Below are 55294 nucleotides of genomic sequence, written 5' to 3'. Positions count from 1 at the left end.
GCCGCAACATGCACCACGCCATCGCCGCCGTCCTGCGCGGGTACGGCGACTTGAAGGCCGACGTACTCGAAGACCAGGGGGTGCTGGTCAAGCGCCTACCGGTTCTCCCGGCGCCCGAGACCCCGGTGGACCTACCGCTCAGCGTGGGCGAGGTGCTTTCCCAGGCGCCCAAGCCGATGCGCGGATTCCTCACCTCGGAAGACGACGAGGACAGCAGCCAGTAGCCCCGCCCAGGATCAGGAGCCGGGTTCGTCGCGGACGGGGGCGGTCCGCACCTGAGCGAGCCGGTCCCTCTGGCAGGTGAATTGCGCCGCGTTGATGACCTGTCCCCCGATCGGTGTTCTCCGTGAACGTGTTCTTGTCCTCCTGACTGGCGCCGAGTACTAGAACTAGCTGAGCACGGCACTCTTCCCCAGGTCACGACAGGACTAGCCCACCGGGAATCCGAGTTCGAAAGTGCTGATTTGCTGACTCTCACCCGTTTGTTCCTGGTTCTCCGTGAGAGTTGAGATGGCCCCAGTACCACCGAGCTCCACCGCCCGTGTGCCAAACCCTGCGTCCGGTTCCCGCGTTGCTCTTGAGTCGGTGGATCCACACGTGTTCTCCCGGCTCTTGGAGGCAGCGTGGACAAACCGCTTCATGCCCCCCGAGGTCGCTGCCGAGGCCTCCGCGCGTGGAGGGTCAGGACGGCTCGGGATCAAGGACCTGCGACTGCTGTTGATGCGGGCGTCGGCTCTCCCCTCCGCCCAGTCAGCCGTGGCCGGTGCGTGGGCAATTGTTTCGGCACGCCCGGAACTGGCCACCTCCGTGCTCCATACGCACTGCCAAGACATTGGCTCTCCATCGGCGTTCGTGGTGCGCGAGGTGCCCACCGGGGACCCTCAAATGTTCAGCGCTCAGGCCGGGTGGCTCCATCCCGGTGCGAATGCCCACGGTGCCGTCGTGACGCGGCCCAGCCGGAAGGCGGCCCATCAGGGTGCGGCTGTGAGCCTGCTCGGTCACCTGTGCGGGGCCGAACTGGTCGAGCAGGACAGCACACTGACCGGATGGGAGCCCGCGGGCCGCTTCTCATCGGCATCGCCGACGTCTCAAGCGAGGGATCTGTCCTTCCCGGCGCGCCTTCGAGAGGCCCTGGATCGGCCCCAGGTCGCGTCGGCGGAAGTCGCCGAGATCGTGTTGCGGATCAACACAGGCGGGCTGATCCCGCGCGACCTGCACGCCGTTCTTTTCCAGGCCCGGGCCGCAGCATGGCAGCCCGCACGTGAGGCAGCCTTGGCCGCGGCGGCCGACCCCGGCGTCGCCGTCACCCTGCTGACCCTGCATCAGCAATTGCGCCACGACCCACCGCCCTCCTACACGGAAGACGTACGCAAGGGCGAGACGCCACTCTTCAGGCAGCGAGCTACCTGCGTTATCGAGGGGGCGCAGGTCAGCGAGCTCGGGCCGTGGCGCAACAACAAACGGCAGGCCCGCGGCGCAGCCGCCCAACGGCTGCTGGCCCAGCTCGCCGGCTTGCCGGTTCAAGCGCCATTGCCCACGCAGGCCAGCGGACCAGCGGCCGGCCCCGCGCCGAAGAAGGAGCCGCTGGAGCAGCTGAAGGAGTTGGCTGAGGCCGGTGGGATCAGTGACCTCGTCTTCAAGGGCATGCCCAACATCACGGGGCTGGAGCCGTTGTTCGTGAGTGTCGCCGCCTGTGTATGCCGTGGTGAGCTGCTCACCGCTACCGAAAGGGGGCTGGGCCGCTCCAGCGCCCGGGCCTCGGCCGCTCGGCAGCTGTTGGATGCGGTGACTCGTACCGTGAAGGCAGGTCGCCGAGTACGCCTTGGTCGTATCCCGGTTCCTGACGTCGGCGGCAAGAACCCGCTGATGTTCCTGAACGAGCTCAAACAGACCGGCAAGATCAGCCACTTGAGTGTCGAGGACCCGGAGAAGGACACCGCGGGACTCTTCGTTGCCCGGGTCGCGTGCAAGGTGCAGTCGGAGTGGCTGGAGGCCGACGGCTTCGGATCCACGAAGCGGGCGGCGCAGCGCCGGGCCGCCGAGGCGTTGATCGAATTGCTGGCCACTCCCGTGGAGGGGCAGGACTGCGCTCCGGACGCTGCCGCCGCTGAGGATTCGGCGGCAGCGGTAGCTGCGGGCGCAGGCGTTGTGGGCGCTCATCGCAATCCGGCCGGGCCCCGCGCGGACCGTGATGAGGTGGTCGTCGCCGAGAACTCGCTCGTCGAACTGCTGCGCCAGGGCGTGGACATCACCATCGATCTGCAGGACGGCATGGGCCGTTTCTTGCTCTACCGGGCTGACGGAATCCCGGTAGAGGCCGCCTGCCACCACCCGATCCGGTGCTGCACCGCCCATCTTGTCCTGCCCGGTGGAGGTGCCGCGGTCGGTCCTCGCTCGGTGGAGTGCTGGCAGGTGCCCGTGCGGCTGCTGGCCAATGCCCTGGCCCGGACGTCCGACGGTGACAAGATCACCCCGGCCGTCCAGCTGTGGCACCAGGTGATCCAGTTGGGTCTGAGTGTGGTGGCCGACGGCCGCGTGTACCCGACCCTGGACAGCTTCGGTGCCGACGTGTGGCGCCTGGGCCCGCTGAACGAACACGAACGCACCCGCGTACGCCAGTTGCGCCAGGCCATGGCGCCTCCCGCGCACTGCGGGGCGGCCACCGACACTCAGCCCTATGCCCTGTGGGCCCCGCGCGTCGCGATCCGCGCCGGCCTCGATGCGGTTGCCGAGGCGATGCTGCGCGGCCCCGGGGCGTCAGCGGTCCTGGGACAGGTCCCGTTCACGGCTTCCGTTCCGCAGCAGCAGAGCAGTGCCGCCCTGCACCAGTGGGCCGATCGCGCCGCGGACGAACGCGCCGCGGCACCGGACGTCGACCTGAAGCTGTCCATCAAGGCGCCCAAGCAGGGCAGCCCCGACGACACGGAACTGCTGTGGGCCGAACTGCTGCTCGCACAGCCAAAGGAGGAAAGCCGCAAGCAGCAGCTGTTCCAACCGGCTGAGCAATTCGCCGGCGACGAAGCGCTGATGGGACACATTCGTCGGCGGCTGCGGCGTATCGCCGAAGTGTGGGAGCCGGCCGGCCGGCTTCTCGAGTGCCCCGTGCCAGGCCGGTTCACCCTGCTCGCCGGTGAGGCCGTCCTGCTGCTGGGAGCCACACGGGAACAACTGGAACGGGCCGGCCTGATGGTGCACTGGCACCACCAGTGGGCCGAGCGCCTGCGTACCCGCGCAGTCATCGGGGAACAGCCCGATGCATCCGCTGCCGTCCCCCGGCCGCGGTTCTCTCTCGACGACGTACTGGACGGCCGGTGGCAGATGTCGGTCGGGAACTCCGACCTTTCGGACGAGGAGATGGACGGCCTCGCCCAGGCGCCGAGACCGCTGGCCAAGGTCCGAGACCAGTGGGTGATGGTCGACGAAGACACCGCCCGCCGCGCTGCTGACCGCCGTGTCGGCCCGATCTCCTCGGACCAGGCGCTGCGCGGCTCCTTGACCGGTCGTATCGACATCGACGGACAGGACATGCCCTGTGAGCCGGCGGCCGCCCTCGCCGACCTCGTGGAATTCCTACGCCGCGGCTCACGAACCACCCCCGTGGCCGCGCCAGGAGCCTTGCAGGCAACGATGCGCGACTACCAGCAACTGGGCCTGTCCTGGCTGGCGAACACCACCGACGCGGGCTTCGGCGCGCTGCTCGCCGACGACATGGGCCTGGGAAAGACCCTGACCGCTCTGGCGCTGCACCTGCACCGCCGGGACACCACGCCAGGCGCCACCGGGCCGACCCTCGTCGTCTGCCCGGCCTCCGTCGTCATCAACTGGGAGCGGGAAGTCCACCGCTTCGCCCCAACCGTGCCGACCCTGCGCTACCTGGGCGCTGACCGCACCCTCGAAAACGCCACCTCCCGCACGATCGTCATCACGAGTTACGAGACGCTCCGCCGCGACGTCGACCTGCTGGCACTGCTGCGCTTCGACCTGGTCGTTGCCGACGAAGCCCAGATGGTCAAGAATCACCGCACTGCGACGGCGCGCGCACTTCGCCGCATCCGCGCCGCCACCCGGGTCGCGCTGACCGGTACCCCGGTGGAGAACAACCTCACCGAGGCCTGGGCCCTCATGGACTGGCTCAACCCCGGCCTGTTCGGCACGCAACGCGTGTTCCGCGATCAGTTCGCCCGCCCCATCGAGGGCAACATCGCCGACACCGAACGAACCGCCCGGCTATCCGGTCTCATGAGCGCCTTCATGCTGCGCCGCCGCAAGAGCGACCCGGGCATCCTGACCGAGCTGCCGCCCAAGGACAGCCGGCCCCGCATCGTCGGCCTCAGCGAGGAACAGGTCCAGCTCTACCAACAGACGGCCGACGACACGTTCAAGGCGATCCGCGACGCCGAGGGGGTCCACCGCAAGGGTCTGCTGCTGGAGCTGTTCAACAAGCTCCAGCAGATCTGCAACACCCCAGCCCAGTACCTCAAAGACGCGCTGGACGATGAGTACAACCCCGAGCAGGCGGCATCCCGGTCCGGCAAGATCGGTGCACTCGACGACCTGCTGCCCACCCTGACGGGCCCCGAGACATCCGCGCTGATCTTCACCCGCTACCGGTCCATGGCCAAGCTCCTCGTACGGCACCTGCGCAGCCACGGCCTGAGCCCGCTCTACTTCAGCGGCGACATCCCCTCCATCCGCGAACGGCAGCGCATCCTCGATACCTTCCAGTCCCGCTCCGGCCAGCTCATGGTGATGACCGTCAAAGCCGGCGGCACCGGCCTCACTCTCACCCAGGCCAACCACGTCGTTCTCTTCGACCGCCCCTGGAACCCGGCCAGAGAGAACCAGGCCATCGACCGCGCCCACCGCCTGGGCCAGCAGCGCACCGTCACCGTGCATCCTCTCATCACGGAGAACACCCTCGAGGACCGAGTCGACGAACTCCTCAACCACAAACGGGCCCTGGCCGACGCCGTACTCGCCGACGGCTACTCCGCCCTCACCGAACTGACCGACGACCAGATCATCGACCTGATCGCTCTGGGAGCCCAGCAATGACCCCGAACACATTCGCCCACGCCTGGCAGACGCTCCTGAGGGCCACCGTCAACGACGAGTCCCTCTGGCTCGCCGGCCACAACGCCCTGTCCGCTGGCGGCCTCACTCATCTCGTCCTCGCCCCCAGCCGTGTCAACGCCACCGCCACCGACCGGCACCACACCACCCCGGCGCACCCCGTGATCACCATGCCGGTACTCAACGACACCCAGGCCACGGCCTGGCAAACAGCCTCCCCCACCTGCAGCCACCACCAAGCTCTTCACACCGGAGACCTCCTCGCGTGCCTGCGCGACCCGGCACACACCGGTGGCGTGCCCACCCAGCCCACGCAGGAGGAAATCTCTTTCCACTGCGATTGCGGCTCAGTGCCGTGCCAACACGTCGCCGCCCTCGCCCACTCTGTCGCCGCGCGCCTGACCACCAGCCCCGCCGACTTTGCCATGCTGCGCGGACTGCCCACCGCTCCCCCGCGCGGGGGCACCGCCGCCCGCACCGCCGAGCCGGTCGTCACCACCCGCACATCGCCTGGTGGGAGGGTCCACATCCCTGCCCAGCACGCATGGGCGTGGTACCGCGAGTGCGCCGAGCCGCCCCTGATCTCCCCCTACGTTCCCGAGACGGCCGCCGAACCAGCGCCGCCCATCCCGGCCGTAGCCGCTCCCCCCGCGCCCGCGCCGGGGCCGGAGCAGATCCAGGCCCTCATCAGCGACGCCGCGGCACGGGCACGAGCGCACCTGCAGAGCGCCATGCCTCTGGAGTGCGCACTGCACGAGGACGCGCTGCGTCTCGCAGCCACAGTCCCCGGAGTCCGGCTTCCCGACATCGCCGAACGCCTGGCCATCGACATCGCTGATCTACGAGAGCAGGTCTCCGCGACGACTGCCCGGGCCGACTCTGCATGACGGATGCTGCCGAGAGGTGTCGATGGACGGTCTTCGTCGGAAATGGCCCGACCGCGGCGCCTGCAGGTTCTCAGCAGCCCCGATGAGGTGGTGAACACGGTGCTCCGTTGACGGCTGTGCCCGCATGGCTGACCTGCTCGTGTCCTTCGCCTGGGCAGCACGTTGTAGCGGTATGTCCGCTTCTTCGTCGCTCTCCCGTGCGAGTGTTCCCGCGCAGCAGAAGGCCGCTCTGCCTGCCTACCTGCTGACCCGCGCTCAAGGGGAAGCCGCACGTGTCCTGCTGTCGTACGTCGTCCGGCTGCCCCTGAGCAGCACTGACTCTCGGCTCCTTGCCGCCGTGGTAGGCATTCGCGCCGCCCGCGGTGGCACGGGCAACCTCACCGGCGTCGATCTGCGCTCGTTGCGGTTGACCGACGCACCGCACGCGGTGGCACAGTTGAGGGAACTCGGCTGGTCTTTCGGCGGAGACCTGTTCGCCGCGGATACCGAGGCCGTAGTACCAGTTACGGTGCCCGAGCTCACTGCCGATGCCGACCTCGATCGGCCGCTCGTATTCGGCAAGTTGGCCCGGTCCAGGGTGTCGGGATGGATCACTCGGACCCTCGCCGCCAAGCCTGTCAGGAAGACATCGCCAGCCGCCCGGCTCGCCGCATTGTTCCTGGCCGCGCACAGTTCACCCACGCTCGCCGGCGACCTCCCTGCCGCGCTGCCCAGCGACTGCCGCGATGCGCTGCCCGAGCTCATCGCCAAGGGTTTCATTACCGAGGTGAACGAGCCGCACTACCAACTCGACGACACGATGCGACACCTGTCAGGAATGGCCCCGTGGTGCTTGCACCAGGAGGCCAACCAGCAAGACCACGACCACGCCGCCCATACCACCCGGCGGGCTAGCTCGGTCGCGCAGCCGGAGTTCGATCCGGCGGCCTGGCAGGACTGGAAACAGCGCGCAACACCAGCCCTGCTGCGGCACGTCGAAGCTGTCGAGCAGTGCGCGCACTGCGCCCTGCCGACCGAGCAGGTGGCTGATGCCTTCTCCAAGCCCAGCCACCCCGCCTTCATCCCGAAAAGCGCGCGCGTTGCCTACGGGGCCTGGAAGGACTCCCACCCTGATCGCGGCCCGCAAGCGGCCGAGTTCACCGTCGCCTTCCGTGCCCAGCACGGACACGGCCCCTCCTACACACAGCTGTGTAACGGGATGGGGTGGAACCTGCCCCGGATGGCACGGACGTTCGTCGTGCAGCGCCTCGTCACCAACCAGTGGCTCACCACGACCGGCACCGTCCCCTGGACCCTGCGCCCCGGCGCCACGGCCAATGACGCCGGCATCGCACTCCCCCTGCCACCGCAATCCCGGAGCAACCCGCCTCGGCCTCCCTCGACCCGGCTGTAATGGACTGAGCTGCACTGCCCCGTGATTCTGATGAGGCCGTTCCGCTCTACGCCGAGGAGGAGCCGTGCACGGGCCCGACCTGCCCTCACCCGACGAGCCGATGACCACCGAGGCCGTGCTCGCACGCTGGCCCACCGGCGTACGCAAACGCGAGCTCGTCCACGGAGTGATGTATTTCTACGGGGCGTTCGACGAGCGGGACGTCGACATTGCCAAGCGCGCCTACCCGGGTCGGCGCGCGCTCGTCAACGAAAACGGCGACTTGGAAGTACACCCCGCGGGCCCCGGCGAGCCCCGCTCCGTACTGGATCTGACCGACGCCGAGCGGGAAGCACGCGCCCAGGAGACGATCGCCGAGCTGGAACGGAACGGCATCGTGGTGTCCGAGGAAGCACGCCGAAAGGCCCGCGACCTCATCAACCGGCTCAATCAGGACGGAGATTCCAGGGACACCGGTACCGGCCAGGGCTGAGGACAGGGACTGCCGGGCCCCCTGAACCGTCCGCGGGGAACTCCGCGCAGCGTCGTGAGCGGACTTCCGCCGGGGTAGGAGTTCGTCACCTCCAACGGCCTCCGGGGCCACGGGAGGTACGGAGAGGGCGACCAATGTGGGGGGACACATGGGGCGGAAGGGCCAACCGATCATCCGGACGGCTGTCGTCGGTGAGGACGCGGACTCCGACGAGCCGGCGTTCTGCCCTACTGACCCGTATGAACTCGACGAACTCCGGGAGGAGTTCGCCGGGACCAAATGGTGGTGTGGCCGACTGCTGGGCGGCTGCGGCGGCGAGCTCGTGACAAGGCGGTGCACCGACGACCGGGTCTGTCACTTCTGCCACCGCCCCGACCCCACCGGGCTACTGCCACCGTGCACGCGCCGATCGCACGGCGACAGCAGCGCAGACCACCTGTACCTGAAGTACGGCACCCGCACCTGGCTGCGTCGGCAGGGCCACGAGCCTGCGTACCGGTTCGTCGACCACGACGAGGCGCCGCTCGGCTCGCTCGTTGACATCGACCTGGCCGGACGGCGCCTGCGCATCCACATGGACCCCACTCTGCCCGCGGACTGGGACGGCGTCGGCGGCGAACTGATCCTCGGCCCCGGCGTCCCCGTCTCCCGCGAACGACTGATCCGGATGCGCTACGTCAACCGCGTCCGCTTCACCACCTCCGGCTCCAGCCGGGTCATCACGTTCGGGACTCAGACCGCCGACGAGGGCACCGAGTGGTTCACCGCCGACGAATGCGAGATCAGCCCGGACGGGCGGCTCACGACGCCGGCCGTCACTCGCATCCAGCGCACCGCTTCCACCACTCCCCCGGCGCCCCGACAGGCCGAGCCGGCCGACGTCCCCGCGGACGACGCCGACCCGCAGGGGCCGCTGCAGATCGGCGCGCTGCTGCGTCTGTTGAGTTCGGCCGTCCGCGCCGGCAACGCCGACTATGTGCGCGGGCTGCGCAGCGCGGCCCAGGAGCAGCGCTCCCGGTGCGAGGGCGTCGCGCTGGATCGCCTTGAGGCTGTCCTTGCCGACGCCGACCGTTTCCTGGCCAGTCAGCAGGACTCGCGCTCGATGCTGTTCGACCGTCTGAGGCAGGCCGAACGTGCCGGGTCCCGCGGCGCCGTGCGTTCCCTGCTCCCTCAGGTCCGCGCGCTCCTCGAGTACGACGACGGTCCGCCCACCGGCGAGGAGGCGGCGCTGATCAGCGCGGCCCGGGATATGCTCCGGCCCGCGGCGAAGGTCACCTCGGCGACGTGGACGGCCGGCCCGTCGACACCGCGCTCGCCCCAACCGGCCCCGGATGAGCCTTCCTTGAGTAAGCGGCAGCGCTCTGGCCTCGCCAGGGCCTGCCGCCTGATGGAACGCCTCAACAAGAACCAGGTGGCCGGCGACCAGGAGCGGCACGAGCTCGCCGCGAAGCTGGCCGCCGCAGTGGACCAGATCGGCGACCTGCTCTCCGAGAAGGAGCGTCGCCATGCGCAGATCTGGATCGACCGCTTCCCCGCGCCCACCGCTCCGGCCCGCCCTGCACTGGTGGCCCGGCAGCCGCAGCTCGCGCCGGACAAGCTGCGCGCCGCGGCCGCGGCCGTACGCGGGGCCCTCAAGAAGGCCGCGCGCGAGCAGACCACGACCACATGGGAGCGCCTGGAGCAGCAGCTCGGAGGCGCATTGCCGAAGATGACGGCCGAGGAACAGGTCCAGCTGCTGATCGCCGTCGACGAGACGACGCCCTCGGACCAGGCACCGCTGTCGAGCCTGCTCGCGGCCGCCGACACCAGCGTGCGCCAGCACTACCCGGCCATCGCCGCCGCGTCCGGGCTGGAAGTCCCCGTCGACGATGCTGATTTGCTGGACGTCCTCGAAGCCGATGTCCAGCAGCTGCACGACCACTGGCGTCACTCCTGACCGCACCGGCATTCTTTGTCTCCGGCCTGAGTGGAGCGATGGCCCCACCATGGCGCTGTCCGTTCTCGTGAACATCGGATGTGCGCGCTGCCTCCCGAACTGCTGTCGAAACTGCTCTGCGACGTGAACAAAGCCAGTCGTCTGTTTCGTGCATGCCGGGATGCGGGTGACTACGCTCATGGGCATGACGGCCCGCAAGCGCGTGACGGTGACCCTGCCCCTGGACGTCCTGGAAGCGGCGACCCAAGAAGCCGGCGGGAACCTGTCGGCGTACGTGGCGGAAGCGGTCATGACACAGGCCGTACGGGATTCCGCCGCCCGGCTCGTTCGATGGCAGGAGTTTCGTGCTCAGGGGTTCGCTGAGCTCGATGAGATGCAGCTTGATGCCCTCGACGAGCTGCACGGCGGTGCCGCAGCGTAAGCGAGAGGCTGAGCGTCACCCGCTCCCAAGAGCGAGGAAAGCGGAATCGGGCCAGCTCACCAGTCGACAACTTCACGGCGCGGTGCTGCCGCCCACCCCGAGGTGTCCTTCTCGACGAGCACCTGGACCTGATGAGGCTCCGTTCGGTCGAGGAGGATCACGCTGTTCGCCGTGTACACCAGTTCCGCCGCGATGCCGAGGTCGTCTGTCTCCAGAAGGTGTCCCGCACGCCGAGGACGCTCCAGGCGTGCCATGAGCAGGACTGGAATCTCGTACCTGCGGGCGACGGTGTGGAGGTCGCGGCCGACCTCATCGGCTTGTGCCGCGGTGCGTACGGGCTCACCGTCGTCGGTAAACATCAGCTGCAGGCGGTCGATCACCACCAGACGCAGCGGGGCAGGGCGGCGGACCAGCCCCTCCACAAGCCTGTCCACCCGGCTCGGTGTCAGCTCCTGGGCGCGATCGATGAGCAAATTGGGCACGGAATTTCGGGGCGTTAGCCGTGGTCCGAACAGCAGCACGGGAGTCCCCTGGGCGGCGTTGTGCACAGCGATGTCGTAGCCGGCTTCTGCCTCGCGGCTGCGGGACCGGCATCCCAGGGTGACGAAGCGGTCGGGCTCCAACGCGAGGGTGCGATCCATTTGCGGCCATGGGGTCGGCAGCGGCTTGTCCTCCGGCTCCCTCGGCTTGTGCGACAGCATTCTGTCTTCTGCTGAGGTCTCACTCATGGCGCAGTCTCCTTCTGGGGACTCGGGCGTTCAAAGAGGTCGGTGCTCAGCGTGCGACGGGTCAACGAACCTGTTGTGACGCAGTTGCGCGGCATCCGTCGCAGACGTGGTATCCCGAAGCCTCCGTGCGCGCTCCTATCCCTGGGCGACCGGAAGTTCACTTTCGGGGCGGTGCGGGGCGCCGAAGTCACGGTCGGTGAGGGACCCGAAGCGGGGTTCTGGGCTGGTCCCCGTGCCGCCCGCGTCACACGACGGCCCGACCTCGGTGGGTGTGGTCCAGATGCCGGGCCAGCGCGGATGGCGGTCGGTGAGGGGCAGGTCGCATCCCGAGCACAGCACCGCGGACACCTTGTGGCGCTGCAGCAGCCGGACGAAGCCGACCTGCTTCAGCTCAACGATGTGGTCGTACTCGCCAAGCCATCCGGACATGGCCAGCGAGGTGTTCCAGGTGGCGACGTCTACCGTTTCTTCCCATGTCGTCTCGCCGGAGACCGGGTGGATGATCCGCCACCCGAAGAGCGGCAGTCCCGGGCCGTGCGGCTCCGGGTCCTCGTGGAAGGACTCCGGCACCGGAGCGGTGTAGCTGGGCTGATGTGCGCGGATCTTCGTCTCCAGCACCGGGCGGAGCGCGGCATGCAGCTCATCCAGCGCCGCGAGGACTTGTGTCTGCATGGCTTGCCGCTCCGGGGCCGGGGTCTGGTGCCAGGCACAGATCAAGGTGTGTTCCTGGACGACGTCGATGAACACGGCCTGTTCGACGGATGCAGTGCCGTCATCGGCCAGCAGCACACGGTGCCGCATCATCCCGCCGTCGATGTTCCCGGTCCACTCCACCATCTCGCCCGCCCGCGCCGCTGCTACGGCATCATCCGGGAGAGGAAATCGGGAACGAAGGCTCCCCAGCCATTCGAAGCCCTCGTCGTCTTCGGTATCCCAGTCCAACTCTGTATCCCATTCCGGCAGTTCAGGCTGTGCACTCCCGACTCCGCTGGGGACGCTGCGTACGGGGTTGCGCGGCTTGGACTGCTTGCGGTCTTTCTTCCGTTTCTTGGGCATTTCTTGCTCCTCCTCGGTATTCAGCCTCGGTTGACCAACGATTCACGACCTGCAGTCGGCAGCCGTTCTGCCTTGAGATTGGCCAGGCGATCCAGGCGTTGATTCAGCAGCTGTTCTGCCATCTGCTGCTCGGCCGCCCGGGCAGCCATCTGCGCATCGTCCTGTGGGGCCAGCGGGAACTGCGCACGGTGGCCTTCGTAGGCGGCGTCCCCTTCCGCGACAGCGGCCTCGGCGCGGCACAGCCGGTGCAGCGCTGCCTGCCGCCGCTGGATTCTGATCCGGCGCACGAGCTGCAGCTCGGCCCGTACCCGCAGGGCCGCGGCCGCATCGCCGTCACCGGGCCGCTCGCCTGCCTTCGCCGCTACCAGCTGGCGGGTGTCGTTCTCGCATTGCTCGAGCAGGGCACGGGTAGCGGCAGGGTCGGTGAGGTCGGCGCGGACGGCGACCGCGAGGTCGACGGCGTCGGTCAGCAGGCGCTGCACGCTCTCGTGGCCGGCGCACAGCTCGCAGTGCCCGGCCGCATCCGGGGCGCCGCAGGTACGGCAGGGCTCGGCCTGGCGTGCGGCGTCGGCGGCCGCGGCAGCCGCCCGGTCACGCTCGGCCTGCTCCCGGGCAGCCTGCTGGGCCTTGGCCCGCTCGGCTCGCTCGACCGCGACCTGGGCATGCCGGCGCACAACCTCGTCGGCTTCGGCGGCCACCGCCTCGCGCAGTTGCTCCTCGAGGACCTGGCGGCGCTCGCTGTCCGGGAGGTCGGGCAGCTCCTTGTCGATCCGGGCGGCTGCCCGGGCGCGGTGGGCGCGCTTGAAGTCGATGACGGTGTGGCAGGTGTCGCAGTCGCCACCGGAATCCAGGCGGATCGAGTCGTCGCAGCGCGGGTCCGTGCAGGCCTGGCGCTGCACCAGGCCCCGCCGGATCAGCCACGGGAAGGGACGCTTGACCAGCGCCTCACCACCGGTCTCCTGCAGCCGGTCGGTGAGCCGCCCGGCCAGCAGCCGCGGCGCGGCATCCGGCTGCACCAGCAGGCCCGCCAGCTGCTCGAGCTCCGCCTTCGCGGCCGCTTCGACCAGGTTCTGCTGCCCGTCCGAAAGCTGCTCCCACAGACCTGTCACCGGCTCCAACGCAACCCGCACACCAAGATCATCCGGAAGGCTCCCCCGCTGCTGGTGCGCCTTGACGAGGCGAACGGCCTGCGGCCTGCCGCTGACCGACGCAGCAGCCTGGCTTGCACGCTCATCGCCATAGGCCGGGAACTCCTCGGGCTGTTCCCCGCGCAGCGGGCCATCCTCGCGTCCGCACGCGCGACCCGGCAGATCACCGGACCACTGATCGGCTTCGCCGGAAAACCCCGTACGCACAGTGGGGGGAACCGCCCAAGTCTCCAGGTGAGAGTGATCAGTGTGAAGGGGTGCCGTGGCGGCGGGGTCTGCAAAATCCGCCTTCCGGGGCTTCGGCACCCCGTTGACCTGCGGCTGAGCGTCGGGCGCAGGAGGTTCACTAGGCCTTGCCGTTACGGCGGGGTCTGAAAACACGGGCTTCGGCGCCTGAACACGCCCCTCCCGGACCAGCGCAGCGCGAGTGTGACCGTGCGCGGCCGCGACGGCTGGCACCACCAGGTGCGTGCGCTGCTTCAGATTCGAACCGGTCCCCGCCCGGGGCCGGAACACGAGCTCCTGGTTCTCCAGCCGCTTGAGGATCCCTGCCGCGCCCGCGGGGGTGCAGCCCATCAGCCGGGCCAGCGTCGCCGCCGCCCGCCCCGTGTGCGTGTCCACCGTGCCGCCGCACAGGCGCACATGCCCGTTCTCCCGCGCCTCCAACACCAAAAGAAGCAGCGCCAGACGGTCCGTCGCAGCCCCGTGCCCGCTCCGCGCCCCGATCAGCCCCGCCGGAGACACCCGGCCGTCCCGGTGCGTCCACCCAGGCCCCATCACAGCCTCCATCAGCTGCTGGAAGAGAGCCAGCTCCTTCTTCGACAGCGCCAGCGGATGCCCGATCACACCACGCGCGCCCGACATAGGCAGCACCTCACACCGCAGCCCGTCGGCCTGGCAGAACTCGCCCTCCTCCGTCTCCACCGTGGCCACGCTCGAACCACGCAGCCCCGACGTCACGGAGGACACCGTCCGCTCGGCCAGCCCGATCCACCGGCCCAGCTCCTTCCTGCGAATGAGCACCTCATCGGCCTCCGCCGGCTTCCGCGACGCCAGTACCAGCACAGCCAGACGCACCGAATCCGACACACCCTCCAGACCCGGCGCCTCCAACAATGCATGCACCGCGCCACGCAACCGGGCACGCACATCCCGGCCCAACGACAACGGATGCCGCGCAGGCCGCTCGGACACGCCAGCGGCCGCCGGAACGGAACGCAGCCGCCGCCCACCCGGCACCCCGCCGGCAGGGAGGCCCTCCAGCGTCGCGGCCATCGCCGACTTCGCCATCACAGGGACACACCGCCGCTCACACACAGGCCGTGTGCGGGGCTCAGGCGGGCGGGGCGATCAAAAATCCGCATACCCACCCCAAGGAGCGCCCGGGGCCCAAACGTGACTGCAGAAGACGAAGAATTTTCGATCAGACCGCCGTGGCCGGCCCATGCAGCAGCCAGGCGAACACCCTCGTGGGGATGGGCATCAGGGGCGCGCGTAGCGGGGCGGTTCAAACGCGTCAGTAGATCCGGGGCCCGCAGGCCAAGACCAACTGCGGCCAGGGGGCGGATCGCGACGCCGGAAGAGAAGGAAGTTGCGCCCGAGCCGCGGTGGCCGGGCATGCCCGCGGCCGCGAGTGTGCGGCGACGGAGGTCGTACATGGAGTGATCTCCCCTGTTCGGGGAGTCGCGAACGGTGCGATGTGACCAGCCAGATACCAGACAAAACCGGCCTGGCGTAGGGAGCGCACTGGAGTTTCAGCGCAACACCCTTATCCTGTGGGTAGGTGACCACGAGGCACCCTAGGAAACTAGGAGCCCCGGGCATCACCCGGCAGACGAGGTCACCTCGCTGCTCACGACTCGGTTTGGTTCAGGTCCGAGCGAGTCGAATTGCAAGGAAGCGGCCTCCGTTGTGGCGACGGGGGCCGCTTCGCGTGTGTGGGCTTACGTCATGGATGCCTCCGTGGCCGGCCGCCAGCTGGTCACCTGGGGGTGCTTGCGGGCGAGGCCTGCGAGGAGCCGTACGTACTGCTCAAGGTGAGGTCTCCGTGGGGTTACACCGGTTTCCCAACGAGCCACGGCAAGGCGCCTGACGCCCACGGCTTGGGCCACCATGTCCTGCGTCAGGTTGTCGGCACGCCGTAGGGCCCTCCGGTCGGCAGGCGGAGGCAGGTCGGACGGGCTGCTGAGTAGTGCAGCAATCGGGTCATGCAACTCAGTCAACTCAAGCCTCCTGTCTCATAGGTGCCCCGAAAGATACATCACGCATGTGCAGAAACAAGCCTGGGTGGGGAGTGAGTTGACTGCGTGTCTGGGGGGGGGGGGGGGGGGGGGGGGGGGGGGGGGGCCTCGCAAGCCTCGGTCCTAGTTGTCGCCGGGGCGGGGTGGTCGTGTCAGGGCAGCCAGCACGTTCGCCGGTTGTCCGTCGTACACGATGTGCGGTTCATCGTCTGTCGGGGGCTCGAAACGGCCGGCGTGCCGGATCAGATCCTCCTCGCTGAAGTGGATGCTGTTCGCATCTACCAAGGACTGCTCGTTGCGTTTCCGGACCCGGTCCCAACGCACCTCGTGTGACGCGGGCAGGTAGATCAGCACTGGCGTGCCGCCAGCCTCCAGTGCGGCGGCCGCCCATTCGCCACGCTCACTCGGGGTCCAGAATCCGTGGTCGACCACGACGTCATGCCCGTCGGCCAGGAGCTGCCGGAGCTCATGAGAAATGTCTTCGAGGACGGGTGCCTCCCGGACTCTGAACTGCCCTCGGGGGAAGTCGCGGCCGTAGTGGCCGTAGCGGCGGAACATCTCCTCGTCTGGGCAAAGGCGCCGGAACCCGGCTTCTTCCAGGGCGCGGGCCAGGGTTGTCTTGCCGGAACCCTGCAGACCGGACATGAGGATCGCCCGAGGTGCAGGCCCCGGCCGACCGGCCGGAGGTTGACTGATGCGGTTGATCTTGAATCGTCCTTCCAAGGCCGGTGCGCCGGCTATCTCGTCCAGGGCGGCAGTGCTACTGAGGCCACTCACCGCGGAACCTCGGAAGTGGTGAGGCGCGTGCGGCCAGGAGCACCCAGGTCCACGCCGTACTCCAGCAACTCGCCGTCGTCGTCCACAAAGGACGCGGTGAGCACGAGGATCGCCGCGACGGTTCCGGGCTCCAACTCCAGGAGCTCAAGGTCATCTGCTGTAGCGATGCGAGCGGACTCCTCGTCCAGGCGCTTCGCGACCCGGCGCCCCGTGGCCTTGGCGATCAGGTCCAACGAGAGACCGCCTCGGAGTCGCTCGCTTCGCGCCAGCGCCGGGACAGCGCCTGCGCGGGCGAACTCGGCCGGGATCCACGAAGTGGAGTGCGCAACGATGCCGTGGTCGTCTCGATAGACGCGGCTGCGTCGAATTACGTCGTCACCAGGCGAAATTCCCAGCACGTGAGCGACGTCCTCGGGGGCATCGACGATGCCGCCGGTGTGGTCGGACGATTTTTCGCCGGCGCCCCACGACGACTGCGTCCTGCTGCTGCGGTCGTGCCGCTCCGCTCCCGAGGACAACGAAATGGGGTGCGCCATCACCTCGGTGCCGACGCCGGGGATGCCCTGCACCAGCTTCTCCTCGCGCAGTAGCCGCATCGCACGGTCCGCGGTGGCGGTGCTGATCCCCCACTCCGTCGACAAGGTCTTGATGCTCGGCAGGAGATCGCCCGGCCTGAGGCTTCCGGCACTGATCAGGTCGCGATAGTGGCCCGCGACACGCGCGTACGGCGGCCGATTGTCGGCTCGGGGCGGCCCCGACATGTGCCTTCGCCTCCTCTTATGTCATCTGGTTGCCTCACTATACCGCTTGACACCTGAGGTTACCTGATGCAACCTGATGGAGGTGAGGCGCTGGTGATCCTCCGGGAACACCAACGCACCACCGCAGTAGTCGTCCCCCTTCGCGGGGGGCCGGGGTTGACCTCAGCAGCTTGCTGGTGAGGACACGTCCTCAGCTGGCTGAGGATCAGAGAGCACCATCGAACTCCCCCGGAGCCGGAAGGCCGCGACCACTGCGTGCACGTCGCAGCGCTGTGCGCTGTCTGTCCTGCGGGACGCCGGCCTCGTGCCGTGCGGCCCGCAGTGGCAGAGAGAGCATCGCGACGCGCTCTCTGTCTCTCCGATCCTGAGGAGTCCAGATGTCTGTTTCCACTGTTGAGCGCACCGCCCGGCCCCGCCGGAGCCGGACCCGCTCGCGCACCGTCAACTCCCGCCCGGCGCTGGCCCTCTCCACTCTCAAAGCCCACCAGTACGACCTGCGCAAGGACTGCGCGTCGCTGATCTGCCCCGACTGCGAGACGTTGGTGCCGATCACCAACCTCAGCTCGAGGTCGAAGAAGGCGAAGGTCGTGCCCCACGACACCAATGTTCCGGCGGTCCGCTGTCACCTGGGTAGCAACCGCGTGGTCATCCTCGACGTGAGGGTCGGTGCGTGGCGGGAACGCCTGCAGGACGGTCACGCGGAGACCGGCCACCGCCGCTCGACCACCGTGCTGCGCAAGCCGATGGCCGCGGTCGCTCCGGCCGTCAGCCAGATCGCCGCACGAAAGCAGATGGCGACGACGGACGACGAGCCCGGCGACGGCCGCGCGATGTGGCTGCTGCGCGAGATGAAGTGGGCCTCGACCGAGCCCGCGGTCCGCGACACCGACACCCGCCGCGCGCAGCTGCCCGACGGCGACGCGCCGCTCGGTGCCCCGCGGGTACCGCTCAAGACGCTCCACCCCCGGCACCGCACGAGCTGACCAACTCCGGACGAACGACCACGGCCCCGGCCACCCCGCACAAGGGGAGGCCGGGGCCGTGGCTGCTCGTACGACAGCCGCGTTCCCTGACAAGGAGTTTGATCATGCGCGCTACGTCCGAGAACACCGTCACGATCCACGACATCGACTGGGACCTGAACTGGGCGCCCGAGGGCGCGCTGCGGGAGCCGTGGGACCGGCTCAGCGCTGAGACCGCCGACGAGTACCTGGCGCTTTCCCGCGCGATGGGCGAGACGCTCGTCGAGCAGGAGTACTACGCCGCGGACCGGTTCGGTCAGCTCATGCGGATCATCCTGCTGAAGACGACGCCCGAGTCACACCAAAGCGAGGGCCAGGGCGCGGTCTACGTGTTCCAGCTCTGATCGTGCCCTGAACCCTGCGACGAACGACCACGGCCCCCGCCCACCCCGCGCAAGTCGGGTGGGCGGGGGCCGTGGCTGCTCGTACGAGCGGTCAAAACGGCGACAGCCCCGGCGACTTGAGACCCCCGGGGCTGTCCAAGACCTACCAGGAGGCCTGATGCGAACCAGCATCGCACACTACGCGACCGACTCCGACCCGGACATGGACGAGGCCCTGCGCCGCGCCCGGCAGGGGAAGTGATCGGCATGGACTGGCGATTTGGCGCGGCCTGCCGCAACGAGGACCCCGAGCTGTTCTTCCCCATCGGCGAGACCGGCCCGGCGCTCTTCCAGATCGAGGAGGCCAAGGCCGTGTGCCGCCGCTGCCCGGTCATGGAGCAGTGCCTGCAGTGGGCGCTGGAGTCCGGTCAGGACTCCGGCGTCTGGGGCGGCCTGTCCGAGGCGGAGCGGCGCAGCATGAAGCGCCGCGCCGCCCGGCGGCGCGCGAAGGAGGCGTCGGCATGACGGACGCCGACCGCAAGCGCCTGGAGGACGAGGTCCGGAAGACGAACACGGACCACGACTTCGGCCGCCGCGCCCATGGCTGACCCTCTGCACCACCACCGGGGCCTTTGATCCATTGCCCCAGCCGACATTCGCCACCTCTGTCGGTTGCCTGATCCGCCCGTCCCGACCCCGCTGAACCATGGGGCCGGAACGGGCGGTGAGGGGGAGCCGGACAGCCCGGACCCACCAGTGCATGAAGGGGAGTTGTGATGGCCCGTGTCACCCGCGCCCGCATGAACGACGAGGCCGACTACCTCGAGGGTGTAGCCGCCCGGCAGTCCGATGAGGCCGCCGTCGACGCCGACCAGGCGGCCAGGGCGAGCACGTACGACGAGGACCGGGCGTTGAACCGCCGCCTCGCGGCCAACGCCCGCTCCAACGCACGCGAGTACCGCACTCAGGCGGACATCCTGCGCGCCGGCGAGATCCCCGAGGGCTACAGGTTCGACTGACCCGACCTCTCCCGTCCGACGGAAGCACCAGGCGACTGCTCGCCTGCACCACAGCGCCATCTCCCACCGGCCGCCCGGCATACGAGCGGCCGGTCTTTTCGCACGCCTTCGGCCCGGCCACCAACGCGGGCCTCACACCCGATTGGAGGCGCTCATGCGCCGCACCCCCACGACCGCCGTCCCGGCCGACGAACAGATGCTCGCCTGCCTGCACTCGCCGGCATGCCCGACCGCAGAGAGCGAGGAACGGGAGGCCGCGGTTCCCGTCGCCTCTCACCCGGAGCAGGGCTGGAGCCTGCTGTGCAACGGCGTCCTGCTCTTCGACGACACCGGGGAGCTGCTGCCCAACGGCACGATCGTCGCCCCGCACCGCCCCCAGATGGCCATGGCCTGACGGCTGCCCGATCCGCCCGCACCGAGCGCCCACCTCACGGCGGCCGGGACGGGCGGCGACAGAGAGCCGGACAGACCGGCCGGACATTCGAACGCCGCCCCGCCCGGGACGGCACCCGACCCGGAAGGAGGCGGCGTGGCCGCCACACGAACCCGTAAGAGGCCCACCGCCCGCAAGAAGCCGGCGGCCGCGAAGCAGTCCACCGCCTCCACCACCCCCGCCACTCCCCCGGCCGACGCGACGCAGCCGGAGACGCACACGGAGGCGCTCGACGTCGTCGCGGATGCCCGGGACCGGGCATCCGACATCATCGACATCGCCCGCGCCCAGGCCTCGCTCCTGCAGGAAGAGGCCGAGGACCAGGCGGCGCGCACCGTCGCCGACACGCAGGCGAAGGTCACCGAGCTGCTCACCGCGGCTCGCGACCGCGCCTCGGGGATCGCCGCCGACGCCGACCAGGAGGCCACCGCGCAGCGCGCGGCGGCCAAGCAGGACCTGGAGGCGGCGCGCGGCGAGGCCGACCGGCTCCTCGCCGACGCCCGCCAGCGCGCCGAAGCCCTGGTGGCCGAGGCCCGCGTGCAGGTCGCCGACCTGACCGAGCTGGCCACCACCGACCGCGAGGCGACCGGCAAGGCCGTCGCCGAGCTGCGGCGCCTGGCCGAGGCCGACCTCACCGAGCTCGGCGCCCTCATCGACCAGCGGCGTCAGGAAGCCGGGCAGATCCTGGCCCGCGCGCAGGAGCAGGCCGACCATCTGGTGGCCGCGGCGCAGCACGAGGTCGACCAGGCGCGCGAGCGGTTCGCTCAGCTCGCGGAAACGGCAGCCGAGCAGTACGACGCCCGGCGCGCCGAGGCGGAGCAGCTGTACACGGACGCGGTCAAGGCCGCCGACGAGCGGCGCCGCGAGGCCGACCAGCATGTCGCGGCCGCGCACACCGAGGCGGAGCAGGCCCGCACCGAGCTGCGCGAGAAGCTGCGCGCGCTGACCGACCAGTTCGACGCGGAGGCTGCCGACAAGCGCAAGGCACTGGCCGACGATCTCGCCGACCTCAAGGCGCAGTGCGACAAGCAGCGCGAGCGGCTGCGGCAGGAGAGCAAGACTGTCGCGGCGCAGCTGCGGGAGGCGGCGCAGAAGGAGGCCGACCGCATCACCGCGGACGCGGAGAAGAAGGCCAAGGGCATCACCGAGCGGGCACAGGCTGACGAGGCCCGCGCCCGCCGGATGCTGGACGAGGCCCGCGAGGCCAAGAAGGCCAACTCCAAGTTCCGGGGCTGGCATCAGCGGCTCGGTCGCAAGGCGTGGAAGACCGCGCCGTGGATCGCGCTGGCGGCCGGCGTCGGGCTGGCCGCCTCGGGCGAGTACGAACTGGCCCGCATGGTCGGGATCAACGCGTACGTTGCTCCGCTGCTGCCGGTGTCGCTGGACGTGTACTGCGTGACGGCGTTCCGCGCCAAGCGGGACATCCCGGCAGCGCTGACTCTGATGGCGTCGGCGAACGTGATCTACCACCTGTCCGAGCAGGCGCACATCGTCAAGGAGGGCCAGTCGGCGCCGTGGCAGCTGACCACCTTCGTCGTGCTGATCTTCGTGGCCGTCATCTGGCGTGTCCACTCGCTCATGCACGAGGCCGGTACGGACGGACACGGTGGTACGGACACGACGCCCGTACCGGACGCCCGTACCGGTACGGGCCAGCAGCCGGGCGGTACGGCCGGTGCGGCGCACGCCCGTACAGCCCGTACCAGTACGGACCCGTACGGGCTGCCAGCCGGTACACCGGCCGCCCGTACAGGCCACGGCGCGACTGGTACGGAGCCTGTACACGCCGCCGCGCACCAGTCCGCTCCGGAGACCGTGAATGCGGGCCTGACCAGCGCGTACAACGGCCGTACCAGCGACGTACAGGCCGCCCGTGGCGGGGCTGCGCGTACCAGTACGGAGCACACCGGCCGTACCAGCGCCGCCGCGTACGAGGGCGGCACGCGTACTAGTACGGTCACCGCCCGCACCGCCGCGACGGGCGCGGGTCCGGCGACGCGTACTGGTACGGCGAACGGCAGCTCCCGTACCGGCACAGGAGCCCCGACCGCCCGTACCGGTACGGGCACGCCCGCCCGTACCGACGACGAACTGATGCCGCTCGTACGGGAGCTGCCGCGGGAGCCGGACGGCTTCGTCAATATCAGCCGCGTCCGGACCGTGATCGGTGTCCGCCAGGACCGCGCGGTCCGGCTGCTGTCCAAGAGCGGTCTGCTGCGCCCCGCGGACGCGAACAAGTACCTGACCTGACCCACCGTCCGGCACACAACAGTGAAGGTCAGCAGCCCAGTTGAGGTGGGCTGCTGACCTTCGCTGCGACTGCCGGAAGCAGTCACAGAACCCCAGTACAGCAGGAGGAACCCGTCATGACCAGCAACAACGAGCAGGCCCGTTCTGACGGGTCCACCCAGAAAGAGACCAGCAGCGAGGCGCTCAAGGGCATCGCCCAGAACCCGGACGCCTACGCCGCCTATCTCGCGGACCTGGAGAGCGCGCTGCTGAAGATGAAGCAGAACTTCGAGACGCTGCAGACCCACGTACGAGTCCACGCCCGCGGCCAGCGCGTGGCCGGCGACAAGTTCGGGCAGGCCCGGCTGCGGGCGCTGCCGCTCGAGGCGTCGGTGCGCAGCATCATTTCCGGCCTGGAAAGCGTCACCAAGGGCATGGAAAAGAGCTCGCACCGGCATTTCGCGCACGCCGAAAAGGTTCAGGAAGTCGCCAAGGTGCGAAAGGATAAGGCGCTGGAGAAGGAAAGGAAGAAGAATCCGCTCCCGCGCCCGGTCCCGAGCAGGCCGTCGCAGGCTCCGCAGGCTGGACAGGGTCAGAATTTCGGCTATTCTACTGTTGAGTCGCTGCGCGGCCTCACCGACCGGGAGACGGCGTGAGTGCAAACCGCCCGCTCACCAAGGTCGAGCGCAAGAACTATAACCGTGCCGCGCATGAGCAGAAAATCCAGAAGGATTTGATCGCGCAGCACGGAAACGAGCTCGGGAATTTCTACTACTGGCTTCGGCTCATGAATATCCGGGGCACGCAGGCCTATCGCGGTGGAGACCTGAGCCTGATCCGGGACGTCTCGCTCGCCCTGCAGAACGTCCACGAGCGCCACAACCGCTGAACCCTTCCGTGTCACCCGTGAAGCGGGCCGCTCCGAGCCGGAGCGGCCCGCTTCCGGCATCCCAACGCGTGCCGCGCGTGACGCGTACCGCGCGTGCCGCGCACGCGTGTACGCGAGGCGCACCGCGCCTGTCAAGATCCAAGGGAGGCTGTCCGTGTCCGATGACGACGACAGCGGAACCGTCCTGCACCTGCCGCCAAGGCCCGGCAATTCCGACTCCGGCGTACCCAGCGCCCCGAATGCCGGAAGCCTTTTCAACCCGCCCCGCCCCGATCCGGAAGGAGACCCTGACGGCAGAGAGGACGGTGCCGATTCCGGTGAGCCGCACGGCGGGGCGTATGTTCCTTCATTGCGGGACCCGGAATCCTTTCTCCGTGATTCCGGAGTTCCGGCGCCGCCCGATGAATACGGCGACGACGGCGAATATGAAGACGAAGCCGAATACGAGCAGCCGCGTTCTTTCGCTGACCGGCTCGGGGACTGGCTTGAACTGCGCCTCGATATCCGCCGCGCCCGCTTGGACGCCGAGGCGCCGTACCGTGAGGCGGAAATAGCCCGCAAGGTGTCGCTGCTGGAATCAAAAACGGCCAGCGAGACCGGGCTGATGGACGCACAGAACAAGCTGCGTCAGGCCCACCTCAAAGCGCGCGGTGACAAGGCCGGCGCCCGCGGCGGCGCAGGAGCCGGCTCGGGCTCCGGGCTCGGTTCGGACAAGGGCCGCGGCAAGAGCGGCGGCCTGTCCGGCGGCGGCCGCGGATCGGGCAGTGGCCGGCAGGGCTCGGGCGGCGCGCGCGGCCCCGGGCAGCAGCGCTCCCCGCAGCGGAACGGTGCCCACGGCAATGCCTCCGGCAGCCACAACTCCAGGACGCCCACGAAGGCGCCTGGGGGCGGTCCTGGTGGCCGTGCGCACGGAAGCGGACCGAAGGGGCCGGGAAGCCCCCGCGGGGGCTCTGGAGGCGGCTCTGGAGGCTCCGGGCGGGGCGGCAACCAGCCCAAGGGGGCGGGGAGTTCAGGCACGACGAACCGGTCGCCCAAGACGCCCACGCCGCCGAAGAAGACGCTCGATCCGCACAAGCCCGGCAACCGGCCGTGGAAGGACGGCGGCCGGGGCGGCGGAGGCAAGCTGCCCGGCGCGGGCGGCGCCACCGGCCCCTGGAAGGACAAGCCGACCAACAAGCCCGCTTCCCCGAACGGCAAGCACGGCGGCGGCTCTTCCGGCGCCTGGCCCGTCAACAAGACGCCCACCCCGCCGAAGAAGACGATCGACCCGCACAAGCCCGGCAGCCGCCCCTGGAAGGACGACCCCCGACCGGGCCCGAAGCCGACCGGCCCCGGCTCGAAGTCGACCGGTTCGGACGCGAAAACGTCAAACGCTCCCAAGCCGTCGGCCCCGAAGGGCGGCACGGCCGGCACGTTCGGCGCGGGCCGGGTGTTCGATCCGCACAAGCCCGGCGAGCGCCCGTGGAAGCCACCACTGAAGGGAGCCGAGCCCAACCGGGACAAGAACCCCGGCACCAAGAGCACACCGGGCCCCGGAGCCCCGGGCGGCACTCCGATCAACCTGACCAAGGACAAGCCCAAGAAGAAGGAGGCCCCCTCCGGCGGTCCTGCGCACGAGAAAGCCGGCAAGGATCGCGCACGCAAGAAGAGCAAGAAGACGACGGCGGGCAGCCGGCCGGACGAGGACCCGCTGTCGGACCGCGAACGCTTCCATGACCAGTTCTGGGAGATCTGGGAGGAGCGGGCGCAGGAAGCGTTCGAGCAGTACGACGGCGACTGGTCCGACGAGTCCATCAACGCGTACCTGCGCAGCCTGTGGCACAACTACGGACATGCCGAGCCCGGCACCCCGCGGTGGAGCTTCTTCCACAAGACCCGGAAGCGGTTCGAGGACATCCTCGAGAACCGGCGCCGGGAGAGGGAGAAGGCCAACGCCGAAGCGCGGGCCCGCCGGGGCGAAGGGACGGTGACGGCGGACTCCGTCGGCATCACCGTCGAACGTGACGATCCACCCCCCTCCCCCGACGCCGAGCCGGCCACGCAGCCCGCGCAGGGACAGCGTCCGGAAAACAGCCCGGCCGGGCTGACCCGCGGGGTCCCAGGGCTGCCGCCCGCGCCGACCCCGCACACCCAGCGGCCGGGCACGACCCGGCCCGACAGCCAGGAGCACTCTGTGGCCGATACCCAAGTAGCCCATCGCAGTACGCAGGGCGGCCTCGCCGTCAAGCACCAGACCGACATCACCTTCGACGAGTACCTGATCGAGATGACGTCCATCGCCGTGCAGGCCGGAGCGGACGGCGAGAGGGCCGAGGCGGTCACGCTCACCATGACCAAGGTCGTCGCCCTGCTCAAGGAGATGGCCGCCGACCTTGCCGACGATCACAACGTTGGCCCGAAGGTGACCGGCCGGATCGAAGCGGCCACCGAGCGGGGCGATGTCATGGAAGAGACCGCGCAGCGGTTCGCTTCCATGTGTGCGGACGCGTTCGAGGGCGGCAAGCTCGCCGCCGGCCGCGTCGCCAAGGTCTACGGCGAGGACATGGACGCCAAGCAGGACGCGGGCATCGACCACGTCTCCGCGGCCGTCCACCACAACTAGCCCCCAGAGAAGGGAAGAAGCGCATGAGTGACCTCGTGCCCCGGCAGACGGCCGGATCCGCGCCGGGCGACGGCGACAACAGCTACCCCGCGGTGCAGGCCAAACTCGAGGTGCTGATCCAGCTCCTGGACGACGGCGCCGTCGAACTGGAATCGCTGCACCGGTCCATGAAGAAGAACGCGGCCCGTTGCCTGCGCGTCGAGACGGACATCGAGAACGCCGACTTCGACGACGAGTTCATCGAACTGACCAGCCATGTGAACACCGCCCTGGGCGGCGCAGTCAGCCAGGGCAAGGTCCTGCGGCAGGACGCCGAAGAGGTCGCCGAAGAACTCCGTCAGGCCCGCCAGACGCACGCCAAGGACTACGGACCGCTGGACGCCGTCCGCAGCGGACGGCGCCACCGGACCCCCAAGCCGGGCGTCTTCGCACGATAAGCAGCAACATCCCGCAACCCACCCACCCAGGGGCGGTCCCGCACATCACGCGGGACCGCCCCTGTCCACGACCACGACCGAGTTCCACCCCCACTCGGAGCAAAGGAGGAGCCCACCGTGTCCATGCCGCGTGCAGCCGCGCTGGAGCGTCTCGCCTACACCCTGGCCGCACCGGCTCTGGCCACGGCCCCCAACCTCGACCCGTCCGGGCCCGTCACCGCATCCATCGCCGGCCTCGGCGTCATCGGCGCCGCCGGCATCGCCGTCTCCACCAACGCCACCGAAGGCCGCGGGCGGAAGATCCTGCGCTGGATCCCGCCCGCGCTGGCCGGCGCGATCGACGTCGTCGCCAGCTACACCCCCGGCACCGGCCCCGCCGCCATGGACCTGATCATGGCGGGGGTGTGGGCGGCCGCCGGCTGGGCCGTCATGCCCTACGCCAAACACAGCCGCCGCCACAACCGGCCCTCCCTCGCCAACACCCCGCGCATGGAGCTGGAACCGGCCCCGGAACCGCCCACCCCGGCACAGCCCGACGACGGCGCCTCCGAACTCACCCGCGGCGTCCGCGGGATGTGGGAGCGCGCCGGGATGCCCGGCCGCACCATCGTCATCCGGGCCGACCGGCACGAGGGCCGCACCGACGACATGACGCTGCTGGTCCGCGCCTCCGAACCCGGCCGCCCCATCACCTCGCTGAGCAAGGCCGCGATCGCCGCCGCATTCGAAACCGAGGAAGCGTTCGTGCACATCACCTCGGTCCTCGCCACCAAGGGCCGCATGAGCGGGCCCGGTTGGGCGGAAGTCCACATCACCCCCGAGGCCGACCGGCGCCGCAGCCACAACCCGACCGCCAAGGAGAAGTGGGCCGACCGGATCGCCGGCCGCAACGGCGGCGCCCCCGGCACCCAGCTCGTAAGCGTCAAGCGCGACGACGAACGCGGCGTGAAGTTCTACCGCGGCGTCTGCACTGACACCACGGACGTCCCGCGCATCGACCTGATGAAGGTGCTGCGCGGCCTGGGCCTGCCCGAGGACGACAGCCGCGCCTTCGTCCTCATCGACGGCGCCGAGTTCCTCATCAGCGTCTTCGACACTCCGCCGCTCTCCCCGACATTCGCCGCCACCCGCGAGCTCCTCACCCCGGACCCCAAGACCGGCCGCTACGTGTGCGGATTCAGCATCACCGGACAACCTGTGAAGAGCTTCATTTACCAGCACGACAAGAACGCCGCCAAGCACGGCCTGGTCCTCGGCGTCACCCGCGGCGGCAAAACGCAGTACTTCGCCGTCACCATGGCCGCCGAATCCCTCGCCGGCCACGTCGTGTGGCTGTCCTCTTGCTTCAAGGACGAAAAGACCACCGCGCTGGGCGAGTACATCGACCGCCAGGGCATCAGCCCGATCTACATGGCCCGCCAGCTGCGCGCCGCGAAGGCCCTGTGCCAGATCCGCGCGGAGATGCCGTGGGCGTACGACGGCAAGCCGCACGACTACAAGCCGGGCGACGACCGCTGCCCCTACCGGCAGCTCAACGTGTACGCCGACGAGTTCATGACCGCCTCCCAGGACGCGGAGTTCGGTGAATTCATCCAGGCCGACGGCGACGCACTGACCGTCATGGGCCTCAAGTACGGCATCGGCTTCAACCCGGCCGGCCAGTCCCCGTTCGCACACAACGGGTTCTCCACCGAGATGAAGGACAACCTGCGGCAGAACTCGCGGCCGGTCGTCTTCAACATGGGCTCCCCGTCCGCGACCCGCAAGGCCGCCGAGGGAACCATGGAAAACCCCTACGACGTACCGACCATCCCCACCCGCTACGCCCCCAAGGAAGGCTCCGCGATCGAGCGGGCCATGGCCGGCGAGGCCGAACCCGAGAACGGGGTGAGCACCGGCGGCGTCGCCGTCGTCGTCCTCGACAACGGCCGCGCCGTGCTGATGAAGGCCCTCTACGTCGACTTCGACCAGGACCTCGGTGAGATCTTCCCCGCCGAGACTCCCCGGCTGACCGACCACGAGATCAGCGAACTCGAAAAGCTCGGCCTGTGGGGCGACTGGAACCGCCCGCCGGACCCGGGCGAGTTCTGGCCCGAGCCCGACGACGACTCGGACGGCGACGGCGGAGGAGGCGGCAAGCGCAAGCCCCGCGGCAAGAACGCCGGCAAGCGCGCCGAGATCACCTCCACCCGGCAGGCCCTCGAGGCCATCCGCAACCTCACCAACGCCTGACCGCACCAAAACACCGCAGCCCGTCCGCTCACCCCGAGCGGACGGGCTGCCCCACGCCTGAAGGAGTCACCACGCCGTGGCCGTGTCCCTGTCCCTCACCCTGCTCCTGGCCGTCATCGTCGTCATCCTGCTGCGCATCGGCAGCGTACGGATCGGCGCAGCCCTCACCTGCGCGCTGTTCGGCTTCGCGCTCGCCTCCACCGGCGCCGCGCCGGCCATCAACGCCGGGCTCTCCTCACTCGCCGGACTCGTCTCCAGCCTGTAGCCACTCCCGGCGACGGCCCGCCCGCCGGAACCCACCTCGAAGGTCAGGCCGGCACCCAGGGGTCCCACGGAGTCGTCGACGTCCCGCCGCAGGCGTAGCAGTCGAACTCCTCCGGGTCCTCGAACTTGGTGCCCCAGAACCCGGCCCGCCGGCAGAACACCACGTTCTCCTCGCCGCACCAGCCGCATACGAACAAGAAGTTCATCCCGCGCCTCCCCATCGGACCTCTGCATACAGGCTGCCCGCCCATCCGGCACGCGGCAACAACCGCTTCAGCCAGCGAAGTTGACCCGTAGCCCCGCACCGCAGCCTTCCCTCCCCAGCGCCGCCGGACCCTCTCCGGCGGCGCTCCTGCCCATGCCGTCTGGAGCCCCGATGTCCGTCACTAGAACGCCCACCACCCCCGCCCGGCCCACCACGGCGGCCGCCCCGCTGTCCCTCGAGGAACGCCTCGTCCTCGCCAACACGGCGATGACCGCACGTCTCGACGAAGCCGCCGTCGCCTACGAGGTCAACACCGCCCACCTCGCCGTCAACCCGCTCGACCTCGACGCCGTCGTCACCACACCGATCACCCCCGCCGACCAGCCGCACACGCATCGCACCCCCGTCGCCGCACTGCTGCACCGCGCCCACTTCCGGCTCGTCACCGACGGCTGGTGCAAGGACCAACTCGTCGACGTGAGCGGGGCACGCTGCCTCCTCGGCGCCATCCAAGCGGAAGCCGGCGGCAACCGCCGCCTGGAGCAGAACGGCCTGGACGCCCTGATGGACGCAATCCGCAGCGAGTTCGCCGACGCCGAGACCATCCCGTCATTCAACGACGCCTGGTCCAACAGCCGCACCCCGCTGCGCCTGCTCGACACCGCCGCCCGCCGCGCCGACGCCCACGGCCTGTAACCGGACTTCTCCGGACCACCTGCCTCGCACCCGCCCCGAAGGAGCCTTCGTGCCCCAGCACCACGACCGCCCCCAGCAGCCGGCGCAGAACGAACAGCCCACGAAGAAGAAGCAGGCCGGGCGCCCGCCACTGGCCGAACTCGCGGCACGCTGCCGCCTCGTATGGGAACAGGCATGGAGCCCGGGAGGCGTCCTGCACGCCGTATGGCAGGACATCCGCACCGCACCGACGGCCGGCGCCGACATGGCCCGCTGGCTCAGGGTCCTCGTCCTCGTGGCCGCACTGTCCGTCGTCGTGCTGCTCGCCGACGCGGCCGGAAGCGTAATCGGCCAAACCCTCGCCGACCTCCTGGCGGCCGCACCCAAGGTCGACATCGGCACCGACCAGACCTCGGGCATCTGGGGCGTCATCGACCACCCCGTCCGCACCTACATCGCCGAGCACTCCGCCGGCATGGCCATCAGCGGCTCCACCATCTACACCCTGTGGCAGATCGCCGGCCTGTACGGACTGATCGGCGGCTTCTTCGGCTCCACCATCGCGCGCCTGACCTGGACCGGCTGGGGCACCGCGAGCGCCGCCGCCATCTGGTCCACCGTCCCCGCCGCCAACCGCACCCTCAGCGTCGGCATCGCCGCCCTCGCCTGGGCCCTGGCCTCCCTGTTCGCGCTGCGCGGCCTGCGGCTTCTGCCGAACATTCGCATCGTCAACCCGCTCAACCTGACGCCGCAGATCCACCTGCCCAACCAGAAGCCCACCGGCTCCGCCGACGACCTCGGCGGCGTCTCCCCCCACCGTGCCCAGGCCGCGCACGCAGAACTGACCCGCCCTCCGGTCCACCTGCCCGGCCCTCGCCGCCCACCCCGGCGGCGAGGCCCGTACAGGCCGACCGGCCACCCGCACCACCCAACTCGCTCTCACCCAGGGAGAACCGTCATGCCCGACACCCGTCAACTCTTCGAGCTCAAGCCCGTACTGGCCACCTCCCCGGCCAAGCGCCTCTCCCCGGCCCTGAAGGTCCTGATCGGTGCACTGATCGTGCTGGCCGTGTTCCTGCTCGGCCACAACAACGGCGATAGCCCGGCCACCCAGCAGCCGCGCAACCAGACGACCACCCCACAGACCGGCAAGTGAACTCCGGTCCACCTGCCCGGCCCTCGCCGCCCCCCACCAGGTGGGCGGCGAGGACGCGGACAGGCCGACCGGCCTCACGCACCACCCCTCTTGTCCCCGAGCAAAGGAGTCCCGCCTTGGCGCAGAAGCCACCGAAGGTCATAGGCGTGCTCACCGAGCCCGCCCCACCGACCTGGTGGAAGGCCAACCGCCACAAAGTCCTCGGAGCCATCGGCCTACTGATCGGCTATCTGGCCGGAACGCACCTGCACGGCGCTCCGGCCCAACAGCCGGACGCACCGCGACCAGGACACACGGCGCCCACCTCCCCCGGACCGCGCAGCACGCACACGCACGTCGGCCTCGCCGCCTGACCACACATCACACGCAGGTGGGGCGCCGCACGGGATTCCCGTGCGGCGCCCCACCTGGCGTCAGATCTCGGCAGCCCGCGGGCCGTGCCTATGCGGGCGGGTTCCTCGGAGGGCGGCCACCGACGTTGGTGCGATCCCACGTCTTCTCCCACGCCTCGACAGCCGCCCGCTCCCACACCCGGCCGGCCTTCGTCTGCGCGACAGGTTCCGGGAAGTCCGGCCGGGCCACCAGCTTGTTCGCCCGCTGACGGCTGACGTTCAGCATCTCGCCGATCTCCGTGACGCCGACGTGAGCAGCGGGGGTCGTGTTCGTCATGCCCCTGAGGATCAAGCCTCCTCCCCCGCCTGTCAACGTCTTTCTTCTGTAAACGTGTTGACACAGTAAACCTGTTTACAGCATGGTGGTTGTGCACCGAGCGAGACCACCAACTCACTTGGAGGGGGACGACCCTTGCGCGCCAACGGCATCGACCAGCCCACCACCAGCAACGACCTGGTCGACGTCGACCTGTACGACGACGGGACGCCCTTCACCTACGGCTGGCACCAGACCCCCAACGCGGCCGCCGTCCTCGCCGCAGTCCGCGGCACCGGTCCGATCCCCGCGACCGGGCTCGCGACCCGCCGCCAACTGCGCGCGCTCGGACTGCGCCCCGGCGGCCAAGAGCCCATCCCCGCCCCGCTGACGTGGCGCGGGGGCCGCCGCACGGCCTGGCTCTACCGCATCGAGCTGGCCCTCCCGAAGCGGACCCCGACGCTCGCGCAGGAGCGAGCACTGGACCGCGCGATGGCTGCCCGCCAGACCTGCCCCGCCTGCGGCCGCCGCTACTTCCACTGCCTCCCGCTCAAGCGCCTCGGCAGCTGCCTGGAGTGCCACGACGGCACCCCCGCCGACCCCCGCACCTACATCACGCCCGCGGTCGCGAAGGCCGCCTGACCCGCACAACCCCGGTCACCACATCCATGAAGGAGGGCCTTCCATGGCCACCACCCGTACACTCACCGCCCCGCAGGCCGGCCCCGTCACCCTCGACGCCGAACTGCTCGGGCTCGGCGGCATCGTGAGGGTCCGCACCGAACGCACGCTCAAGTACGCCGAGGTCACCATCTGCACCGCCGACGACTCCGGCGACTCGGCCGACGCCGTACGCGACCCGAGCTGTAGTGGGACGCGCGCGGTGCGCTCGTCGTCAAGGTTCGCGGCAAGGGCGGTGGCGGGGGCGGCTTCTCACAGACCGTCATCACCGGCGGTGGTCGTGGCCGCCGGGTCACCCAGGTCATCAGCGGCAACTCCAACAGCACCGTGATCATGTCGGGCGGCAACATCAGCGTCGTCAACGGCCAGGTCGTCGGCGGCTCCGGCAGCACGGTGGTCATCGGCGGATCGACGGTGGAGATCGACGCCATCGTCCCCGAGGGGAGTTCTGTCATCGGCCGCACGGACAGCGCGGACGTGACCGCCGACGGCACCTTCTCCGCCGTCGCGGGCAACACCCAGTCCGGCGACATCCGTATCCACGGCACCAACCGGCAGGTCACGGCCGCCACGCAGTCCGGTGACGTCACCGTCGACGACTCTCCCAGCATCTCGGTGAGGACCCAGTCCGGTGACGTGCGACTGGGCCGTACCGACGTCGTCGAGGCCCACACCCAGTCCGGCGACATCACGATCAAGGACTTCGGCGGCACGGCCCACCTCAAGACCATGTCCGGCGACATCGAGGTCCACGCCACCGCAGGCGGCGACATCGACGCCAGCACCATGTCCGGCGACATCGAGGTCACGGCCACCCAGACCGCTCTGGACGGTGCCCTCGACATCCGGCCGCACACCATGACCGGCGACATCAGCCTCCCGCGCCGCCGCAACACAACCGGCGGCCCGCGCCGCCGCCGCGGCTGACCGACTGGCTTCTGTCGGCTCCGAGCTCACCGCTCGGGGCCGGCGGTGGCCGACCGGCCAGCAGCCCGGTCCGGGCGTGATGCCTCTGAGCCGCCCGGACCGGGCCTCCACCCTCTCCTCGGGAGATTTCCGTTGAGCGACCGTCACCTGCGTGGCGCCCTGCTGCTGGCCGCCGCCGTCTCGCTCGCCGCGGCGACGGCCGCCGCCGCGCTCAGGGCCAGTCACCTCAAGCTCCACGCCGACCGGCACCGCATCGAGATCACCGCCCAGCCCCGGCCGGGCTGCCCGCGCTGCCACGGCAGGGGCGGCTGGTGGGTCGGCGGCTCCCTCCCCGAGATGGAGGCGTGTGGCTGCTGGTCCGACCGGCGCGAGCTGCGCATCCGGCTCCTGCCCGTCCCGGCCTGGAACGAGCCGTCGTTCTGAGCACCTCTGACGGCTCTCCGTGCCGCCCCGATCGCGAACACCGCGGCCGGGACGGCGCGGAGGACCGGACAGCCCGGCCCGCACCACACTCGCGGAGCTGCACATGACCGAGACCCTCACCCCGCCCGCCACCACGACGGCCGACGACAACTCGCCGCTCGCCCGCCTGTTCACCATTGCCTTCGAGACGGACTCGCAGGACGCGGACGACCAGCGCGAGGACGCCAAGACCGCCGCCCTGGACCACGCCTGGAACACCTACCCCGACACCCTCGGCCAGGTCCTGGACGAGGACGACTGGGCCGGCAAGCCCGCCGTGCTCGGGGCCGGGCTGCGTCCGAGCGCGGTCGCTCACCTCGACGGCGGCCTGTGGCTGCATCACTGCACCGATGGCGACACGGGCCCCGTCCTCACTCTCATCGCACCGTGCACCTGCGGCCGTGGGTACGTCGACACCGCCCTGGACGGCGAGGAGGACCTGCTGCAGCTCCTCAAGGAACTGCATGGCACCGGCGGCCGCTTCCCGCACCACGACACCCGGCCCGACTGCGGCCCCCAGGGCCGCATCACCCCGTGGCCCGGCATGACGCCGCACCGCGCGTCCGGCGAACCGTCCTGGTAGACCCCGCCTCGGCCAGCCCACCCGCACTGGCGCGGGCTGGCCGCCACTTCCCGAACGAAGCGAGGACCCTCATGACCCACTCCCCCAGAACTGCGGCCGCGGCCATGCGCGGGATCGCCCGTCACAAGGGCCACGATCACCTGTGCGGCCGCTGCCACGTCACCTGGAGCGGCGCGGAACGCGACTGCTGGTCCTGCGGCCTGCCCGCCACCTGTGACTATTCGCGGCCCGGCGCCGCCCTGCAGCTGCTGCTGACCGTCGTCGGCCACCCCCTGACCCTCCCGCCCGCTCGCACGGCCGCCCAGTGAGCGCCCGCCCCCGCACGCGCCTGGACCGCGTCCGTGCCTCGGCCGGCATCGCCCAGCTCGCCCTCCAGCAGATCGAGGACGACCTCAGCGCGGACGACGTCGACCAGGAGGAGCTCGCCGCGATCCTGCGCGAGCTCATCGAGGACACCGACCCGCCCGACGGCTTCATCCCGGCCCTCGCGCAGCTGCTCACCGCTGCCGCGCGCCGCGCCGAGCAGATCGAGCCTGACCGCGACGGGGACGCATCCTGCCCGCTGCATGAAGCCGCCGCCCTGCTCACCGACAACGCCGGACAGCGCCTCATCTGGGCTGCCCGCGCCCTTCACCCGCAACTCGAAGCGCAGGCCTTCGAAGCGATCTCCGGCTGACGGACGCTCCGTGCTGCCCCGGCCCTGGCTCACGCCGCAGCAGGGGCGGTCGCGGTGGTCCCTCAACCACCAAGCTCACGAGAGGAGATGGACGTCATGACCCAGCCCCCGTACTACGAGGTCGACGTCCCCATATACGACGCCACGGACCCGGACCGGCGCGGTGTGCACGTCTTCACCGGCGTCGCCGACTCCCCCGCTGCGGCCCTGCGCCGCGCGCACGAGGTGTACGACGCTGCGCTCGCCGCGCACACGGCCGGACTCGAGATCCCCGGCAAGCAGCCGGACAACTGGGGAGCTAGCGGGCTGAGGCCCGGCTGGCAGATGGAGTGGCCCGCCGCGAAGGCCGTCCGCTGGACCAACCCCGTCAGCTGGAGTGCCGCTCGCGGTGACTTCGCGCTGTAGCTCTGCCCCGGGACGGCCGCCAAAGGCCGGAAAACCAGTCGGCCGCCCCGGGCCCACCCAACCCGTACGAGACGAGAGGGAGATCCCCAGTATGGACTCCGTCCTGCGTGTGCAGGCCCGATTCGGGCAGCGCACCCTCTTACTGACCACCGCCGCCCTCCCCTTGACCGGCTGGGCCGTGCACGCCCGCGCGCTGCACCGGCGCCTGGACGACGCGGGCAAGGACCCGCTGACCGGGCTGCTGCGCCGCGACGTCTACACCGTCCGCGCCCGCCGCATCCTGGCCCGCCACGGCAACGACACGTGCGTGGTCATGGTCGACCTCGACCGTTTCAAGCAGATCAACGACACCCTCGGGCATGCCGTCGGCGATAGCGTCCTCGCCGCGACCGCGGCCCGGCTGACCGCCTGGGCGGGACCCCGCGCGGCCGTCGGCCGCCTCGGAGGCGACGAGTTCACGATCCTCCTCCGGCTGCCCGGCCCGCGCCGCGAGGCCCGCCTGGCAACTCTGATGCAGATGCTGCATGCGCCGGTCGTCGTCGGCGGCCAGGACGTGCCGGTGGCCGCGTCGGTGGGCGCGGCGAGCCCGGACATCCTCAACACCCGCGAACTCGCGCAGCTGCAGCGCGCCGCCGACAGCGCGCTGTACGACGGCAAGCACACCGGCCAGGCTTGCCTCGCCGAACCACGCCACACGCACGTGCCGTCCGTCAACGGGCGCCGCGCCGGCCGCCCCGGCACCAGTGCCCTCGGAGTCGCCGCGTGAAGTCTCCGACCCTGTACGCCCCGGACCACATCCGCGGCATCACCATCAAGCAGCCCTGGGCGGCCTGCATCCTGCACGGCGACAAGCGCGTGGAGAACCGGACCCGCGCCTGGACGCCGGGCTGGCGCCTGTTGCACGCCGGCGCCGCAACGGACCGGGCCGCCCTGCGCAACCCGCTCGTGGCCCGCACGATCCGCGGCCTGGAACTGCCCACCCGCGCCGTCCTCGGCCTCGTCCGCATCACCGGCTCCCACACCGACCCCGGCGAGCCGTGCAGCCCCTGGGCGCAGACCGAGTGCGTCCACGTCGACCTGGACGACGTTCACCCGCTGTCCCTGCCCGTCCCGTGCGACGGACAGCTCGGCCCGTGGCGCGTCCCCCTCGCCGTGTTCGACCAGGTCCTCCTCCAACTTCCCGACCTCGCCCCGCAGATCACGGAGGTCCCGTCATGAGCGGCCCGCGCACCGGCTCTCCGACCATGAAGACCGTGGTCGCCGACAGCCGCATCCCCTTCCCTGCCACCGATACCCCGCCCCGATGCCAGGCCGACTGGGAGCGGTTCGCCATCGAGGACGTCACCGACTACAGCGCGCGGAAGAAGACGACCGCCAAGGCCAAGGCGATCTGCTCCGGATGCCCCATTGTCCGGGGCTGCCTCAAGTGGGCCCTGGCCAACCCGCAGCTCACCGCGACCGGCGTGTGGGCGGCGACCACCGCCCGGGAACGCAAAGCGCTCCGCAACGACCTGGTGCGGCGCCTCGGTGACGACTGGGTCGGCGTCGTCGCCGAGAAGGACCGCCGCCGCCGTGAGGAGCGGCGCGCGGCCCGCCTCGCCCCGCCGACCGTCCGCGAATCGGTAATGGCCCACCTGGAGCTGGAGCTGGAGCTCCTCCCGACCCGGCCTGCCCCGTACGAGCCGTGGAAGGAGCCGATGACCCCGGCCCGGCAGGCGCAGAACCGAGCGGCCCTCGAGGCCGCCCTGTCGGCCAAGGCGGCATAGCGATGTTCAACGACTGGCAGCAGGCCCTCGAAGCCGAGGGCCTGCCCCTGAACCCCAACCCCGTGGAACAGCAGGCCGCCGCAGCCCGCACCGTGGCCCGTCACGCCGCCAGCAAGGAGGACCTGGTCCTCCTCCTGGACGCGGTCGGGCTGCCCGGCGATGACAACACTCTCACCACCCTGCTTCCCCTCCTCCCCTCTCCCACCCGCCCGGAACTTGGAGACCCGATGCCCGTCAACGCGTACACCGCCACCGCCGCGTCCATGCTCAACAACGGCGACAGCCCCGACCACGTCCGCGACACCCTCGGCCTGTCGGAGCACGACCTCGCCGCCGCCGTCGAGGCAGCCTCGGAAGCCTCGCGGCCCGCCGCCCCCGCTGCCGACGAACCGATCGACGACGGGATCGAGGCGCTGCTGGCCTGGGCGACGGAGCACGACGCCGCGGCGATCCGCAACAAGGCCGCCCGCATCCGCAGCGACCTGTCCGAGCTGACGGCACGGCGCTCCAGCGAGGCGGCAGTCGGCCAGGCAGAGACCGAGGTCGCCCGCCTCGCCGCCGAACTCGACAAGGCCAAGGCGCAGTTGAAGGTCCTCAAGACCAGCGGCCACGGCTCGAAGACGACGGCCGCTGCGGCCACCCCGATCCGGGCCACGCGCAGCAAGGAGGAGAACGCCCGCATCCGGGCGTGGGGCAGGGCCAACGGATACGAGGTCGGTCAGGGCGGCGTCATCAAGCAGGCGGTCGTCGACGCGTTCGAGGCCGCCCAGCAGAGCACCAACGCGCGGGCGGAGGCGAGCTGATGGACACCGCACCCCTCACCCTCGACGGCTACCTCTGCGCGGTCCCCACCCCCGGCGCGGGCCCGGGCACCGCCCACTTCGAGCTGGTCTCCTCACTCACCGACGACGCGGAGGACGACACGGTGTTCTCCTGCACCACCCGGCAGGCCCGCCTCACGAACCAGCTCCTCACCGAGATACAGCCCGGTGACCTGCTGCACGTGACGGGGACCCTCACCCCCGGCGACTCGATGACGGAGCCGCAGCTCACGGTCGACGATCTGGACGTCCTGGCGCCCGCGCCCGCGAGGGCGCTGCAGGAGATGGTGCTGGACAGGTACGGCGACTACGTCGCGGTGTTCGACGCCGGCGTCGACAGCGTGCCCGTCTTCACCGCTCTCGGGCAGTGGGTGGGCGAGGCCCCAAACCCTGACGCCATCGGCGAGCTGATCGAGGCCTTCGAACGCCGCTCTTCGGCCGGCGGCACCTGACGGAGACGCCGTGCCGATCCGACCCGAAAACCTCGGGCGCTACCCGGCCAACTGGCCCGAGATCAGCGCCAGGATCCGCGGCGTGCGGGCGGGCGGCCGCTGTGAGTGCTCCGGGCAGTGCGGCCTGGAGCACCCCGGCGGGCGCTGCCCCGCCCTCCACGGACAACCACACCCGGACACCGGCTCCGAGGTACAGCTCACCACGGCCCACCTCAACCACACCCCCGAGGACGTGCGCGAGCAGAACCTCCTCGCGGCGTGCCAGCGCTGCCACCTCCGCATCGACCACGGGCACCACCGGGTGACCCGCTCGATCACCCTCGCCGCCCGTACCGCGGCCGCCGGGCAGCTCGGGCTCCTTCCCGAGGCCGACCTCACCCGGACCGAGCCGCCTCCCCTCAGCCCGCCACTCCCCCGGCGGGCACCGACTGCAACACAACTCGCCTTCCCAGCCGAACCGGAGACCCCGTGATGGCCGACAAACCCGAACGCACGCGCACCGTGCTGCAGCGCTACCCCGCCGGAGGCCCCCGAGGCTCCTGGCCGGCCGAAGAACACGCCGCCGCCCAGCGTGCCCGCGGCGTCGACGCGCAGGTCGTGATGGACCTGCCCAGCGACCAGTTCCTCGTCATCACCCACATCTAGCGCCCCCTTCCCCGGAGCGCCGCGCCCGCTCCACAGCGGGCAGCGCGCTCCGGCTCAGCGACAAGGAGCCCACCCAGCCCATGGCCCGCATCACCGTCCACATCGAACCCCGGCACACCGACAACAGCCCCTGCGAGCACGCGGTCAAGCCGTCCGGGAAGCCCCGCGATCCCGCCTCCGGCTGCACCGGCCGCACGCAGTACGCCGTCGTCTGCTCCGTACACGGCGACGTCGACCGGCCCCGCCACATCAAGCAGAACGCCGAGACCGCGGCCACCGCGCACCGCCAGGAGCACCGCGCCGCCCTCGCCGCCCGCTGACCAACACCCCGCGGCGGCCGGCCCGGCCGCCGCACCCCACCTCACATCCCCGTGACTGGAGGTCTCCCGTGTACGACGTGTTCATCGACAGCTTCGGCGCCCGCTGGCAGGACCCGCCGCCCCCGCGCTACCGCGCCGCCGTCCTCTCCATCAACCTCACCAACACGCTCCTGAACCCGCCCGACGACCCGAACCTCACCGACGTCATCGCCCACCAGACTGGCCAGGACACCGACGTACGCGACTACGTCCTCAACACCCCCGGCGCGAAGCGCATCATCGACGACGCCGTCCACGAACTCACCGCGCTGCGCGCCGCCACCGACACCTGGCACCCCATCCAGCTCCTGGTCAACTGCTGGTACGGCCGCCACCGCGCCCCCGCCATCGCCGACGCGATCGGCCGCCGGCTGCAGCACACCGGCGCTAAGGTCGCCGTCACCCACCACCACCTCAACCGGCCCCCGGTCCCCCGCAAACACCCGCGCCCCGACTGCCCGTTCTGCCGCATCATCCACGGCGGCGCACCCGCCACGATCGTCCACGCATGGGACGACGCCCTCGCGATCGAGCCCCGCGGCGGAGGCTGCACCGACGGCCACCTCCTGGTCCTCCCCCGCGGCCACGTCGCCGACTTCACCACCGACCCCGTCGTCTCCGCGACCGTGCAGCTCCGCGCCGCTGAGCTCGCCGCGCAGATCGGCGGCCAGTGGAACTACCTCACCAGCTGCGGCCCCGCCGCCACCCAGACCGTCTTCCACTTACACGGCCACCTCGTCCCCCGTACCGACGGCGACGGACTCGCCCTCCCCTGGACCCGACCCGCCCGCGAGCAGGAGCCCACCCGATGACCCGCCGCTTCTTCCGCCGCTGCAGCCACGCACCCGGCGCCATCAGCCCCGAGGACCAGGCCGTCGTCGACCAGTTCCGTGCACTGCTCACCGCCCTGCGTAACCCCGAGCCGTGGGCGCCCGGCAGCGCCCGGGACATCGCCGTGCGCGTCGGCCCCTTCGTGGAACGCGCGTACACCCGGCCCGGCGATGACCACGGCACCGACCTGATCGCCGTCGCCCTGGTCCACCCTGACACCCCGCACGCCAGTGCCTCCCCTCATGGCCGCCAGCTCGGCTACACCGAACGCGGCTGGCTGCGCTGCGAGACGAGCGCGATTCTCGGCTTCTGGCAGCCCAGCTACACGATGCTCACCCACGCCGCCGCCAGCCTGCCCCTGCCCGACGACGTCGGCATGGAACTCGCGCACTACGCCCTCTACATCGAGGCCCGCAACCGCGACGACCACCTCGACGGCTACACCCTGCTGCGCCTCGGCCCGTACACCCAGACCCGCCACGCCCAGCAGGACCACGACCGAATCGATGCCGCGCTGCACGGGCGGGAGACCACCCTCATCCCCGGGCACCGGGTCTCCGTGCGCTACGCACCGTTCGACGTCAGCGACCACCAGCTGTTCGCCGACCCGAACCAGAACGATGCCGTCGAGCTCCTGGACGCCGCAATCAAGGAGGTGCGCGCGTGACCACCTCGGCCCTGTATGAGATCGAGACCAGCGAGGGCGACGACGGCACCCTGCACCCCGTCGAACAGCTCTGGACCCCGAGCGCAGACAATGCGGTCGGCAGCGGCTTCACCGCCCACGGCGGCCTCCACGTCATCGGCATCGACCACCCCACCGACGATCACCTCTACCCGGCCGGCTTCCTCATGCTCGGCCACCAGCGATGGACAGCCATCATCGAGGCCGCCACCGCGTACATGGACCGCAGCCATGGCTGGCGGAACCTGCACCTGTACCCCGGCGACGACCCCACGGTCCGCATCCCCCGGATCCCGCGCGCCGTCCACACCCACGGCGTGTTCCTGCGGCATCCGCACCCGGAGCACCCCTGCGGCTGCGAACGGGACGGCGACTGGCGCATGGTCTGGGCCCCCAGCACGGAACCCGGCGCCGTGGCGGTCACCGCCATGCGGCACCCCGCCGCTGCTGTAACCGCAATCGACGTCCCCACCCCTGATGAAGGCGCACCCGCGACCTGGGCCAGCTGACCCGGGACGGGTCACACCACAAGGCCCCGTGCCCCTGGAGAACACCAGGGGCACGGGGCCTTTTTGTATTTCAGCGGAGAGTCAGGAGGAGTGGGCGCCCACTCCTCCTGACTCTCCAATTGGAGAGTCGACCCCAGTCCCGACGTATCGACGGTCGAGGACGTGCGACCGCGGTGCCCTTCAGCAGGTCAGCAGGACACGGGCGCGCTATATGGCGTGCTAGGCGGCGTGCGCGACGTCGTCCTAGGCGCGGAGCGAGGCCTCGGGTGCAGCACTGGGCGCCAGCTCGAGTGCCCGGGCACACGGCAGCTCTCGCCCGTCGGGGTGGTTCTCAACGATCGGCTCGTCATGTCGGTGCGTGTCGCGATCGCCACGCGAGCTGCCCTGCATAACGTCAGGCCCCACGTTGATCGTGTTATCGGACTGGACGTGATGTGCATGGCGATCCATCAAGCGACCATCGACGCTGCAGACCTCGACGTCGCCCTCGCGACCCTCAGGCGCATGCGCGCCGCGGCCGAGGATGGCATTCGCTCCACGCAGGTGATCGTCGTCATCAATGGCAAGGGCGGCGTGGGGAAGTCCTCCCTGGCCTCCGCGATCGCCGTTGCCCTGGCCAAGATGGGGCTCTCCACCGTGCTGTGCGAGATGGACGCGCAGGGCAACAATGCGGAGGACCTCGGCTACCTCAACAGCGCCCTCGCAGACGACGGCCTCGCCCAGGCCGCCGCGATCCTGGACGGCAAGCCACTCGTGCCCACCGGCGCCGCCCGCCCCAACCTGCACGTCGTGCCCGGGGGAGTGGGACTCGAAGACGTCCTCGAGGAGCTGTACGTCCAGCGGCGTCTGGCCTCCTACGCCCAGACTCCGGAAGACCAGACCGCGTGGATGGGCATGTACGCCGCGGCCATCGAGCCGCTGCGCGCTGAGCACGACGTCATCATCCTGGACGTCGCCCCCGGCTCCGAACCGCTGCAGCTGCAGGCCCTGGTCGCCGGCGACATGGTTCTCGTCCCCTCCCGCTCCGACCTGTCCTCCCGCAAGGGACTGCGCCAGGTGGCCCGCCTCTTTCCGCGGGCACGCGCCCTCAACTCGCTCCTGGAGCTCCTCGGCGTCGTCGTCTTCGCCTCCAACCCCACCGCCACCAAGGTGCAGGCCAACATCAAGGACCAGTTGACGAAGGACCTGAAGGGCGCGGCCCCCGTTTTCGACCAGACGATCCGCGCCGTGGAATCCGCTGCCGTCGAATGCCGGGCCCGAGGCAAGGTCCCCCAGGAACTTGCCACCTCTCGCGAGCTCACCCCCGCCGTTCGGCGCTCCATGCAGGCTCTGGCCGGGGACTACAAGTCGCTCGCCATGGAGGTCCTCCAGGCCAAGGCCGAACTCGACGCAAAGACCGCACAGAAGGCGACAGCATGAGCAAGACGACCAAGAAGACCACCACGGACCCCCTCGGCGACGACAGCGCGCTCGACGCCTTCGGACTCGACAGCAGCGCGGTCGCCGCCGCCTTCACACCCAGGGCGCGCCGCACCGACCCCACCCCCGAACCGCCGCAGACCGAGCCCTCGAAGCCGACGTCTCAGCCCGAGCGCGTTCCGGCCGCACCGGGTCCCGCCGCTGCGCACAGCACGCCGGCCGCCGGGACCGTCAGCGTGCCCCAGCTGGGGGAGACGGGCAGCGACATCGTCCAGTGCTCCATCGTGGTCGAGCGCCAGGTACGCCAACGCGTCGTCCACTACCAAAACCAGAAGAAGGCGCAGACCGGTGTCGAACCGTCCAACGCTCTCGTCGTACGCCGCGCCTTCGTTCACGCACAACGCCAGGACCTGTGGACCCAACTGCATCAGTACGTCCGCACCCTGCAAGCGCCGATCAGCGACGAGGACCTCGACATAGACCTCGACAACCTGTTCTGCGACGTCCCCGAGCGCCGCCCCGAACGCGGCGTCAGCGCCCGCCACACCACCCAGCAGTCCTTCCGACCCTCCCGCCAGGAGCTCGCGGTGTACGACGCGTTCGCCGACGCCCACGAGTTCGCGAACCGCAGCGACTTCCTCAACGCCGCCCTCGACGCGTTCCTGCCTGCGCTACCAGCACGCCGCAAGTCCCTCTAGATATAAAGAAACGGGTGGCGACCGAGTAGGCCGCCACCCGTAAGGGAGCTGAATCTGGAGCCCATCGTGCTGAGGCTCTGAGTAGCTCGAGGCTAGGGAAGATGCTGCACCGCACGTGCCATGTGCTCGCGGAGTTCAGCCGCGAGGACGTCGGCACGCTCCTGATCGGCCTCCGCCGCCAGCCGGTAGGCCTCTGCCATGCCCGGGATGGACAGAGCGAACTCCTTCACCGCGGCTACATGCCGAGCGAGTTCAGCGAGTGGAGCTGCGTCAGCCGACGCCTCGGACTCCGAAGTATCACGGCGTGATACCTCTTCAGGCGTGCCTGCCGCACTGGAGCCGCTCGCCTCCTGCGTCGGCACGGACCCGGGATTATCACGGCGTGATACTTCTGCGGGTGCCTCGGACGCATCGACGTCGGTCGCCCCTTGCTCCAGGGAGTCGGGCCCGGGATTATCACGCCGTGATACTTGCTCCGACGCCTCAGGCTGGGCGCGGGACGGCGTGCCCCCAGTTCCTTGAGCAGGCACATTCGCCGACTGCGTGGGCTTCTGCCGAACCGCCGACCTGCGTTCGTCCGCCTTCTTCTTCTGCTCGTCGTGCGGCAGCTTCCCCAGGTTCCTGACGTGCTCAACCTTCCTCTCACCGGATACCAGGTCCTTCTGGAGTTCCGGCGACAGCTTCAGCAGGGAGAGCTTGCTGGAGATCGTGTTCTGGGGGATTCCGAGCCGCTTGGACGCCTTGGTCTGGCTGCCGTAGTAGTCGACCAAGGACTGGAGCGCATGCGCCTCCTCGAGGTCTGTCATGTCATCGCGGTCGTAGTTCGCGATGAAAGCGGCTTCGAGGAGCGACTCGTCGGTGGCGACGCGCGCGTTGTCGACCCGGACAGGGATCGTGGCCAGTCCGGCGCGCCGTGCGGCCTCCAGCCGGCGGTGGCCGTCCACGACGAGGTACTGGGAGCCTTCGTCAAGGTCGTCTGCACGGTCGGGTCGCGCGCTCAGGTAGGCGTCCACCGTCGAGACCACGATGGGGATGAGGACGCCGACTTCCCGGACCGTCTGGACGGTCTCATCCAGGTTCCGCAGATGGTTGCGGGGGTTGTCGGGGTTGTCGCTGATGACGGGGACCGGCAGGTCAGTGATCGCAGCCGTTGCTGCTGCCTGCGCCCCAAGGGTGCTGTCGATCGCATCGCGACGAGAGCTGCGTGCTGTGGCAGCAGCGCCGAAGGCCGGGCCCGAGCCGAGCTGTTGTGCCTTACTCATCCGGCGACCCCCAGAGCGACCAGGCGCATCGAATTCGCCTGCTTGCTGTCCGGTGCGTACGACAACAGCGCCTGCTTCAAGCGGACCGCTTCGCGCTGTTCCTTCAGGTCATCGATGACGGAGAGCACTTGCTGGTCGGCCAAGCTGTGCCAGCTGTCCAGGGACGAGGTGGCCACGAAGCCACGGCGCGAGTCGTACATGTTGATGACCAAGCCCAGGTAGTCGATCTCCAGGCTGAGGTCCTTGCAGAGGTCCTCGATCTGCTGGGCGAGCATCATGTACGCGGTGGCGGACGAGTCTTCAGCCAGAACCGGAATGACCACTCCGGACCTGCCCTGCCGCTCGTTGCGGCGGCGACGCCCGTAGTAGAGCGCGGCGTCGGTAGCGAGGCCGAGGCTGGGCGGGCAGTCGATCACGATGATGTCGTAGTACTCCTCGAGCGGATACAGGGCACGTTCGAGAGCGGCTTCCTTCTGGAAACCACGGGAGTTGGCCGCCGCCAGCGCGATCCGGGAATCCAGAAGGAAGCCGTCGAAGGCAGCCGGGAGAACATCCAGGCGGCCGTGGAAGTGCGGGTCCTCGACCGGGACGACCTGACGGCGCAGCTCCTCGGTGCCCTCGCCCACCATGTGCGTGATGAGACTGTCGTGCTTCGGCGGGAGCTGAGCGATGCCGAGCTGATCACTCAGGTGTCCCTGCGGGTCGTAGTCAACGAGGAGCACCCGCTTGCCGCCGAGCGTCCATGTGCCGATCTTGCCGAGCAGGTCCGCCTTGGTCCGCCCGAGCCGCTTGCATTCGTTGTAGCTCAGCGACTCGACGTAGCGGCGCAGGGCCGCAGTGCCGATCTCCTCGTCTTCGGCGTAGGCCTCGGCCACGCCCAGAGAGACGGCAGTCTTGCCCACGCCGCCCTTCTGGTTCACCAGGACGAGACGACGGACATCGGCGCTCTGACTCCCCTGCCGGGGGGAGGGGTTGTCGTCCAGCCAGAGGCGCACGCTCTGCGCCAGCCCTTGGGTGTAGGAGACGCTGCGGTCGTTGCAGGACTCCTTGAAGCGCTCGTACATGCCGGTCGGGAGCCAGGTGCTGAAGGACCTCGCGCCCGAAGTGTCGATGTCGACACGCGCGTTCGTGCCTGCTCGCCAGCTCTCGATTCCGGCTGTGACGGCGTCCTGAATGTCCAACCCGAGCTCGGCACAGCGGATTTTGAGTTCTTGCTGGAGCGCCGAGGGCAGCTTGGACGCCACCTTTTCCCGGTCTCCCTGGGGGTATGGAGAAGACATGGCGTCACCATACTGACTACTGTGTCTCCAGTGACAGCCGGTTCGCCCCACCTGACGTACTTTCACCCCGCAGGGTGGTCACGCCCGTCGAGCCCGCGCCACAGAGACCACACAACGCGCACACCCGCCGGGCTATGCCGGGAACTGACACCTGGCACGGCAGCGCATGACAGGGTGAAGTGCGACCACACCAGCGAGAAGGAGTTGAAGCCGTCGTGGCCAACCGGAGCGGCGAGACGCTCGAACTGTCCCGTACGCACCGGATTCTCGTGGGGGTGGTCGTCGCCGGGGCGGTGGTGATCGCCGCCATCGGCTTCGCAGGCTCCTACGCCGCCGTGCGTCAACTGGCACTGCAAAAAGGCTTCGGCGACTTCTCGTACGTCTTCCCGATCGGCATCGACGCCGGTATCTGTGTGCTCCTCGCGCTGGATCTGCTGCTGACGTGGATCCGGATCCCGTTCCCGCTGCTTCGCCAGACAGCGTGGCTGCTGACCGCCGCCACGATCGCCTTCAACGGCGCGGCGGCCTGGCCGGACCCGCTGGGGGTCGGCATGCACGCCGTGATCCCGGTGCTGTTCGTGGTAGCCGTGGAGGCAGCCCGGCACGCGGTCGGGCGGATCGCGGACATCACGGCGGACAAGCACATGGAGGGTGTGCGGATCACGCGCTGGCTGCTGTCCCCGCTGCCCACGTTCCTGCTGTGGCGGCGGATGAAGTTGTGGGAGCTGCGCAGCTACGACGAGGTCATCAAGCTGGAGCAGGAGCGGCTGGTCTATCAGGCGCGGCTGCGGTCGCGGTTCGGCCGACAGTGGCGGCGCAAGGCTCCGGTGGAGTCGCTGACACCGCTGCGCCTGGCCCGGTATGGGGTACCCCTGGCGCAGACCGCGCCGGAGGGACTCGCGGCGGCAGGTATCGAGAAGCCGTTGCTGCCGGCCGCCCCGGTCCGGCAAGAGACATCGCAACTGATCCCTGCGGCCTCCCCGGAGGTGAAGCAGGGCGCCGGCTACGTCCCCCCGGCGTTCAACGGGCAGCCGCGCAAGGAGTACTTCGGGGACTACGACCCGACGTACGAGCCGCACGGGTTCGAGCAGGAGCAGCCGAGCGCGCCCGAGGAGCAGGTGCAGCCGCTCCCCGAGCGGGAGCCCGTGAGCCTGGCAGAAGAGACGTTGACGGCAGACGAACTGGGCGAGTGGCTGGGCGACATGCGGGAGAGCGAGCGGCGCCTCACGCATGCGTCCGAGGCAGAGAGCGGTGGCCGCAGCATCGTCCAGCTGCGAGTCCCCGAAGCCCGTGAGGCGGAGGACCATGACGGCCCGGAGCCGACCGTGGAGGACCGTGAGGAGACAGAGGAGTGGCCGACCGAGCAGGAGGACGGCTCTCACCTGACCGGCCCGGCGCGGGTGGAATTCCACTACAGAAAGTTGCCGCAGGAGGAGCAGGAGATGTCGGCCAAGGCTCTCGCTCCGCTCCTTGCCGAGCGCTGTGGCTACGCCGAGGGAACGGTCCGCAAGTATCTCGGAGCGATCAAGAAGCAGGCGAACGCCTGACGTTCCACCGCGGTGGAACGGAAAGGACCTACCCGGAACGCTGCGCAGGGGTGGGGGTGGAATCCAAGGATTCCACCCCCACCCCAGTTCTTTTTCTGCCTGGTGATCATTTGCTCGTTGCGGACCGGTCGGCACCACCCCGGCGACTGACGGGCGCGCGTGTGCGCAGTGGCAGCCGAGGGCACTGCCATGGGGTGGAACGCTGTGACCTGCAACTTTCCAGCACGGGTCACTGTTTGGGGTATACCCCGCACTCACCAGCAGCCCTGCTCTCCAAGGGGGATCGTGCGAGGGACGGCGAGCTGCCGTGGCTCACGGGGCTCTGGCGTTCCACCTGCCGACAGCCGGGTGAGAAGCGACCGCAGCATCGTCTGTCGGCAGGGACGGCGGGGTGGAATCGGTGGCGGCGCCAGCAGTCCGGGACCGCGGGTGGAACGGGCGCCGGCCCGTGAAGGAATCACCGCGGGGCACAGCCCGGACACTGTGGGACGGGCCCGTGCGCAGGTGGAATCGGAAGGACCCCTGATCGCTCTGGGTGACGGAGCGGAGGAAGCATCTGCTGCTCGTGGCCACCCGCGAAACGCCTCTGAGCCCGCTGCCCAGCGGAGGCCGAGCAGGCCGCAGTGCCCTGGCGCCGGGTGCCCGGGCGAGGTGATCGTGTAAAACCGAGACTGGCTGAGGAGCCGGAGATCCAGAGGGAACAGGAGCGGGGGAGGACCGTGGAACTGGCGATGGCGGCAACGGCTGGGGCGGCATTGTGGGGCGCGGCCGCTGGCCTGCTGGTGCCCCGCGTCGCCTTCCGGCTGTCCGTCCCGGCGGGGCAAACCTGGCGCACCAAGTGCCCTCAGGGGCACCCTCTGGGGCGGACTGACGCCGACCGTGGAGGCTGGTTCGGGCTGCCCCGGTGCCCGCGCGATGCCATGGCGTTCGGCCCGTCACTGCCCACGACCGCGGCGTTGGTGACGGTGCTGTGCGCCGGGGTAGCGGCACTCACCGGCTGGCGCCCCGAGCTCCTCGTGTGGCTGCTCCTCATCCCGACAGGCATTGTCCTGGCACGTGTGGACCTCGCCGTACACCGGCTGCCGCACGTTCTGACGCTGCCCGCGGCGGGAGCGAGTTGGGGCCTGCTCGGCGTGGCCGCGCTGCTGCCCGGCCACGCGGGATCGTGGCCGCACGCCATCGGGGGAAGCCTGGCCCTGAGCGGCATGCTGTTCGTCATGTTCCTCATCAGCCCGGCCGCGATGGGGTTCGGCGACGTGCTGCTCGCGCTGACAGCGGGCGCAGTCCTGGGCTGGTTCGGCTGGCCCGTGCTCTTCGGCGGCGCCTTCCTCGCGTTCGTGCTGGCCGCACTGTTCGGCGTACTTCGCCGACTGACCCGCCGGGCGCCTGAGGCCAGCCCGCTGATCCCGCTCGGCCCGTTCCTTCTCGCCGGGGCGCTGGCCGGGCTGCTGGCCGCCGGATAGCAAAAGGCCCGGTCACCCGGAGCCGGGTGACCGGGCCTGAAGGCGCTCGGGGTCAGCGGCGGACCGCGTCCAGGCGCCGGATGACGTCCTCCGTCGCCGCCTCCATACTCAGGTCGGCCTCGAGGAGGTACTGGCTCAGCTGCTGGATCGCAGCCTCCAGTTCGTCATGCGCACCGAGGGCGGCCAGGGCCTCGAAGCGATGACGCCACAGGACCTCGCGCTCCCGGCCGGCGTCCAGGCCGCGCCCCGCGGCCCACAGCGCGCCTTCAGCGTCACCGGCGGCGAGGCAACGGGCGGCGAGGTCGTCGGCCGCGTCGGCGACCGCCGAGATCATGTCCTCGGTCACGGTCTGGGCCCAGGCGTAGCGGCGGGGCGGGATCCCGGTGAAGGGCCGCCCCCGCACGAGCTCCAGCGCACGGCGCAGCAGCGTGCGCGCCTCGGCCCCGTCCTGGCCAGCGGCCTGGGCCGTCAGGTCCTGGAACTGCCACCAGTCGCAGCCGACGCCGACCAGGCGGTGCTTGCGGTCGGTCTGGGTGTTGAGCTTCGGGTAGTACGGGGTGCCGGACTCGTCCTCGCCGAGCCAGCGCCTCACCTCGCGGATACGCCCGTTACGGGTGTTGTTCTCCACGCGCCCGCCGCCGGGGGCGATGACCTCGTCGAGTTCGTGGCGCGTAGCTCCGTCGGGGCGCAGGGCGAGGCAGGTGACCAACTCAGTGGCGACGGTCCGCCGGTTCGACTCGATGTGCCCGCGGGCGCCGGTGACGTCGACGGGGCCAAGGACACGGACCATGGGGGTTTCGGCCGGCTTCAGGGCCGCCGGGGGAGTGGGGGGTACGGCATCGGCGGCGGCCGGCTCGGGTACCGACTTCGCCTGTGGCCCTGACTCTGTCGGCTGGGCCGCCAGCGGAGTAGTGGGGGTGGGCAGGCGGGCGCTGACTGTGGTGATGGGCGTTGTTGCGGGCAGCGTGGTCCGGCTGGGCGAGGTGGCATCCGCTCGCACCGTGGGCGCGGGGGCCGGGGGCGGAGCCTCCTCCTGGGCGGGTGCGTCGTGGTCGGCGCCTTCTCCGGGAGGACCGGACGTGGGGGAGTCCTCGTCGAGATCGGCGAGGCGAGCCAGCAGACTCCCCGACTGCTCTGAGGCAGCTGTCGGCGCGTCGGCCGCGGGCTCTCCGGGCGCGGTGGCCGCAGGCGCATCCTTCGTCAGCGTGACGGGCGCCGAGGACGGCTCGCGGGCCACGTCCGTCTCCGAGTTGGACGTCAGGGCCGTCTCGATGACGTCGGCGTACTCCTCGTCGGAGAAGGCGACGAGACGGCACACGAGGTTGGTGCCGGGGACCTCCTGGACGTCGGCGTCGGTGTCCAGGACCCACACCGTCCCCGCGTCCCGGTCGGGGGTGTGCCCGCTGGTGATGATGGCGGTGGCGGTGCGCGGCTCCTGCTGCAGGACCTCGGCGAGCTGTTGGGCGGAGTCCGGGTCGGGGCAGCTGTCGAGGTCGGCGAGTACGACCATGGGCCACAGCTCGTCCACCGTGTCCGCGGCCCGCGCCTGGGACAGGTCGTCGCTCTCGCTTCCGCTCAACGCCGTGTGCTGGCGACCGTGGTGTGTCCGTACGACGTCGGCCGCGTCGGAGAGTGTGGGGTAGGGGGTGACGCGTTGGTCGACGAGGGCCAGGCCGGGGGCGCTTTCCTCGCCGGCTACGGCGATTTCCAGGTCTGCGCTGAGCGGGGACACTGCCAGCGACGTGCCCAGGGCGCGCAGGACCGGGAGGCGCTCCGCGCCGGTCAGATGGACCGCGCCGTAGCGCTCCAGGTCGACCAGGAGCAGCGCCTCGCGAGTGTCGTCGCCGAGTGCGACCAGCGCCGGGTAGGGGGCATCCATCTGCCCGCGCACCTCGGAGTCGGCGAGGTCGCTGGTGTCGGCGGGGCACCACCACACCTGCGGACTGTCAGAGGTGGCCGTGAACGGCGGCACCGGCGTGGGCAGTTCCTCCTCCTCGTCGGCGAGAAGGTGCAGCAGGACTCCCTCGGTACCGAGCTGGACTGCTGCCACGGCGGGCAGCGGCCGCTCCGCTTCGGCGCAGTGGTGGGCGAGCGTGCGCAGCGCCGCGTCGAGGAAGCTGATCTCTTCGATGGCGTCCACGCACCGCAGGCTGTACTCGGTGGCGGCCGCGGCTCCCTCAGGCATCGGGATCCGCCGTCCCGGGCGCCGGCGGCGCTGCTGCAGCCTCCGCTTGCGCCGCAGCATCAACAGCACGCCGGCGGCCACGAATCCACCGGTGGTCAGCGCGATCGCGGTAACGGCCGGAGCCGCATCGTCCTCCTGGCCGACGGCCGTCGAAGAACTGCTGCGATGCTCGGTGGTAGACGGCGCGGAACTCTTGGCTGGGTCGCCGGAGGGGGCGGGATCCTGGGCTGGTGCACGGTGGGAGGGCACGGCGACGCCAGCTTCCTCGCCCGGGCTGGTCTGTTCCGGAGTGGGAGCCTCATCTTCTGTGGAGCTGCTCGCGCTGGTGGAAGGGCTGGGGCTGGTTTCCTGTTGCGGAGTACCGGCCTCGCCGTCACTGGCTCGCGGCGATTCGGAGGCCGTTGCCCCGTCCTTGCCGCTCGAGGCGTCCTTCTCTTGCTCAGCGGGCTTGTGTTCGCGCGGTGTCGGCGTTCCGGCAGCCTGGCTGGGCAGCGTCAGCTCGTCGTCGGGATGGATCAGGTCCGGGTCCTCGATCACATCCGGGTTCGCCTCGACGATCTCCGGATAGAGCGTGGGATCGCCGAGCTTCTTCTGTGCGATGTTCCACAGGTTGTCTCCGGCCCGGACCCGGTAGCTCCCCGAGTCGCTGCCGCCGTCCTGCTCGGGGGCAGACGTCGTCTGCGTCTGGGGAGCGTTCGTCGCCGTCTGCGCGCTGGCTGTGGTGGCCCCGGGCGTGGTGTGGGCCGGAACGTTCAGCGTCGTGCCCGTGGACAAGACGCCGTCGGCGGGCTCGAGGTTCGGGTTGAGCTGCTTCAACTGCTGGAAGTGTGCGCCGTCGCCGAGCAGTTGCTCAGACAGCTCCCACCAGGTGGCGTCCTGGTCGAGCGTGACCTGCCCGGTCCGCTGGTCCTGCGCGGCGGTCGCCCCTTCGGCGCCGGTGCCGTGCGCGACCGGCTGTCCGGTCGCCTGCGTGGGCAGCGCCTGGGCGGTGACCGCAGTCGCGGCGGTGGCCGGGGCGGCGGCCGCGGCGGCGGGGGAGGCCAGGATGATGCTGCCGAGGAGGAAACCCGCGAGTTTCTGCCCGGTGGCCATGCCCGGCAGACGCGGGGTGGTGCGGCGGGCGAGGACCGCGAACGTCTCGATGACCACGGGCACGGTCAGCCACAGCCACAGCACCCAGGCGATGACCGTCATGACCGTCATGAGGACGGTGCCGTCGTCATCGTGGAAGGACAGCACGTCCTGCCACGACCCGATGTCCGGCATCGTGTGGGGCAGCGTGCCGATGTTCAGCAGCAGCGCGGGGACCCCCGCGACGAGCAGGGCGAGGACGACGAGCGCGAACAGGCCGCGGGCCAGGGCCGCGGGCCACGATGTCGCGCGGCGGTTCATGCGGGCCATCGTGGTCAGCCTCCAGGAGCGTGCAGCAACGTGGCGCTGCCGTGACCGGTGAACGACCACGAACTCACGCCGAACAAGGACAGAACATAGGGGTGGAAGGTCGTCTCGGCGGTGACGTTGAGGTTCTGCCCGTCCCCGGACGTCGTCACCGCGCCCTGGGCGCCCTCGGCGGAGAGGTAGTCCTCGGCGGCCGCGGTCGCCGCGTCCGGATCGATGACAATCGCCTCGCCGGTGATCGCCTCGCCGGGATCGACGCGCTGGGCGCCCGTGCGGGCCGCCGACTGTGCGATGTAGAACGCGTCCGAGCGGGAGTTGAGCGCCAGCCCGAGGTCGATGACCATGCCGATGATGAGGAACCCGATCAGGATGACGCCGGCGTAGAACAGCTCCAGGCCGCCCTGGTCGCTGCGCAGCGCCGTGCGGCGCCTCTTCCACCACCGGACAGCGGACGCCCTCACGAAACTTCACCTCCACGCTGCGCGGCGGCCAGGCTGGCAACGCGCCCGGCGGGCCGGGCCTGGCCGTGTACGGACCACGTGTCCACCGGTGCGGACTGCGTACTGGTCAGCGTCTTGGACCCACCGATCCCGGGAAGCGCAAGACCACTCAGCGGTGCCGTGCATGACACGGTCGCGGACACCTGCCCGTACTGACCGACCTCGGCCCCCAGCGCACTGGCGTCCACGCTCACACTGATCCGCGAGCAGCTGATCCCCGAGTTCGACAGACTCGTCTGCGCGGCCTGCTGAGCCTGGGCCTGCCCACTGCCGGGATCCGTGGCCAGGGACGCCTCGCGGGCCGCCGCACGCGCCGCGTCGTTCGCAGCGCCCTCCGCGAGCGCCACGCGCCCGACCCCGATCATCAGCCCGAACAGCATCAAGATCACCGGCACGATGATGACCGTGGTCAGCGCCGCGCCGCCGCCATCGCCCGCCGACGAGGCGCGCCTGCACACCGCGCTGAGCACGCAGCGCCCTGCGCGCCTCACGGCCGGAACTTCTCGACGGGGGCCTGCACGGACTGGGCGACGTGTACCCGCCACCCCGGCACCAGCATGATTACGTCCCCTTCCGCCCGGACGCTCACCGTGTCCGTTCCCGCGTTCACATGGATCTGGCCGTTGGTCAGCGACCCGCCCATGCCCGCCAGGAACTCCCGGCCCGCGGCCACGCCCGCACCGGCCGGCGCGTTGTACAGGCGCTGCGCGTCCAGGGCCTGCTGCGCGGCATGGTGGGCCACGGAGCGGCCGTGGAACCAGATGCCGCCCTGGATGAGCCCGAACAGCATCAAGAACGCCAACGGCATGATCATCGAAAGTTCCAGCGACAGCGCCCCGCGATCGCTGCGCAACAGGGCGGCGAGCCGGGAGAGCCTGCGGGGGCGGGGACGGTGAGCCATCGTCAGAAGCCGAGGATCTCTGCGGTCTTCTCCGTGATCTTCGTGTTGGCGGCCGCATACACCAGGCCGACCAGGGTGGCGCCGCCGACGAGGACCAGCGCCCACTCCAGGGCGCCGCCGGTGTCGTCGGAGCGGATGAGGCGGATACGCCAGCGCAGCGCGTCAGCGGCACGGGACAGCCGGGTCTGCAGGGATTGCATGGGATACCTCCAGGAAGGACAGGCGGGTTGGGCTCAGAAGTTCATGACGCGGATGAGCTGGGGGGCCACGAGGAACAGCGCCATCAGGAAGACGATCGCGATGGCGGGCAGCCGCATGTTCTCGGTGGCCTCGCCGGCCTTCTTCTTCCGCTCGGCGAACAGGGATTCGCGGGTGCGGACGGCTTGGGCGCGCAACTGCTCGTAGACGGCGGCCTGTTCCTCACCGGCCAGGCTCAGGGAGGCCCCGATCCGGGCGAGGGCCGGCACGCCGAGCTCGTCGCCGAGCCGTGTGAGCGCGTCCCACGGGCTGACGCCGGACAGGGCGGCATGCTCGACCGCGTCCCGGATCCGTACCGCGGCCGGCCCGTCGCCGGACTTGAGGGCCCGGTCCAGTGCTTCGGGGGCGCCGGCATCCGAGTTGCGGGCCAGGGCGACTCGCTCCAGCAGTGAGGCGGTGTAGTAGCTGTACTCCATGCGCCGATCCCGGGCCTTGCTTCGGTAGTCCTTCAACCGTTCCAGGGCGAGGAACGCGGCGAAGCCGACCCCGAGGGCGAGCGCGACGATCCACGGCAGTGACATGCCGCCGAGCGTGACCAGGAAGACGAGCCATTGCGCGCCGATGAACCCGATCAGCGCGTACAGCACACACTGGCCCAGCAGATGCGCCGGCGTGATTTCCAGGACCGCCAGGTCCTGAGCGGGCAGCCGGTCGGCGACCGTGGTGGTCGATACCAGCTTCTGGCCCATGCGGTCCGTCCACCCCGCGCGCCCGCCCTCGGGATGGAGGTCCGCGGCCGGGGTGCGGCCCAGCACGACGTCCAGCGGAACCCGCTTGGGCATGAAGGCGCGTACGGCGAGCGCCCCGGACAGCGCGACCAGCGCGCCGATCAGCAGGCCTGGCAGCGACAGCGTCATGACCGCACCCCCTGTGCGTCGCGTTCCTTGGCCGACAGCAGGGTGCGCGGCTCGGCCTTCATCGCCGCGACCTTGCGCATCCACCACAGCAGCAGCACGAACAGGGCGCCCATCGCCAGCAGCGCCAACTGCCCCAGCGCGTTCGCGAGCGGTTCCCAGTAGGCGCCGTTGAGGAGGACGAAGGCGACGACGGCGAGCACGAACAGCGACACCTTGCGGGTCTCGGAGCGGGCATCGGCGCGCCGGGCGTCGATGTCCTCCACTTCGGCGGCCTGGCGGCGCACCAGGGCGGCCTGCGCCGCCAGCGCGTCCGAGAGGCCCGCGCCGCGAGAGAGCACGTGGTCCATGAACAGCTGCGCGATGTCGTCGCCGATCCGCGAGTCGAGGTCGTCCGCGAACAGCCGGTAGGCCTGACGGGCCGGAATCCCCGCGGCCAGGCGCTCGGAGAGGACGCCGACCGGACGGCGCAGCAGCTCGGGCACGTTGTCCAGCGACACGATCGCCGTCTCCAGGCTCTTGCCGCCGCTGCGCACGCTCGCCAGCTGCCCCAGCCACTCCGCCAGTGCCTCCAGCCGCGCCACCTCGAGGCGCTCGGAGCCGCCGGGGTGGAGCACGAACGGCAGCCCGGCCACGGCGGCCGCGGCGAGCAGGGCCTGCACCGGCCACCCGGTGATCACCCACATTGTCACGCCCACCAC

General features: G+C 70.3%; 62 protein-coding genes (2 of these 62 running past the window's edge). 45 read left to right on the top strand and 17 right to left on the bottom strand.

Translation table 11 applies throughout. The features are described 5' to 3' along the window. The 7 genes from ACNYS0_RS43455 to ACNYS0_RS43425 all read left to right on the top strand — a co-directional run. A protein-coding gene (locus tag ACNYS0_RS43455) for a hypothetical protein (RefSeq protein WP_422404955.1) crosses the window boundary here: on the top strand, positions 1-224 show its final stretch. Its footprint begins 268 nt before the window's first position; 224 of the gene's 492 nt are visible here — the last part of the coding sequence; its start codon lies off the left edge, out of view; the stop codon is at positions 222-224. A gap of 760 nt (positions 225-984) precedes the next feature. Further along, positions 985-5055, top strand: coding sequence for an SNF2-related protein (locus ACNYS0_RS43450; RefSeq protein ID WP_422404954.1), 4071 nt, complete (start codon positions 985-987; stop codon positions 5053-5055). Then, positions 5052-5960 (top strand): hypothetical protein, encoded by a 909-nt coding sequence (locus ACNYS0_RS43445; protein WP_422404953.1) that lies wholly within the window; start codon positions 5052-5054, stop codon positions 5958-5960. Before ACNYS0_RS43450 ends, ACNYS0_RS43445 begins: the two co-directional genes overlap by 4 nt. 124 nt (positions 5961-6084) lie before the next feature. Further along, the gene (locus ACNYS0_RS43440) at positions 6085-7353 is read left to right on the top strand and encodes a hypothetical protein (protein WP_422404952.1); all 1269 of its coding nucleotides are present in this window, start codon (positions 6085-6087) and stop codon (positions 7351-7353) included. A gap of 64 nt (positions 7354-7417) precedes the next feature. Continuing rightward, positions 7418-7825 carry a hypothetical protein gene (locus ACNYS0_RS43435; RefSeq protein WP_422404951.1) on the top strand — a complete coding sequence of 136 codons (408 nt, stop codon included), beginning with the start codon at positions 7418-7420 and terminating at the stop codon, positions 7823-7825. Between the two features lie 148 nt (positions 7826-7973). Next, the gene (locus ACNYS0_RS43430) at positions 7974-9761 is read left to right on the top strand and encodes a hypothetical protein (protein ID WP_422404950.1); all 1788 of its coding nucleotides are present in this window, start codon (positions 7974-7976) and stop codon (positions 9759-9761) included. 184 nt (positions 9762-9945) lie between these two features. Then, positions 9946-10182 carry a type II toxin-antitoxin system CcdA family antitoxin gene (locus ACNYS0_RS43425; protein ID WP_422404949.1) on the top strand — a complete coding sequence of 79 codons (237 nt, stop codon included), beginning with the start codon at positions 9946-9948 and terminating at the stop codon, positions 10180-10182. A 56-nt stretch (positions 10183-10238) separates the two neighbouring features. On the opposite strand, the gene ACNYS0_RS43420 is transcribed toward ACNYS0_RS43425, so the two are convergent. From ACNYS0_RS43420 to ACNYS0_RS43395, 6 genes are all read right to left on the bottom strand, one after another. Continuing rightward, positions 10239-10910 carry a DnaB-like helicase C-terminal domain-containing protein gene (locus ACNYS0_RS43420; RefSeq protein ID WP_422404948.1) on the bottom strand — a complete coding sequence of 224 codons (672 nt, stop codon included), beginning with the start codon at positions 10908-10910 and terminating at the stop codon, positions 10239-10241. A gap of 135 nt (positions 10911-11045) precedes the next feature. Then, on the bottom strand, positions 11046-11966 hold the full coding sequence (locus ACNYS0_RS43415) for a hypothetical protein (RefSeq protein ID WP_422404947.1): 921 nt from the start codon (positions 11964-11966) through the stop codon (positions 11046-11048). Positions 11967-11986: 20 nt separating this feature from the next. Then, the gene (locus tag ACNYS0_RS43410) at positions 11987-14389 is read right to left on the bottom strand and encodes a hypothetical protein (RefSeq protein ID WP_422404946.1); all 2403 of its coding nucleotides are present in this window, start codon (positions 14387-14389) and stop codon (positions 11987-11989) included. A gap of 668 nt (positions 14390-15057) precedes the next feature. Then, positions 15058-15327, bottom strand: a complete 270-nt coding sequence (locus tag ACNYS0_RS43405) for a helix-turn-helix domain-containing protein (RefSeq protein ID WP_422405062.1) — start codon at positions 15325-15327, stop codon at positions 15058-15060. Between the two features lie 150 nt (positions 15328-15477). Next, positions 15478-16077: a P-loop nucleotide/nucleoside kinase family protein gene (locus ACNYS0_RS43400; RefSeq protein ID WP_422405061.1), complete on the bottom strand. Its 600-nt coding sequence runs from the start codon at positions 16075-16077 to the stop codon at positions 15478-15480. 50 nt (positions 16078-16127) lie between these two features. Further along, positions 16128-16892, bottom strand: a complete 765-nt coding sequence (locus ACNYS0_RS43395; RefSeq protein ID WP_422404945.1) for a GntR family transcriptional regulator — start codon at positions 16890-16892, stop codon at positions 16128-16130. Between the two features lie 377 nt (positions 16893-17269). Here ACNYS0_RS43395 and ACNYS0_RS43390 point away from each other — a divergent pair, with 377 nt between their 5' ends. From ACNYS0_RS43390 to ACNYS0_RS43335, 12 genes are all read left to right on the top strand, one after another. Continuing rightward, positions 17270-17875, top strand: a complete 606-nt coding sequence (locus tag ACNYS0_RS43390) for a hypothetical protein (protein WP_422404944.1) — start codon at positions 17270-17272, stop codon at positions 17873-17875. Between the two features lie 104 nt (positions 17876-17979). Further along, the gene (locus ACNYS0_RS43385; RefSeq protein WP_422404943.1) at positions 17980-18258 is read left to right on the top strand and encodes a glycosyltransferase family protein; all 279 of its coding nucleotides are present in this window, start codon (positions 17980-17982) and stop codon (positions 18256-18258) included. A 246-nt stretch (positions 18259-18504) separates the two neighbouring features. Continuing rightward, entirely contained in the window at positions 18505-18762 is a 258-nt protein-coding gene (locus tag ACNYS0_RS43380; protein WP_422404942.1) for a WhiB family transcriptional regulator, read from the top strand. A gap of 251 nt (positions 18763-19013) precedes the next feature. Then, positions 19014-19256, top strand: a complete 243-nt coding sequence (locus tag ACNYS0_RS43375) for a hypothetical protein (protein WP_422404941.1) — start codon at positions 19014-19016, stop codon at positions 19254-19256. 154 nt (positions 19257-19410) lie between these two features. Then, positions 19411-19650, top strand: a complete 240-nt coding sequence (locus tag ACNYS0_RS43370; RefSeq protein ID WP_422482937.1) for a DUF5999 family protein — start codon at positions 19411-19413, stop codon at positions 19648-19650. 135 nt (positions 19651-19785) lie between these two features. Beyond that, positions 19786-21939, top strand: coding sequence for a hypothetical protein (locus ACNYS0_RS43365; RefSeq protein ID WP_422404936.1), 2154 nt, complete (start codon positions 19786-19788; stop codon positions 21937-21939). Positions 21940-22055: 116 nt separating this feature from the next. Further along, positions 22056-22574: a hypothetical protein gene (locus tag ACNYS0_RS43360; RefSeq protein WP_422404935.1), complete on the top strand. Its 519-nt coding sequence runs from the start codon at positions 22056-22058 to the stop codon at positions 22572-22574. Further along, positions 22571-22807, top strand: coding sequence for a hypothetical protein (locus tag ACNYS0_RS43355; protein ID WP_422404934.1), 237 nt, complete (start codon positions 22571-22573; stop codon positions 22805-22807). The genes ACNYS0_RS43360 and ACNYS0_RS43355 overlap by 4 nt, the downstream gene beginning before the upstream one ends. 517 nt (positions 22808-23324) lie before the next feature. Further along, entirely contained in the window at positions 23325-25409 is a 2085-nt protein-coding gene (locus tag ACNYS0_RS43350) for a hypothetical protein (protein WP_422482936.1), read from the top strand. Positions 25410-25432: 23 nt separating this feature from the next. Further along, positions 25433-25846, top strand: a complete 414-nt coding sequence (locus tag ACNYS0_RS43345) for a conjugal transfer protein TraB (protein WP_422404932.1) — start codon at positions 25433-25435, stop codon at positions 25844-25846. Positions 25847-25969: 123 nt separating this feature from the next. Next, the gene (locus ACNYS0_RS43340) at positions 25970-28078 is read left to right on the top strand and encodes a chromosome segregation protein ParM (RefSeq protein ID WP_422405060.1); all 2109 of its coding nucleotides are present in this window, start codon (positions 25970-25972) and stop codon (positions 28076-28078) included. 76 nt (positions 28079-28154) lie between these two features. Further along, on the top strand, positions 28155-28343 hold the full coding sequence (locus ACNYS0_RS43335; RefSeq protein ID WP_422404931.1) for a hypothetical protein: 189 nt from the start codon (positions 28155-28157) through the stop codon (positions 28341-28343). A 43-nt stretch (positions 28344-28386) separates the two neighbouring features. Here the strand turns inward: ACNYS0_RS43335 and ACNYS0_RS43330 are convergent, their stop codons facing one another. Continuing rightward, a complete protein-coding gene (locus ACNYS0_RS43330; protein ID WP_422404930.1) occupies positions 28387-28548 on the bottom strand; it encodes a hypothetical protein in 162 nt (53 codons plus the stop codon). A gap of 170 nt (positions 28549-28718) precedes the next feature. Between ACNYS0_RS43330 and ACNYS0_RS43325 the strand changes: the two genes are divergently transcribed. The 3 genes from ACNYS0_RS43325 (at position 28719) to ACNYS0_RS43315 (ending at position 30731) form a co-directional block, all read left to right on the top strand. Continuing rightward, complete coding sequence (locus ACNYS0_RS43325) at positions 28719-29243, top strand: DUF6197 family protein (RefSeq protein ID WP_422404929.1); 525 nt, start codon at positions 28719-28721, stop codon at positions 29241-29243. Between the two features lie 49 nt (positions 29244-29292). After that, entirely contained in the window at positions 29293-30378 is a 1086-nt protein-coding gene (locus ACNYS0_RS43320; protein WP_422404928.1) for a hypothetical protein, read from the top strand. Between the two features lie 116 nt (positions 30379-30494). After that, positions 30495-30731 carry a hypothetical protein gene (locus ACNYS0_RS43315; protein ID WP_422404927.1) on the top strand — a complete coding sequence of 79 codons (237 nt, stop codon included), beginning with the start codon at positions 30495-30497 and terminating at the stop codon, positions 30729-30731. Between the two features lie 88 nt (positions 30732-30819). Here the strand turns inward: ACNYS0_RS43315 and ACNYS0_RS43310 are convergent, their stop codons facing one another. Further along, positions 30820-31047, bottom strand: coding sequence for a helix-turn-helix transcriptional regulator (locus tag ACNYS0_RS43310; protein ID WP_422404926.1), 228 nt, complete (start codon positions 31045-31047; stop codon positions 30820-30822). Positions 31048-31182: 135 nt separating this feature from the next. On the opposite strand from ACNYS0_RS43310, the gene ACNYS0_RS43305 reads away from it, so the two are divergent. The 21 genes from ACNYS0_RS43305 to ACNYS0_RS43205 all read left to right on the top strand — a co-directional run bounded on the left by ACNYS0_RS43305 (position 31183) and on the right by ACNYS0_RS43205 (position 42945). Continuing rightward, positions 31183-31668 carry an RRQRL motif-containing zinc-binding protein gene (locus ACNYS0_RS43305; protein ID WP_422404925.1) on the top strand — a complete coding sequence of 162 codons (486 nt, stop codon included), beginning with the start codon at positions 31183-31185 and terminating at the stop codon, positions 31666-31668. A gap of 43 nt (positions 31669-31711) precedes the next feature. Then, a complete protein-coding gene (locus ACNYS0_RS43300; RefSeq protein WP_422404924.1) occupies positions 31712-32038 on the top strand; it encodes a hypothetical protein in 327 nt (108 codons plus the stop codon). Positions 32039-32040: 2 nt separating this feature from the next. Then, entirely contained in the window at positions 32041-32634 is a 594-nt protein-coding gene (locus ACNYS0_RS43295) for a DUF4097 family beta strand repeat-containing protein (protein WP_422404923.1), read from the top strand. Positions 32635-32766: 132 nt separating this feature from the next. Beyond that, a complete protein-coding gene (locus tag ACNYS0_RS43290) occupies positions 32767-33057 on the top strand; it encodes a hypothetical protein (protein WP_422404922.1) in 291 nt (96 codons plus the stop codon). Positions 33058-33160: 103 nt separating this feature from the next. Further along, on the top strand, positions 33161-33679 hold the full coding sequence (locus ACNYS0_RS43285) for a hypothetical protein (RefSeq protein WP_422404921.1): 519 nt from the start codon (positions 33161-33163) through the stop codon (positions 33677-33679). A gap of 71 nt (positions 33680-33750) precedes the next feature. After that, the gene (locus ACNYS0_RS43280) at positions 33751-33987 is read left to right on the top strand and encodes a hypothetical protein (RefSeq protein WP_422404920.1); all 237 of its coding nucleotides are present in this window, start codon (positions 33751-33753) and stop codon (positions 33985-33987) included. Then, positions 33984-34355, top strand: a complete 372-nt coding sequence (locus tag ACNYS0_RS43275; RefSeq protein WP_422404919.1) for a hypothetical protein — start codon at positions 33984-33986, stop codon at positions 34353-34355. Before ACNYS0_RS43280 ends, ACNYS0_RS43275 begins: the two co-directional genes overlap by 4 nt. 96 nt (positions 34356-34451) lie before the next feature. Then, positions 34452-34760: a hypothetical protein gene (locus ACNYS0_RS43270; protein ID WP_422404918.1), complete on the top strand. Its 309-nt coding sequence runs from the start codon at positions 34452-34454 to the stop codon at positions 34758-34760. A gap of 91 nt (positions 34761-34851) precedes the next feature. After that, on the top strand, positions 34852-35526 hold the full coding sequence (locus ACNYS0_RS43265) for a GGDEF domain-containing protein (RefSeq protein ID WP_422404917.1): 675 nt from the start codon (positions 34852-34854) through the stop codon (positions 35524-35526). Then, positions 35523-35978, top strand: a complete 456-nt coding sequence (locus ACNYS0_RS43260) for an ASCH domain-containing protein (RefSeq protein WP_422404916.1) — start codon at positions 35523-35525, stop codon at positions 35976-35978. The genes ACNYS0_RS43265 and ACNYS0_RS43260 overlap by 4 nt, the downstream gene beginning before the upstream one ends. Continuing rightward, the gene (locus ACNYS0_RS43255) at positions 35975-36526 is read left to right on the top strand and encodes a WhiB family transcriptional regulator (protein ID WP_422404915.1); all 552 of its coding nucleotides are present in this window, start codon (positions 35975-35977) and stop codon (positions 36524-36526) included. Before ACNYS0_RS43260 ends, ACNYS0_RS43255 begins: the two co-directional genes overlap by 4 nt. A 2-nt stretch (positions 36527-36528) precedes the next feature. Continuing rightward, positions 36529-37329, top strand: coding sequence for an Lsr2 family DNA-binding protein (locus ACNYS0_RS43250; RefSeq protein WP_422404914.1), 801 nt, complete (start codon positions 36529-36531; stop codon positions 37327-37329). Beyond that, positions 37329-37799 carry a hypothetical protein gene (locus tag ACNYS0_RS43245; protein WP_422404913.1) on the top strand — a complete coding sequence of 157 codons (471 nt, stop codon included), beginning with the start codon at positions 37329-37331 and terminating at the stop codon, positions 37797-37799. The genes ACNYS0_RS43250 and ACNYS0_RS43245 overlap by 1 nt, the downstream gene beginning before the upstream one ends. Before the next feature lie 10 nt (positions 37800-37809). After that, positions 37810-38271 carry a hypothetical protein gene (locus ACNYS0_RS43240; protein ID WP_422404912.1) on the top strand — a complete coding sequence of 154 codons (462 nt, stop codon included), beginning with the start codon at positions 37810-37812 and terminating at the stop codon, positions 38269-38271. Continuing rightward, positions 38271-38444 (top strand): hypothetical protein, encoded by a 174-nt coding sequence (locus tag ACNYS0_RS43235; protein WP_422404911.1) that lies wholly within the window; start codon positions 38271-38273, stop codon positions 38442-38444. Before ACNYS0_RS43240 ends, ACNYS0_RS43235 begins: the two co-directional genes overlap by 1 nt. A gap of 80 nt (positions 38445-38524) precedes the next feature. Further along, a complete protein-coding gene (locus tag ACNYS0_RS43230) occupies positions 38525-38764 on the top strand; it encodes a hypothetical protein (RefSeq protein ID WP_422404910.1) in 240 nt (79 codons plus the stop codon). 68 nt (positions 38765-38832) lie between these two features. Continuing rightward, entirely contained in the window at positions 38833-39615 is a 783-nt protein-coding gene (locus tag ACNYS0_RS43225; RefSeq protein ID WP_422404909.1) for an HIT family protein, read from the top strand. Then, positions 39612-40301: a hypothetical protein gene (locus tag ACNYS0_RS43220; protein WP_422404908.1), complete on the top strand. Its 690-nt coding sequence runs from the start codon at positions 39612-39614 to the stop codon at positions 40299-40301. Before ACNYS0_RS43225 ends, ACNYS0_RS43220 begins: the two co-directional genes overlap by 4 nt. Beyond that, a complete protein-coding gene (locus ACNYS0_RS43215) occupies positions 40298-40828 on the top strand; it encodes a hypothetical protein (protein ID WP_422404907.1) in 531 nt (176 codons plus the stop codon). Before ACNYS0_RS43220 ends, ACNYS0_RS43215 begins: the two co-directional genes overlap by 4 nt. A 438-nt stretch (positions 40829-41266) precedes the next feature. Then, positions 41267-42247 (top strand): ParA family protein, encoded by a 981-nt coding sequence (locus ACNYS0_RS43210; RefSeq protein ID WP_422404906.1) that lies wholly within the window; start codon positions 41267-41269, stop codon positions 42245-42247. Beyond that, on the top strand, positions 42244-42945 hold the full coding sequence (locus ACNYS0_RS43205) for a hypothetical protein (protein ID WP_422404905.1): 702 nt from the start codon (positions 42244-42246) through the stop codon (positions 42943-42945). Before ACNYS0_RS43210 ends, ACNYS0_RS43205 begins: the two co-directional genes overlap by 4 nt. 92 nt (positions 42946-43037) lie before the next feature. Here the strand turns inward: ACNYS0_RS43205 and ACNYS0_RS43200 are convergent, their stop codons facing one another. Both ACNYS0_RS43200 and ACNYS0_RS43195 read right to left on the bottom strand, forming a co-directional pair. Beyond that, entirely contained in the window at positions 43038-44207 is a 1170-nt protein-coding gene (locus ACNYS0_RS43200) for a ParB/RepB/Spo0J family partition protein (RefSeq protein ID WP_422404904.1), read from the bottom strand. Further along, positions 44204-45487: a ParA family protein gene (locus ACNYS0_RS43195; protein WP_422404903.1), complete on the bottom strand. Its 1284-nt coding sequence runs from the start codon at positions 45485-45487 to the stop codon at positions 44204-44206. Before ACNYS0_RS43195 ends, ACNYS0_RS43200 begins: the two co-directional genes overlap by 4 nt. Before the next feature lie 215 nt (positions 45488-45702). Here ACNYS0_RS43195 and ACNYS0_RS43190 point away from each other — a divergent pair, with 215 nt between their 5' ends. Both ACNYS0_RS43190 and ACNYS0_RS43185 read left to right on the top strand, forming a co-directional pair. Beyond that, positions 45703-47034 (top strand): DUF2637 domain-containing protein, encoded by a 1332-nt coding sequence (locus ACNYS0_RS43190; RefSeq protein ID WP_422404902.1) that lies wholly within the window; start codon positions 45703-45705, stop codon positions 47032-47034. Positions 47035-47954: 920 nt separating this feature from the next. After that, complete coding sequence (locus tag ACNYS0_RS43185; protein ID WP_422404901.1) at positions 47955-48497, top strand: prepilin peptidase; 543 nt, start codon at positions 47955-47957, stop codon at positions 48495-48497. Between the two features lie 52 nt (positions 48498-48549). On the opposite strand, the gene ACNYS0_RS43180 is transcribed toward ACNYS0_RS43185, so the two are convergent. The 7 genes in view from ACNYS0_RS43180 to ACNYS0_RS43150 are tightly spaced (at most 33 nt apart) and all read right to left on the bottom strand, a layout consistent with a single transcriptional unit that may run on beyond the window. Next, complete coding sequence (locus tag ACNYS0_RS43180; protein ID WP_422434665.1) at positions 48550-52074, bottom strand: LysM peptidoglycan-binding domain-containing protein; 3525 nt, start codon at positions 52072-52074, stop codon at positions 48550-48552. 14 nt (positions 52075-52088) lie between these two features. Beyond that, positions 52089-52541, bottom strand: coding sequence for a TadE/TadG family type IV pilus assembly protein (locus ACNYS0_RS43175; RefSeq protein ID WP_422404899.1), 453 nt, complete (start codon positions 52539-52541; stop codon positions 52089-52091). Continuing rightward, complete coding sequence (locus tag ACNYS0_RS43170) at positions 52538-53050, bottom strand: TadE/TadG family type IV pilus assembly protein (RefSeq protein ID WP_422404898.1); 513 nt, start codon at positions 53048-53050, stop codon at positions 52538-52540. The genes ACNYS0_RS43175 and ACNYS0_RS43170 overlap by 4 nt, the downstream gene beginning before the upstream one ends. A gap of 17 nt (positions 53051-53067) precedes the next feature. Continuing rightward, the gene (locus tag ACNYS0_RS43165) at positions 53068-53481 is read right to left on the bottom strand and encodes a TadE family protein (protein WP_422404897.1); all 414 of its coding nucleotides are present in this window, start codon (positions 53479-53481) and stop codon (positions 53068-53070) included. Positions 53482-53483: 2 nt separating this feature from the next. Beyond that, positions 53484-53681, bottom strand: coding sequence for a hypothetical protein (locus tag ACNYS0_RS43160; protein WP_422404896.1), 198 nt, complete (start codon positions 53679-53681; stop codon positions 53484-53486). Positions 53682-53714: 33 nt separating this feature from the next. Further along, positions 53715-54596 (bottom strand): type II secretion system F family protein, encoded by an 882-nt coding sequence (locus ACNYS0_RS43155; protein ID WP_422404895.1) that lies wholly within the window; start codon positions 54594-54596, stop codon positions 53715-53717. Next, positions 54593-55294, bottom strand: partial view of a type II secretion system F family protein gene (locus tag ACNYS0_RS43150; protein WP_422404894.1) — the 3' portion only. It continues 213 nt past the right edge of the window; the window shows 702 of its 915 coding nt (coding positions 214-915); its start codon lies off the right edge, out of view; it ends in the stop codon at positions 54593-54595. The genes ACNYS0_RS43155 and ACNYS0_RS43150 overlap by 4 nt, the downstream gene beginning before the upstream one ends.

This window comes from Streptomyces anthophorae, assembly GCF_049310305.1.
In the GTDB taxonomy this organism is placed as follows: Bacteria; Actinomycetota; Actinomycetes; order Streptomycetales; family Streptomycetaceae; genus Streptomyces.
Note: the sequence above shows the minus strand (reverse complement) of the source record. Positions and strands in the feature narration are given on the sequence as shown.

Bases quoted from the DNA above. Each gene is read 5' to 3' on its own strand.
- ACNYS0_RS43445 (WP_422404953.1), top strand. From the start codon at position 5,052: ATGACCCCGAACACATTCGCCCACGCCTGGCAGACGCTCCTGAGGGCC.
- ACNYS0_RS43440 (WP_422404952.1), top strand. From the start codon at position 6,085: ATGGCTGACCTGCTCGTGTCCTTCGCCTGGGCAGCACGTTGTAGCGGT.
- ACNYS0_RS43430 (WP_422404950.1), top strand. From the start codon at position 7,974: ATGGGGCGGAAGGGCCAACCGATCATCCGGACGGCTGTCGTCGGTGAG.
- ACNYS0_RS43425 (WP_422404949.1), top strand. From the start codon at position 9,946: ATGACGGCCCGCAAGCGCGTGACGGTGACCCTGCCCCTGGACGTCCTG.
- ACNYS0_RS43420 (WP_422404948.1), bottom strand. From the start codon at position 10,910: ATGAGTGAGACCTCAGCAGAAGACAGAATGCTGTCGCACAAGCCGAGG.
- ACNYS0_RS43415 (WP_422404947.1), bottom strand. From the start codon at position 11,966: ATGCCCAAGAAACGGAAGAAAGACCGCAAGCAGTCCAAGCCGCGCAAC.
- ACNYS0_RS43410 (WP_422404946.1), bottom strand. From the start codon at position 14,389: ATGGCCGCGACGCTGGAGGGCCTCCCTGCCGGCGGGGTGCCGGGTGGG.
- ACNYS0_RS43395 (WP_422404945.1), bottom strand. From the start codon at position 16,892: ATGTCGGGGCCGCCCCGAGCCGACAATCGGCCGCCGTACGCGCGTGTC.
- ACNYS0_RS43390 (WP_422404944.1), top strand. From the start codon at position 17,270: ATGTCTGTTTCCACTGTTGAGCGCACCGCCCGGCCCCGCCGGAGCCGG.
- ACNYS0_RS43385 (WP_422404943.1), top strand. From the start codon at position 17,980: ATGCGCGCTACGTCCGAGAACACCGTCACGATCCACGACATCGACTGG.
- ACNYS0_RS43380 (WP_422404942.1), top strand. From the start codon at position 18,505: ATGGACTGGCGATTTGGCGCGGCCTGCCGCAACGAGGACCCCGAGCTG.
- ACNYS0_RS43375 (WP_422404941.1), top strand. From the start codon at position 19,014: ATGGCCCGTGTCACCCGCGCCCGCATGAACGACGAGGCCGACTACCTC.
- ACNYS0_RS43370 (WP_422482937.1), top strand. From the start codon at position 19,411: ATGCGCCGCACCCCCACGACCGCCGTCCCGGCCGACGAACAGATGCTC.
- ACNYS0_RS43360 (WP_422404935.1), top strand. From the start codon at position 22,056: ATGACCAGCAACAACGAGCAGGCCCGTTCTGACGGGTCCACCCAGAAA.
- ACNYS0_RS43345 (WP_422404932.1), top strand. From the start codon at position 25,433: ATGAGTGACCTCGTGCCCCGGCAGACGGCCGGATCCGCGCCGGGCGAC.
- ACNYS0_RS43340 (WP_422405060.1), top strand. From the start codon at position 25,970: ATGCCGCGTGCAGCCGCGCTGGAGCGTCTCGCCTACACCCTGGCCGCA.
- ACNYS0_RS43330 (WP_422404930.1), bottom strand. From the start codon at position 28,548: ATGAACTTCTTGTTCGTATGCGGCTGGTGCGGCGAGGAGAACGTGGTG.
- ACNYS0_RS43325 (WP_422404929.1), top strand. From the start codon at position 28,719: ATGTCCGTCACTAGAACGCCCACCACCCCCGCCCGGCCCACCACGGCG.
- ACNYS0_RS43310 (WP_422404926.1), bottom strand. From the start codon at position 31,047: ATGACGAACACGACCCCCGCTGCTCACGTCGGCGTCACGGAGATCGGC.
- ACNYS0_RS43300 (WP_422404924.1), top strand. From the start codon at position 31,712: ATGGCCACCACCCGTACACTCACCGCCCCGCAGGCCGGCCCCGTCACC.
- ACNYS0_RS43295 (WP_422404923.1), top strand. From the start codon at position 32,041: ATGTCGGGCGGCAACATCAGCGTCGTCAACGGCCAGGTCGTCGGCGGC.
- ACNYS0_RS43285 (WP_422404921.1), top strand. From the start codon at position 33,161: ATGACCGAGACCCTCACCCCGCCCGCCACCACGACGGCCGACGACAAC.
- ACNYS0_RS43280 (WP_422404920.1), top strand. From the start codon at position 33,751: ATGACCCACTCCCCCAGAACTGCGGCCGCGGCCATGCGCGGGATCGCC.
- ACNYS0_RS43270 (WP_422404918.1), top strand. From the start codon at position 34,452: ATGACCCAGCCCCCGTACTACGAGGTCGACGTCCCCATATACGACGCC.
- ACNYS0_RS43265 (WP_422404917.1), top strand. From the start codon at position 34,852: ATGGACTCCGTCCTGCGTGTGCAGGCCCGATTCGGGCAGCGCACCCTC.
- ACNYS0_RS43255 (WP_422404915.1), top strand. From the start codon at position 35,975: ATGAGCGGCCCGCGCACCGGCTCTCCGACCATGAAGACCGTGGTCGCC.
- ACNYS0_RS43250 (WP_422404914.1), top strand. From the start codon at position 36,529: ATGTTCAACGACTGGCAGCAGGCCCTCGAAGCCGAGGGCCTGCCCCTG.
- ACNYS0_RS43245 (WP_422404913.1), top strand. From the start codon at position 37,329: ATGGACACCGCACCCCTCACCCTCGACGGCTACCTCTGCGCGGTCCCC.
- ACNYS0_RS43235 (WP_422404911.1), top strand. From the start codon at position 38,271: ATGGCCGACAAACCCGAACGCACGCGCACCGTGCTGCAGCGCTACCCC.
- ACNYS0_RS43230 (WP_422404910.1), top strand. From the start codon at position 38,525: ATGGCCCGCATCACCGTCCACATCGAACCCCGGCACACCGACAACAGC.
- ACNYS0_RS43220 (WP_422404908.1), top strand. From the start codon at position 39,612: ATGACCCGCCGCTTCTTCCGCCGCTGCAGCCACGCACCCGGCGCCATC.
- ACNYS0_RS43210 (WP_422404906.1), top strand. From the start codon at position 41,267: ATGGCGATCCATCAAGCGACCATCGACGCTGCAGACCTCGACGTCGCC.
- ACNYS0_RS43205 (WP_422404905.1), top strand. From the start codon at position 42,244: ATGAGCAAGACGACCAAGAAGACCACCACGGACCCCCTCGGCGACGAC.
- ACNYS0_RS43200 (WP_422404904.1), bottom strand. From the start codon at position 44,207: ATGAGTAAGGCACAACAGCTCGGCTCGGGCCCGGCCTTCGGCGCTGCT.
- ACNYS0_RS43195 (WP_422404903.1), bottom strand. From the start codon at position 45,487: ATGTCTTCTCCATACCCCCAGGGAGACCGGGAAAAGGTGGCGTCCAAG.
- ACNYS0_RS43185 (WP_422404901.1), top strand. From the start codon at position 47,955: ATGGCGTTCGGCCCGTCACTGCCCACGACCGCGGCGTTGGTGACGGTG.
- ACNYS0_RS43180 (WP_422434665.1), bottom strand. From the start codon at position 52,074: ATGAACCGCCGCGCGACATCGTGGCCCGCGGCCCTGGCCCGCGGCCTG.
- ACNYS0_RS43165 (WP_422404897.1), bottom strand. From the start codon at position 53,481: ATGGCTCACCGTCCCCGCCCCCGCAGGCTCTCCCGGCTCGCCGCCCTG.
- ACNYS0_RS43160 (WP_422404896.1), bottom strand. From the start codon at position 53,681: ATGCAATCCCTGCAGACCCGGCTGTCCCGTGCCGCTGACGCGCTGCGC.
- ACNYS0_RS43155 (WP_422404895.1), bottom strand. From the start codon at position 54,596: ATGACGCTGTCGCTGCCAGGCCTGCTGATCGGCGCGCTGGTCGCGCTG.